Source organism: Tenacibaculum sp. TC6, assembly GCF_050606265.1.
Taxonomy (GTDB): Bacteria; Bacteroidota; Bacteroidia; order Flavobacteriales; family Flavobacteriaceae; genus Polaribacter.
The window spans coordinates 1-57,671 of the sequence record NZ_JBOCUK010000014.1 but is presented as its reverse complement, the minus strand read 5'-3'; the positions used below and the strand labels follow the sequence as shown (position 1 = coordinate 57,671).

58 protein-coding genes (1 of these 58 running past the window's edge) are annotated in these 57,671 nt (G+C 31.8%); 28 read left to right on the top strand and 30 right to left on the bottom strand.

Annotated features, from left to right (window positions below; all coding sequences use genetic code 11):
- On the bottom strand, nt 1–42 hold the start of the coding sequence (locus ACQY1Q_RS09675) for a zinc metallopeptidase (protein ID WP_431005108.1). The gene continues 654 nt to the left of window position 1, outside the view; 42 of the gene's 696 nt are visible here — the first part of the coding sequence; it begins with the start codon at nt 40–42; its stop codon lies beyond the left edge, outside the window.
- Nucleotides 43–136: 94 nt separating this feature from the next.
- On the opposite strand from ACQY1Q_RS09675, the gene ACQY1Q_RS09670 reads away from it, so the two are divergent.
- The 6 genes from ACQY1Q_RS09670 to ACQY1Q_RS09645 all read left to right on the top strand — a co-directional run bounded on the left by ACQY1Q_RS09670 (nt 137) and on the right by ACQY1Q_RS09645 (nt 4,510).
- Complete coding sequence (locus tag ACQY1Q_RS09670; protein WP_431005107.1) at nt 137–1,171, top strand: asparaginase; 1,035 nt, start codon at nt 137–139, stop codon at nt 1,169–1,171.
- 248 nt (nt 1,172–1,419) lie between these two features.
- The gene (locus ACQY1Q_RS09665; RefSeq protein WP_431005106.1) at nt 1,420–2,133 is read left to right on the top strand and encodes a MotA/TolQ/ExbB proton channel family protein; all 714 of its coding nucleotides are present in this window, start codon (nt 1,420–1,422) and stop codon (nt 2,131–2,133) included.
- A 10-nt stretch (nt 2,134–2,143) separates the two neighbouring features.
- Nucleotides 2,144–2,584, top strand: coding sequence for a hypothetical protein (locus ACQY1Q_RS09660; RefSeq protein ID WP_431005105.1), 441 nt, complete (start codon nt 2,144–2,146; stop codon nt 2,582–2,584).
- Nucleotides 2,585–2,590: 6 nt separating this feature from the next.
- Nucleotides 2,591–3,220: an ExbD/TolR family protein gene (locus ACQY1Q_RS09655; RefSeq protein ID WP_431005104.1), complete on the top strand. Its 630-nt coding sequence runs from the start codon at nt 2,591–2,593 to the stop codon at nt 3,218–3,220.
- A gap of 17 nt (nt 3,221–3,237) precedes the next feature.
- Nucleotides 3,238–3,708: an ExbD/TolR family protein gene (locus ACQY1Q_RS09650; protein WP_431005103.1), complete on the top strand. Its 471-nt coding sequence runs from the start codon at nt 3,238–3,240 to the stop codon at nt 3,706–3,708.
- A gap of 130 nt (nt 3,709–3,838) precedes the next feature.
- Nucleotides 3,839–4,510, top strand: a complete 672-nt coding sequence (locus tag ACQY1Q_RS09645) for a porin family protein (RefSeq protein ID WP_431005102.1) — start codon at nt 3,839–3,841, stop codon at nt 4,508–4,510.
- Here the strand turns inward: ACQY1Q_RS09645 and ACQY1Q_RS09640 are convergent.
- From ACQY1Q_RS09640 to ACQY1Q_RS09590, 11 genes are all read right to left on the bottom strand, one after another.
- A complete protein-coding gene (locus tag ACQY1Q_RS09640; protein ID WP_431005101.1) occupies nt 4,505–5,104 on the bottom strand; it encodes a hypothetical protein in 600 nt (199 codons plus the stop codon). The two genes, ACQY1Q_RS09645 and ACQY1Q_RS09640, sit on opposite strands and share 6 nt — an antisense overlap.
- Nucleotides 5,104–6,567 carry an RNA polymerase factor sigma-54 gene (gene rpoN / locus ACQY1Q_RS09635; RefSeq protein ID WP_431005100.1) on the bottom strand — a complete coding sequence of 488 codons (1,464 nt, stop codon included), beginning with the start codon at nt 6,565–6,567 and terminating at the stop codon, nt 5,104–5,106. Before rpoN ends, ACQY1Q_RS09640 begins: the two co-directional genes overlap by 1 nt.
- 84 nt (nt 6,568–6,651) lie before the next feature.
- Nucleotides 6,652–8,085 (bottom strand): asparagine--tRNA ligase, encoded by a 1,434-nt coding sequence (asnS, locus tag ACQY1Q_RS09630; RefSeq protein WP_431005099.1) that lies wholly within the window; start codon nt 8,083–8,085, stop codon nt 6,652–6,654.
- 90 nt (nt 8,086–8,175) lie between these two features.
- The gene (locus tag ACQY1Q_RS09625; protein ID WP_431005098.1) at nt 8,176–10,542 is read right to left on the bottom strand and encodes an efflux RND transporter permease subunit; all 2,367 of its coding nucleotides are present in this window, start codon (nt 10,540–10,542) and stop codon (nt 8,176–8,178) included.
- 98 nt (nt 10,543–10,640) lie between these two features.
- Complete coding sequence (gene frr, locus ACQY1Q_RS09620) at nt 10,641–11,195, bottom strand: ribosome recycling factor (RefSeq protein ID WP_431005097.1); 555 nt, start codon at nt 11,193–11,195, stop codon at nt 10,641–10,643.
- Between the two features lie 52 nt (nt 11,196–11,247).
- Nucleotides 11,248–11,958, bottom strand: a complete 711-nt coding sequence (gene pyrH, locus ACQY1Q_RS09615; protein WP_431005096.1) for a UMP kinase — start codon at nt 11,956–11,958, stop codon at nt 11,248–11,250.
- Nucleotides 11,959–12,064: 106 nt separating this feature from the next.
- Nucleotides 12,065–13,036 (bottom strand): translation elongation factor Ts, encoded by a 972-nt coding sequence (tsf, locus tag ACQY1Q_RS09610; protein ID WP_431005095.1) that lies wholly within the window; start codon nt 13,034–13,036, stop codon nt 12,065–12,067.
- Between the two features lie 89 nt (nt 13,037–13,125).
- The gene (gene rpsB, locus ACQY1Q_RS09605) at nt 13,126–13,878 is read right to left on the bottom strand and encodes a 30S ribosomal protein S2 (protein WP_431005094.1); all 753 of its coding nucleotides are present in this window, start codon (nt 13,876–13,878) and stop codon (nt 13,126–13,128) included.
- Between the two features lie 123 nt (nt 13,879–14,001).
- Nucleotides 14,002–14,388 carry a 30S ribosomal protein S9 gene (rpsI, locus tag ACQY1Q_RS09600; protein WP_431005093.1) on the bottom strand — a complete coding sequence of 129 codons (387 nt, stop codon included), beginning with the start codon at nt 14,386–14,388 and terminating at the stop codon, nt 14,002–14,004.
- Nucleotides 14,388–14,843: a 50S ribosomal protein L13 gene (rplM, locus tag ACQY1Q_RS09595; RefSeq protein WP_431005092.1), complete on the bottom strand. Its 456-nt coding sequence runs from the start codon at nt 14,841–14,843 to the stop codon at nt 14,388–14,390. Before rplM ends, rpsI begins: the two co-directional genes overlap by 1 nt.
- A 176-nt stretch (nt 14,844–15,019) precedes the next feature.
- Nucleotides 15,020–15,868 carry an OmpA/MotB family protein gene (locus ACQY1Q_RS09590; protein WP_431005091.1) on the bottom strand — a complete coding sequence of 283 codons (849 nt, stop codon included), beginning with the start codon at nt 15,866–15,868 and terminating at the stop codon, nt 15,020–15,022.
- 208 nt (nt 15,869–16,076) lie between these two features.
- Between ACQY1Q_RS09590 and ACQY1Q_RS09585 the strand changes: the two genes are divergently transcribed.
- Together ACQY1Q_RS09585 and ACQY1Q_RS09580 are read left to right on the top strand one after the other, a co-directional pair.
- Nucleotides 16,077–16,976 carry an FAD:protein FMN transferase gene (locus tag ACQY1Q_RS09585; RefSeq protein ID WP_431005090.1) on the top strand — a complete coding sequence of 300 codons (900 nt, stop codon included), beginning with the start codon at nt 16,077–16,079 and terminating at the stop codon, nt 16,974–16,976.
- A 314-nt stretch (nt 16,977–17,290) separates the two neighbouring features.
- On the top strand, nt 17,291–18,382 hold the full coding sequence (locus tag ACQY1Q_RS09580; protein WP_431005089.1) for a redoxin domain-containing protein: 1,092 nt from the start codon (nt 17,291–17,293) through the stop codon (nt 18,380–18,382).
- Between the two features lie 14 nt (nt 18,383–18,396).
- Here ACQY1Q_RS09580 and ACQY1Q_RS09575 read toward each other — a convergent pair whose 3' ends face one another.
- From ACQY1Q_RS09575 to ACQY1Q_RS09550, 6 genes are all read right to left on the bottom strand, one after another.
- Nucleotides 18,397–19,164 (bottom strand): class I SAM-dependent methyltransferase, encoded by a 768-nt coding sequence (locus tag ACQY1Q_RS09575; protein WP_431005088.1) that lies wholly within the window; start codon nt 19,162–19,164, stop codon nt 18,397–18,399.
- 5 nt (nt 19,165–19,169) lie between these two features.
- Nucleotides 19,170–19,988: a type I methionyl aminopeptidase gene (gene map, locus ACQY1Q_RS09570; protein ID WP_431005087.1), complete on the bottom strand. Its 819-nt coding sequence runs from the start codon at nt 19,986–19,988 to the stop codon at nt 19,170–19,172.
- A gap of 29 nt (nt 19,989–20,017) precedes the next feature.
- Nucleotides 20,018–20,548 carry a thioredoxin domain-containing protein gene (locus ACQY1Q_RS09565; RefSeq protein WP_431005086.1) on the bottom strand — a complete coding sequence of 177 codons (531 nt, stop codon included), beginning with the start codon at nt 20,546–20,548 and terminating at the stop codon, nt 20,018–20,020.
- Between the two features lie 13 nt (nt 20,549–20,561).
- A complete protein-coding gene (gpmI, locus tag ACQY1Q_RS09560; RefSeq protein ID WP_431005085.1) occupies nt 20,562–22,079 on the bottom strand; it encodes a 2,3-bisphosphoglycerate-independent phosphoglycerate mutase in 1,518 nt (505 codons plus the stop codon).
- Between the two features lie 47 nt (nt 22,080–22,126).
- The gene (locus ACQY1Q_RS09555) at nt 22,127–22,396 is read right to left on the bottom strand and encodes a hypothetical protein (protein WP_431005084.1); all 270 of its coding nucleotides are present in this window, start codon (nt 22,394–22,396) and stop codon (nt 22,127–22,129) included.
- A 72-nt stretch (nt 22,397–22,468) separates the two neighbouring features.
- Complete coding sequence (locus ACQY1Q_RS09550) at nt 22,469–22,741, bottom strand: hypothetical protein (RefSeq protein ID WP_431005083.1); 273 nt, start codon at nt 22,739–22,741, stop codon at nt 22,469–22,471.
- Nucleotides 22,742–22,912: 171 nt separating this feature from the next.
- Here ACQY1Q_RS09550 and ACQY1Q_RS09545 point away from each other — a divergent pair, with 171 nt between their 5' ends.
- Nucleotides 22,913–23,419 (top strand): hypothetical protein, encoded by a 507-nt coding sequence (locus tag ACQY1Q_RS09545; protein WP_431005082.1) that lies wholly within the window; start codon nt 22,913–22,915, stop codon nt 23,417–23,419.
- Nucleotides 23,420–23,477: 58 nt separating this feature from the next.
- Here ACQY1Q_RS09545 and ACQY1Q_RS09540 read toward each other — a convergent pair whose 3' ends face one another.
- Nucleotides 23,478–24,260 carry a M48 family metalloprotease gene (locus ACQY1Q_RS09540; protein WP_431005081.1) on the bottom strand — a complete coding sequence of 261 codons (783 nt, stop codon included), beginning with the start codon at nt 24,258–24,260 and terminating at the stop codon, nt 23,478–23,480.
- 116 nt (nt 24,261–24,376) lie between these two features.
- On the opposite strand from ACQY1Q_RS09540, the gene ACQY1Q_RS09535 reads away from it, so the two are divergent.
- The 3 genes from ACQY1Q_RS09535 to ACQY1Q_RS09525 all read left to right on the top strand — a co-directional run bounded on the left by ACQY1Q_RS09535 (nt 24,377) and on the right by ACQY1Q_RS09525 (nt 27,683).
- The gene (locus ACQY1Q_RS09535) at nt 24,377–26,134 is read left to right on the top strand and encodes an aromatic amino acid hydroxylase (RefSeq protein WP_431005080.1); all 1,758 of its coding nucleotides are present in this window, start codon (nt 24,377–24,379) and stop codon (nt 26,132–26,134) included.
- A 1-nt stretch (nt 26,135) separates the two neighbouring features.
- Complete coding sequence (locus ACQY1Q_RS09530) at nt 26,136–26,444, top strand: rhodanese-like domain-containing protein (protein WP_431005079.1); 309 nt, start codon at nt 26,136–26,138, stop codon at nt 26,442–26,444.
- A 594-nt stretch (nt 26,445–27,038) separates the two neighbouring features.
- The gene (locus ACQY1Q_RS09525; RefSeq protein WP_431005078.1) at nt 27,039–27,683 is read left to right on the top strand and encodes a porin family protein; all 645 of its coding nucleotides are present in this window, start codon (nt 27,039–27,041) and stop codon (nt 27,681–27,683) included.
- On the opposite strand, the gene ACQY1Q_RS09520 is transcribed toward ACQY1Q_RS09525, so the two are convergent.
- Both ACQY1Q_RS09520 and alaS read right to left on the bottom strand, forming a co-directional pair.
- On the bottom strand, nt 27,680–28,630 hold the full coding sequence (locus ACQY1Q_RS09520; protein WP_431005077.1) for a GSCFA domain-containing protein: 951 nt from the start codon (nt 28,628–28,630) through the stop codon (nt 27,680–27,682). The genes ACQY1Q_RS09525 and ACQY1Q_RS09520 overlap by 4 nt on opposite strands.
- A 72-nt stretch (nt 28,631–28,702) precedes the next feature.
- Nucleotides 28,703–31,318 carry an alanine--tRNA ligase gene (gene alaS, locus ACQY1Q_RS09515; protein ID WP_431005076.1) on the bottom strand — a complete coding sequence of 872 codons (2,616 nt, stop codon included), beginning with the start codon at nt 31,316–31,318 and terminating at the stop codon, nt 28,703–28,705.
- Nucleotides 31,319–31,472: 154 nt separating this feature from the next.
- Here alaS and ACQY1Q_RS09510 point away from each other — a divergent pair, with 154 nt between their 5' ends.
- The 9 genes from ACQY1Q_RS09510 to ACQY1Q_RS09470 all read left to right on the top strand — a co-directional run bounded on the left by ACQY1Q_RS09510 (nt 31,473) and on the right by ACQY1Q_RS09470 (nt 39,217).
- A complete protein-coding gene (locus ACQY1Q_RS09510) occupies nt 31,473–32,441 on the top strand; it encodes a M23 family metallopeptidase (protein WP_431005075.1) in 969 nt (322 codons plus the stop codon).
- A 9-nt stretch (nt 32,442–32,450) separates the two neighbouring features.
- A complete protein-coding gene (locus tag ACQY1Q_RS09505) occupies nt 32,451–32,780 on the top strand; it encodes a MerR family transcriptional regulator (RefSeq protein WP_431005074.1) in 330 nt (109 codons plus the stop codon).
- Between the two features lie 19 nt (nt 32,781–32,799).
- Nucleotides 32,800–33,396, top strand: coding sequence for a LemA family protein (locus ACQY1Q_RS09500; protein WP_431005073.1), 597 nt, complete (start codon nt 32,800–32,802; stop codon nt 33,394–33,396).
- 5 nt (nt 33,397–33,401) lie between these two features.
- On the top strand, nt 33,402–33,839 hold the full coding sequence (locus ACQY1Q_RS09495; protein ID WP_431005072.1) for a TPM domain-containing protein: 438 nt from the start codon (nt 33,402–33,404) through the stop codon (nt 33,837–33,839).
- Nucleotides 33,840–34,634 (top strand): TPM domain-containing protein, encoded by a 795-nt coding sequence (locus tag ACQY1Q_RS09490; protein WP_431005071.1) that lies wholly within the window; start codon nt 33,840–33,842, stop codon nt 34,632–34,634.
- Between the two features lie 85 nt (nt 34,635–34,719).
- Nucleotides 34,720–36,423, top strand: a complete 1,704-nt coding sequence (locus ACQY1Q_RS09485; protein ID WP_431005070.1) for an alkaline phosphatase D family protein — start codon at nt 34,720–34,722, stop codon at nt 36,421–36,423.
- Between the two features lie 126 nt (nt 36,424–36,549).
- Nucleotides 36,550–37,278 carry a subclass B1 metallo-beta-lactamase gene (bla, locus tag ACQY1Q_RS09480; protein ID WP_431005069.1) on the top strand — a complete coding sequence of 243 codons (729 nt, stop codon included), beginning with the start codon at nt 36,550–36,552 and terminating at the stop codon, nt 37,276–37,278.
- A gap of 747 nt (nt 37,279–38,025) precedes the next feature.
- Complete coding sequence (locus ACQY1Q_RS09475) at nt 38,026–38,271, top strand: hypothetical protein (protein WP_431005068.1); 246 nt, start codon at nt 38,026–38,028, stop codon at nt 38,269–38,271.
- 82 nt (nt 38,272–38,353) lie between these two features.
- Nucleotides 38,354–39,217 (top strand): hypothetical protein, encoded by an 864-nt coding sequence (locus tag ACQY1Q_RS09470; RefSeq protein WP_431005067.1) that lies wholly within the window; start codon nt 38,354–38,356, stop codon nt 39,215–39,217.
- A gap of 50 nt (nt 39,218–39,267) precedes the next feature.
- Here the strand turns inward: ACQY1Q_RS09470 and ACQY1Q_RS09465 are convergent, their stop codons facing one another.
- Nucleotides 39,268–39,648 carry a DUF423 domain-containing protein gene (locus ACQY1Q_RS09465; protein WP_431005066.1) on the bottom strand — a complete coding sequence of 127 codons (381 nt, stop codon included), beginning with the start codon at nt 39,646–39,648 and terminating at the stop codon, nt 39,268–39,270.
- A gap of 161 nt (nt 39,649–39,809) precedes the next feature.
- Here ACQY1Q_RS09465 and ACQY1Q_RS09460 point away from each other — a divergent pair, with 161 nt between their 5' ends.
- From ACQY1Q_RS09460 to ACQY1Q_RS09450, 3 genes are all read left to right on the top strand, one after another.
- On the top strand, nt 39,810–40,616 hold the full coding sequence (locus tag ACQY1Q_RS09460) for a hypothetical protein (protein WP_431005065.1): 807 nt from the start codon (nt 39,810–39,812) through the stop codon (nt 40,614–40,616).
- 536 nt (nt 40,617–41,152) lie between these two features.
- Nucleotides 41,153–42,043: a helix-turn-helix domain-containing protein gene (locus ACQY1Q_RS09455; protein WP_431005064.1), complete on the top strand. Its 891-nt coding sequence runs from the start codon at nt 41,153–41,155 to the stop codon at nt 42,041–42,043.
- Between the two features lie 337 nt (nt 42,044–42,380).
- On the top strand, nt 42,381–43,199 hold the full coding sequence (locus ACQY1Q_RS09450; protein ID WP_431005063.1) for a M57 family metalloprotease: 819 nt from the start codon (nt 42,381–42,383) through the stop codon (nt 43,197–43,199).
- Between the two features lie 160 nt (nt 43,200–43,359).
- On the opposite strand, the gene ACQY1Q_RS09445 is transcribed toward ACQY1Q_RS09450, so the two are convergent.
- The 6 genes from ACQY1Q_RS09445 to ACQY1Q_RS09420 all read right to left on the bottom strand — a co-directional run bounded on the left by ACQY1Q_RS09445 (nt 43,360) and on the right by ACQY1Q_RS09420 (nt 51,930).
- Nucleotides 43,360–47,013: a metallophosphoesterase gene (locus ACQY1Q_RS09445; RefSeq protein ID WP_431005062.1), complete on the bottom strand. Its 3,654-nt coding sequence runs from the start codon at nt 47,011–47,013 to the stop codon at nt 43,360–43,362.
- A gap of 263 nt (nt 47,014–47,276) precedes the next feature.
- Nucleotides 47,277–47,960, bottom strand: a complete 684-nt coding sequence (locus ACQY1Q_RS09440) for a DUF4377 domain-containing protein (RefSeq protein WP_431005061.1) — start codon at nt 47,958–47,960, stop codon at nt 47,277–47,279.
- A 79-nt stretch (nt 47,961–48,039) separates the two neighbouring features.
- Nucleotides 48,040–48,618, bottom strand: coding sequence for a nucleotidyltransferase family protein (locus ACQY1Q_RS09435; protein WP_431005060.1), 579 nt, complete (start codon nt 48,616–48,618; stop codon nt 48,040–48,042).
- Between the two features lie 64 nt (nt 48,619–48,682).
- The gene (locus ACQY1Q_RS09430) at nt 48,683–49,699 is read right to left on the bottom strand and encodes an XdhC family protein (protein WP_431005059.1); all 1,017 of its coding nucleotides are present in this window, start codon (nt 49,697–49,699) and stop codon (nt 48,683–48,685) included.
- Between the two features lie 84 nt (nt 49,700–49,783).
- A complete protein-coding gene (locus tag ACQY1Q_RS09425; protein WP_431005058.1) occupies nt 49,784–51,349 on the bottom strand; it encodes a protein adenylyltransferase SelO in 1,566 nt (521 codons plus the stop codon).
- A gap of 146 nt (nt 51,350–51,495) precedes the next feature.
- Complete coding sequence (locus ACQY1Q_RS09420) at nt 51,496–51,930, bottom strand: hypothetical protein (RefSeq protein ID WP_431005057.1); 435 nt, start codon at nt 51,928–51,930, stop codon at nt 51,496–51,498.
- Nucleotides 51,931–52,225: 295 nt separating this feature from the next.
- Between ACQY1Q_RS09420 and ACQY1Q_RS09415 the strand changes: the two genes are divergently transcribed.
- Genes ACQY1Q_RS09415 through ACQY1Q_RS09405 form a run of 3 tightly spaced genes read left to right on the top strand, consistent with a single transcriptional unit; the run spans nt 52,226 to nt 55,154 of the window.
- Complete coding sequence (locus ACQY1Q_RS09415) at nt 52,226–52,666, top strand: hypothetical protein (protein ID WP_431005056.1); 441 nt, start codon at nt 52,226–52,228, stop codon at nt 52,664–52,666.
- A gap of 25 nt (nt 52,667–52,691) precedes the next feature.
- Complete coding sequence (locus tag ACQY1Q_RS09410; protein WP_431005055.1) at nt 52,692–54,407, top strand: tetratricopeptide repeat-containing sensor histidine kinase; 1,716 nt, start codon at nt 52,692–52,694, stop codon at nt 54,405–54,407.
- A gap of 9 nt (nt 54,408–54,416) precedes the next feature.
- Entirely contained in the window at nt 54,417–55,154 is a 738-nt protein-coding gene (locus ACQY1Q_RS09405; protein ID WP_431005054.1) for a LytR/AlgR family response regulator transcription factor, read from the top strand.
- Nucleotides 55,155–55,338: 184 nt separating this feature from the next.
- Here the strand turns inward: ACQY1Q_RS09405 and msrA are convergent, their stop codons facing one another.
- Both msrA and msrB read right to left on the bottom strand, forming a co-directional pair.
- A complete protein-coding gene (gene msrA, locus ACQY1Q_RS09400) occupies nt 55,339–55,869 on the bottom strand; it encodes a peptide-methionine (S)-S-oxide reductase MsrA (protein WP_431005053.1) in 531 nt (176 codons plus the stop codon).
- Nucleotides 55,862–56,311 carry a peptide-methionine (R)-S-oxide reductase MsrB gene (msrB, locus tag ACQY1Q_RS09395; protein WP_431005052.1) on the bottom strand — a complete coding sequence of 150 codons (450 nt, stop codon included), beginning with the start codon at nt 56,309–56,311 and terminating at the stop codon, nt 55,862–55,864. Before msrB ends, msrA begins: the two co-directional genes overlap by 8 nt.
- A gap of 105 nt (nt 56,312–56,416) precedes the next feature.
- Between msrB and ACQY1Q_RS09390 the strand changes: the two genes are divergently transcribed.
- Nucleotides 56,417–57,610, top strand: a complete 1,194-nt coding sequence (locus ACQY1Q_RS09390) for a Pycsar system effector family protein (protein WP_431005051.1) — start codon at nt 56,417–56,419, stop codon at nt 57,608–57,610.
- Nucleotides 57,611–57,671 lie beyond the last annotated feature (61 nt).

Below are 57,671 nucleotides of genomic sequence, written 5' to 3'. Positions count from 1 at the left end.
AAGAGTGATAACTCCAATAATGATATAATATCCTATTCCCATAATTTTATTTTTTTCTAATTTAAATTCTTTTTTAGTTAATAACTTTACAGCATAAATTATTCCATAATATAATAACAAATAATTATATGTCAAAATGACAAAGAGACCAAATATACTTATAGTTTATACAGGGGGAACCATTGGGATGGTTAAAGATTATGTAACCGGAGCTTTAAAAGCATTTGATTTTAGTCAAATATCTAATAAAATTCCCGAGTTACAGCAATTACATTGCACTATAGAAACCATTTCATTTGATGAACCAATAGATTCATCTAATATGGATGTTAATTATTATGTAGAAATAGCAGAAATTATAGCCGAGAATTATACCAAGTTTGATGGTTTTGTAGTTTTAACAGGATCAGATACCATGTCTTATATATCGTCAGCTATTAGTTTTATGTTTGAAAATCTGCAAAAACCGGTAATTTTTACAGGATCGCAGCTTCCTATCGGAGATTTAAGAACAGATGCTAAAGAAAATTTAATTACCTCAATACAAATTGCAGCAGCTCAAGAAAATGACGAACCTGTAATTCAAGAAGTGGGATTATATTTTGAGTATAAATTATACAGAGCTAATAGAACAACTAAGATTAGTGCAGAGCAATTTGAAGCCTTTTCTTCAATGAATTATCCGCCTTTAGTAGAAAGCGGCGTACATCTAAATTTTAACTATCCTATCTTATTAAGGTCACAAAACAAGGAAGAAAACTTAATTTTTAGAAAAAAGTTAGATAATAATATTGCTGTTTTAAAGCTATTTCCGGGAATTACTGAAAAAGTCGTTAAAAGCTATTTGAATATTGAAGGCTTAAAAGGAATTATACTTGAAACATACGGAGCAGGAAATGCTCCTACGAAAAAATGGTTTTTAGATATTTTAGAAGCATTTGTTAAAAAAGATATCTATGTGGTAAATGTAACACAATGCGCCGGAGGAAGTGTTATTTTAGGACACTATGAAACAAGCTCAAGCTTAAAACATATAGGAATCATAGATGGAAAAGATATTACAACAGAAACAGCTGTGGCTAAAATGATGTATTTGTTAGGCGAAAATTTGGCAAAAGAAGAATTTAGAAATTATTTTGAATCCCCATTACGAGGAGAGATTAATGAATAACTTAAAAAAATGTTAATTATTTTAATATAAATGCTTGAATACCTTATAATAAAGGTGTTGTGTTAATGTTAATATATAAAACCGTTATTTTTTTTTTAAGAACCAACATTTTTTTGTTACTTGCCACTCTGAAAATAAAAAATGCAATAAGTGTACATAAAACCTATACTTATTATTGTTTTTTTATTAAAATCATAGTAAAATTTGTATTTTTAACCCGTTAACTATTTAAAATTAATTATAACAAAATGAAAAAAGTAGTAAATATCCTAACTATAGCAGGATTTATGTTCTTAGGAGCTATTCAATCAACTTACGCTCAAGAAGCTGAGAAAACTTTTCACCAAGAGTTAAAGCAACGTTTTATTGAAGGAGGTCCTGGTTTTATGGGGATAGTATTAGTGGCTTTAATATTAGGTTTAGCTATTGCTATTGAAAGAATCATTTATTTAAATATGGCTACAACCAATACTAAGAAGTTAGTAGCTAACGTAGATGAAGCATTAAGTTCAGGTGGAGTTGAGGCTGCTAAAGAAGTATGTAGAAATACTAAAGGTCCTGTTGCTTCTATCTTTTATCAAGGTTTAGAAAGAGCTGACGAAGGTTTAGATGCTGCTGAAAAAGCTGTTGTAGGATACGGTGGAGTTCAAATGGGATTATTAGAAAAAAATATCTCTTGGCTTTCATTATTTATTGCTTTAGCACCGATGTTAGGATTCATGGGTACTGTAATTGGTATGATTGAAGCATTTGATGCAATTGCTGTTTCTAACGATATCTCTCCAGCGGTAGTAGCAGGTGGTATTAAAGTAGCACTTTTAACAACAGTATTCGGTTTAGTAGTAGCAATTATCTTACAGATATTCTATAACTATATCGTTTCAAAAGTAGATACTATCGTTAACACTATGGAAGATGCATCGATTTCTTTAATCGATTTATTAGCTAAATATAAAAAGTAATTAAAAGATTATGAATAGTAAAATATTAAAAATTGTAGTTGCTATTTTATCTTTAGTAGGTATAGGACTTTTCTTAAGAGTTTCTGGTATCAACTCTGAAGATAAGGTTGCAATTTCAGAAGCTGTATCTCCATTAGTAACGTATTCTTTAGTGTTATTAGGATTAGCAGTAGCAGCAGCGGTAATAGCTTCTTTATTAGGAATGTTTAAAAATCCTGCGGCTCTTAAGAAAACTTTACTAGGAATAGTTGCTTTAGCAGTTGCATTGTTAATCTCTTACATTTTATCGTCAGATGGTCAAGTAGTTGACGCTAACGGAAGTGTAATTGCAGCAACTGGTTCTCAAGTTTCTAAATATACAAGTACTGGAATTTGGGTAAGTTTAATCCTTTTAGTTGTAGGAGGAGTATTCTTTGTAATAGATTTAGTAAAAGGTTTAATTAAATCATAATTAATTATGGCAAGAAGAGAAAACCCAGAAATTAATGCAGGTTCTATGGCAGATATTGCCTTCTTGCTACTTATCTTTTTCCTTGTAACTACCACTATGGATGTTGATTCAGGAGTTTCTAAGAAATTAGCTGAAAAGCCTCCGGTAGATTTTAAACCGCCAATTATTAAAGAAAAAAATATTTTTGAGGTAAGTATTAACCGTAACAACCAACTTTTTGTAGAAGGTGAAATTATGGAGTTGAAAGACCTTAAAAAAGCAGCAATGGACTTCATAGATAATGGAGGTGGGGTAGGTAAAGTTGAAGATGGTGTAGAAACAGGACCATGTACATATTGTAAAGGAGCTAAAGACCCTGATTCTTCTGATCATCCAAACAAAGCAGTTATATCTGTTGAAAGTGATAGAGGAACCGAGTATGGTACTTATGTTGCTGTACAAAATGAATTACTAGCCGCTTATACTGAGTTACGTAATAGATTATCTGAAGAGAAATATGGCGTGAGTTTTACTGAGTTAGAAGAGGAGTTTAAAACTAGTAATAGAAAAGATGAGTCTTTAAGAAAAAAAGTTGAGGATATAAAAAACAGCTATCCTCAGGTAATATCTGATACTGACCCAACGAATGTTCAATAATACTAAAAACAAGAATTATGTCTAAATTCAAAAAGAAGAAAAAAGGACTTCCAGCTTTATCAACGGCATCCTTACCTGATATTGTTTTTATGTTATTATTCTTCTTCATGGTAACAACAACAATGAGAGAAACAGATTTATTAATCGATTCTCCTCGTTTACCAAGTGCTACTGAAGTAAAGAAGTTAGAACGTAAAAGTTTGGTAAGTACCATTTATGTAGGAAAAGCTAAAGATCCTAAATATGGTTCAGGATATGATCGTATTCAATTAAATGATAAAATAGCAACTGCAAATGATGTACCTGCTTTTATCTTTAAAGAGCGCGAAAATGTTTCTGAAGCAGAAATACCCTTTATGACGACCTCTATTAAAGCAGACAAAGAATCAAGTGTTGGTACTTTGGCTGATATAAGAGAGAAATTAAGAGATGTTAACGCTCTTAAATTAAGTTTATCTACTCATAAAGGAAGTGTAATTAAAAAGTAGTTATTTATATAATAAGCTTATATAAAAAAGTGCAATCTGTTAACGATTGCACTTTTTTTATTGTATAGGAGTTATATTTACAGACTCAAAAGTTATATTATACGTTTTAATGTTAAAAGAGAATTTATTGATGAAAAAAATAGTTGTGTTTTTAACTTTTATGCTGGTAAATAGTTTATATGCTCAAAAAGATTCTTTACAGATTGGAGATAGATATTTTGAAGATCAATTGTATTTAGATGTGAGCTATAATGTTTTGCGCAACCAACCTGAAGGAGTAAAGTCAAGTAGCTTTTCTTATGGTATCTCCGCCGGATATATTAGAGATATTCCACTTACAAAAAACGGAAAACTTGCTTTGGGAATTGGAATAGGGTATGGTTATGATTCTTTTAGCCATGGCTTAAAAGTAATTAAAGCTAATTCAACTTACACATATCAAGCAACTGATAATACTAGTAATACGTTGCAAATACATGCTGTTGAATTTCCAATACAATTCAGAATTAGAGCTTCTGAGGTTAATAAATATTCTTTTTGGAGATTATATACCGGGGTTAAATTAAGTTACAATATAGCTAATAAATTTAGTTATCTTGATGATAATAATGCGACGGTTAGTAACACTAATAATTCAAATTATAATAAATTCCAAGCAGGTTTAACAATGTCTGCCGGATATGGAACATTTAACTTTTATATTTATTACGGATTGATGCCTCTTTTGAATAATGCTGAAATTAACTCAATGTCAATAGATAGTAAAGTTTTTAAGCTAGGTTTAAGCTTTTATCTTTTATAGTAAGTAATAGACTATAAATTGAGAGATAAACCCTAAGAAAAAGCCTGTATACACTTCTTTTGGAGTATGTGCTTTTAGGTATAATCTTGAAGATGCTAAAAAACCTGAAAGAAGGGTAAAAACAATAATAATTGGAAGTATACTAATGCCATGAATTTGTTGAAATATCAAAAAGTAGCCTAAAGCTCCTCCCATAGACAACAAATGTAAACTAGATTTTAGTTTAGTAAAGAATAATAGATAGGTAATTACCAACCCAAGTACAATTCCATAAAAAAGTAAGCTAAGATCTCTTACAATGCTTAACTTTTGAAATAATTCTGCAAGAAAGAAAAGCAAGGCTATCATAAAAAACAGGGGTATTTTTCTTTCTTTAATGCTGAAAACCTGATACGATTTAATATAACCTACCGCTTTTAAAAATACAAGAAGTAGTAATGGAATTACATACGTAGAGGTAAATACAATGCCTAATATGGTTAATTGTTGCTCCTGAGTCAATTTTGCAGGAGAAAAGATAAAATATAGTAAAATACCAATAGTAGGCATTACTATTGGGTGTAAAATAGCGGATATGAATTTATGCCAACGCATTAAATTTCTTTTCTTAAACGAGCAACCGGAATATCTAACTGCTCTCTATATTTAGCCACCGTTCTTCTGGCAATAGGGTATCCTTTTTCTTTTAAGATTTGAGATAACCTCTCATCTGTTAACGGCTTACGTTTATCTTCTTCTAAAATAACAGTTTCTAAAATCTTTTTAATTTCTTTGGTAGAAACATCTTCTCCTTGATCATTTTTCATTGATTCAGAGAAAAATTCTTTAATCAATTTAGTACCATAAGGCGTCGTAACATATTTACTGTTAGCTACCCTTGATACTGTTGAAACATCCATATTAATATCATCAGCAATATCTTTTAAAATCATGGGCTTTAACTTTCGCTCATCACCGGTTAAAAAATATTCTTCTTGATAATTCATAATTGAGTTCATAGTAATCAAAAGAGTTTGCTGACGTTGTTTTATGGCATCAATAAACCATTTGGCAGCATCTAATTTTTGTTTTATAAACAAAACTGCATCTTTTTGAGTTTTGGTTTTATCTTTTGATTCCTGATAGCCTTTAAGCATATCACTATATTCTCTTGAAACTTTTAATTCAGGAGCATTACGTGAGTTTAAAGTAAGTTCTAAGTTTCCTTCAATAATTCTAATCGTAAAATCCGGAACAATTTGCTCGGCAACTTTATTATTACCATCATAAGAACTTCCCGGCTTAGGGTTTAATCTGCTTATTTCAGTAATAACTTCTTTAAGTTGTTCTTCTGAAATATTGAATTTTTCTAAAAGTTTATTGTAATGTTTTTTTACAAAATGATCAAATGATTCCTCTAATACCCTAATGGCTAAGCTTCTGCTTTCTTTTTCGGGTTTGGCTTTTAATTGAATAACTAAGCAATCTTTTAAATTAAGAGCGCCTACCCCCACCGGATCTAGTTTTTGAACAACATGAGTTAATACTTCTTCTACTTTTTCTTCTGAAGTATAAATGTTTTGGGTAAATGCTAAATCATCTACTAAATCAACAATATCTCTTCTTATATATCCGCTATCATCAATACTTCCAACTAAAAATTCAGCAATAGCTCTTTCGTTTTCATCAATTCTGAAAGTATTTAATTGATTTTTTAACGATTGATGGAAAGAAGTTCCAGCAGCATAAGGGACCTGCTTTTCATCATCATCAGAAGAATAATTGTTTGCTTGAGTTTTATAACTAGGAAACTCATCATCACTTAAATATTCATCAATATTAATATCTTCAGCATCGATTTTTTCGTTTCCAGAATCATCATAATCAACATCGTTTGAGAAAGAATCTTCAAAATTGTCGTTTTCTTCTTTTCCGGTATCTAAAGCAGGATTTTCTTCAATTTCCTGTTTTAAGCGTTCTTCAAATGCTTGTGTAGGCAATTGAATAAGCTTCATCAGCTGGATTTGCTGAGGAGATAGTTTTTGTAGTAATTTTTGTTGTAAACTTTGCTTTAACATAGTTACAAATATATGAATTCGGGTAAAATAAAATCGCCACTCTTTATAGAATGACGATTGTTATATATAAGTTTTCTATTTTTCTTAGAACTCTGCGTTTTGAGGCGTTCTAGGGAAAGGAATTACATCTCTAATATTACCCATTCCTGTAGTAAATAATACTAAGCGCTCAAAACCTAATCCAAATCCGGAATGTACAGCAGTACCAAACTTTCTGGTGTCTAAATACCACCATAACTCTTTTTCTTCAATTCCTAAATCTGTCATTTTTTGTTGTAACACTTCTAAGCGTTCTTCTCTTTGAGAACCTCCTACCATTTCTCCAATGCCCGGGAATAAAACATCCATGGCACGAACAGTTTTTCCATCATCATTTAAACGCATATAAAAAGCTTTAATTTTAGCCGGATAATCAAATAAAATAACCGGACAATTAAAGTGTTTTTCTACTAAATAACGTTCATGCTCAGATTGCAAGTCAGCTCCCCATTCATCTATAATATATTGGAACTTTTTCTTTTTATTAGGCTTAGAGTTACGTAAAATATCAATAGCTTCTGTATAAGAAACTCTTTTGAAGTTGTTATCAACTACAAAACGTAATTTTTCAATTAATGACATTTCACTTCTTTCCGCTTGAGGCTTATTCTTTTCCTCTTCCGCTAATCTATCATTTAAAAATTGAATATCATCCTGACAGTTATCTAATACATATTGTAAAACATATTTGATAAAGTCTTCAGATAAATCCATGTTAGCATCTAAATCATTAAAAGCTACCTCAGGTTCAATCATCCAGAATTCAGCTAAGTGGCGAGTTGTATTTGAGTTTTCAGCTCTAAATGTAGGTCCAAAAGTATACACTTTACCTAAAGCCATTGCATAAGTTTCAGCTTCTAATTGTCCCGAAACAGTTAAGTTAGTTTCTTTTCCAAAGAAGTCTTGGCTGAAATCAATTTTACCTTCTTCATTTAACGGAGCTTGGTTCGCCTCAAAACTAGTTACTCTAAACATTTCACCGGCTCCTTCTGCATCTGAACCAGTTATAATTGGAGTGTTTACATAAAAGAAACCGTTTTGTTGAAAGTATTGGTGAACAGCAAAAGATAAAGCTGAACGTACTCTCATAATAGCACTGAAAGCATTGGTTCTGATACGTAAATGTGCATTTTCACGTAAAAACTCAAAGCTATGTTTTTTAGGTTGAATTGGATACTCTTCAGGGTTTGAATCTCCTAAAATTTCTAATTGAGTTACATTAATCTCAACTTTTTGTCCTTTACCTTGACTTTCAACTAATGTACCTGTAATACTTACAGCAGCACCGGTGGTAATTCTTTTTAATACATCTTCATCTGTATTTTCGAAGTCTACTACACATTGAATATTATTAATAGTAGAACCATCATTTAGAGCAATAAAACGATTGCTTCTAAAAGTTCTTACCCATCCTTTTACATGTACTTCCTGTAAAAAATTATCAAACTGTAATAGTTCCTTTACGCTACTTCTGTTCATTATTTCTTAAATTCTTGTATAAAAACACGCAAAGATACTTTTTTGATGCTAATTGAGCAACGAAGAGAACTTTAAAAGAGGGATGTATTTTTATTTATCCTCGTCTTTCGGGGGTAAAATCTTGAAATTAGTTTCTTTTAATACCTTTTTATTGGCTATTTTCTTTTCAAAAGACAATAATAATGAAGGAAGTAAAAGTAGGTTAGAAACCATTGCTAATAATAAAGTGACAGAAACCAAACCTCCTAAAGCTATTGTACCTCCAAAGCTTGAAATTGTAAAAACTAAGAAACCAAAGAAAAGAACGATTGAAGTATAAAACATACTTACACCGGTTTCTCTTAGAGCAGCATAAACAGCCGGTTTTATTTTCCAGTTATTAGCTAACAATTCTTGCCTGTATTTGGCTAAAAAGTGAATGGTATCATCTACTGAAATTCCAAAAGCAATACTGAATACTAAAATGGTAGACGGTTTTATAGGAATGTCAAAATACCCCATTAACCCGGCTGTTATTAGTAACGGTAGCATGTTTGGAATTAATGATATCATAATCATTTGTGGAGATCTAAACATCCAAGCCATAAAAATTGAAATCAATACAATGGCTAATGATAAAGAAATAACTAAATTTTTAATTAAATAGTTAGTTCCTTTTAAAAACACAAGTGCTTTTCCGGTTAATGAAACATTAAATTGATCATTTGGAAAATGTTTTTTAATTACAGCTTGCAAACGTTCTTGAATAATATCCATTTTATCTGTACCAATATCTTTCATGAAAGTGGTAATTCTGGCATACCTTCCTGTAGAATCTACAAAGTTTTTTAACATTCCTGAATTACTGGAAGAATTTTTAGTGTAAGATAAAATGTAACTTTTTTCCTGACTTGTAGGGAGTTGATAATATTTAGGATTTCCGTTATAGTAAGCCTGTTTAGAATATTTGACTAAGTTAGTTATAGAAATTGGTTTTGATAACTCCGGAAATGTCTCAATAGTTTCGTTTAGCTTTTCAATCTTTTTTAAAGTTGAAAGCTTCATTACTCCTTTTTCTTTTTTTGTATCAATTAAAATTTCAAGAGGCATGATACCTCCAAATTCTTTTTCAAAAAACTTAATGTCTTTATAAAACTGTTTCCCTTTGGGCATGTCTTCAATCAAACTACCAGACACACGTATTTGATACAAACCAATCATACTTAAAATAATAATGATAACAGAGGTTATGTATATGGTAATACGATGTGTTTTTACTGTACGTTCCATCCAGTTAACCACATCTTCCATCCATCTTTTTTCTAAATGGCTTAGATGTTTTTTCTCAGGAAGAGGCATGAAACTATAAATGATAGGTATAATAAGTAAGGCAAGGATGAATATACTAATGATATTAACAGAAGCTAAAATTCCAAACTCTCTTAAAAGTTGACTTTTTACAAAAACAAAAGTGGCAAAACCGGAAGCCGTAGTAATATTTGTCATTAACGTGGCATTTCCTATTTTAGAAATAACGCGTTGTAATGATTTTGCTTGATTTCCGTGTTTTTTTACTTCTTGTTGATATTTATTAATAAGGAAAACGGCATTAGGTACACCGATAACAATAATTAAAGGTGGGATTAATGCTGTAAGAACGGTAATTTCATACCTAAACCAGCCAATAAAACCAAAAGCCCAAACTACTCCAATACCAACCACTAAAAGCGTAATAAAAGTTGCTCTGAATGAACGGAAAAAGAAAAAGAAAATTAAGGCCGTAATTAATAAAGCTCCTGCAACAAAAATTCCCATTTCTTGGGTTATGTTTAAAGAATTTAGGGTGCGTATATAGGGCATACCAGAAATTCGAACATCAATATTATATTGCTTTTCAAATTTTTCTATCTTAGGTTTTAAAATATCAATAATAAAATCTGCTCTGGCAGGAGTATTAATGATTTCTTTATTTAAATATATAGCCGTTTGTAATACACCTTTATCATTGTATAGTAAGTTTTCATAAAAAGGAAGATCTTCAAAAAGCTGTTTTCTTATTTCATCAATATCTTCTTTAGTTTTTGGAGGAGAGCTAAAAAGAGGTTCAACAACAAATTTTCTCTCTTTTCTGTCTGCTTTAAGTTTTTTAACGTCAGAAACAGATACTGTAAAATCTACTTGAGGAGCTTCTTCAAAAGATTTGGTAAGTTGGTTCCAAGCATTAAATTTTTCGGGTGTAAAAATAGTACTGTCTTTAACTCCGAGAATGATTAGATTTCCTTCTTCTCCAAAAATCTCTAAGAATTTATCGTATTGAACATTGGCTTCATGATCGGTAGGTAAAAGGTTTGCTTCCGTATAGGAGAAACGCATATATTTCATTTGAGTGACTAAAAGCCCGGTTACAACGGCAATAAGAACTAAAACTAAATAACGATTTCGCAATATGAATCCAGCGATCTTTGTCCAAAAGGTCATCCCAAAAAAATTTTTGCAAAGGTAGGTAAATGAGGGTAATAAAAAGAAAAAAGAGTGTTTAAAAAACACTCTTTAAAATTGTATTGAGGAAAAAGAAATTACACAGTCATAATTTCTTTTTCTTTAACTGCTAATTTTTCATCAACTTGTTTGATGTATTGATCAGTTAATGTTTGAATATCTGCTTCAGCATTCTTTTTCATGTCATCAGACACATCTGATTTCTTAATATCGTTATTAGCGTCTTTACGAGCATTACGAATACCTACTTTAGCATGTTCAGCTTCAGATTTTGCTTGCTTTACTAAGTCTTTACGACGTTCTTCAGTTAAAGGAGGTACACTAATAATAATATTATCACCATTATTCATTGGGTTAAAACCAAGATTAGCTAACATGATAGCTTTCTCAATTTCTTGTAACATGTTTTTTTCCCAAGGCTGAATCGTAATAGTACGAGCGTCTGGTGTGCTCACATTGGCAACTTGACTTAATGGAGTAGAAGAACCATAATAATCAACTTGTACATTAACAAGCATGGCAGGAGATGCTTTACCTGCTCTGATACTTCTTAGTTCCTTAACCAAATGATCTATTGCTTTATTCATGGCCTCTTTGGCTGAATCTAAAATAAAATCAATCTCTTCGTTCATTTTGTTTGTATTTAGAAACCTCTCATTAGTGTTTAGAGGCGATTATTAATTTTTATTGATTGTCAACTACTGTTCCAATTTGTTCTCCGGAAAGAAGTTTTAACAAGTTTCCTTTTTTATTCATGTCAAAAACAATGATTGGAAGCTTATTTTCTTCACTTAATGTAAATGCAGTCATATCCATTACTTTTAATCCTTTTTCAATGACATCTTTAAAAGTAATGTTATCAAATTTTACTGCATCTTTGTTTTTTTCAGGGTCAGCTGTATAAATACCGTCTACTCTGGTTCCTTTTAAAATAGCATCAGCGTTAATTTCTATAGCTCTTAAAACAGCTGCTGTATCTGTGGTAAAATAAGGATTTCCGGTTCCTGCACCAAATATAACGACTCTTCCTTTTTCTAAATGGCGATTAGCTCTTCTTTTTATATAAGGCTCAGCAATTTCTTTAATTTCTATAGCTGTTTGTAGTCTTGTTTGAATACCTTGGTCTTCTAAAGCACTTTGTAAGGCTAATCCATTAATACAGGTAGCTAACATTCCCATATGGTCTCCCTGAACTCTATCCATACCATTTAGTTCACCGGCAACACCTCTAAAAATGTTTCCTCCACCAATAACTATGGCTACTTCTATACCTTTTTCAACAACTTGTTTAATCTCTTCAGCGTATTCCTTGAGTCTTCCCGGGTCTATACCGTATTGTCTATCACCCATCAAAGCTTCACCGCTTAACTTTAAAAGAATTCTTTTGTATTGCATAATTTTATTGAAAGTTGCGCAAAATTAATGATTTTTTGTTTACTTTTTTCAGAAATAAAAAAACCATCCAAAAAAGGATGGTTTTTTAAAATATTTTTAAACTGAATTAACCTAAAGTAACTCTAACGAAGTTTTGAACTTCAACATCATTACCATAAGATTTGATGTATTCAGCAACTGTTTTCTTATCGTCTTTGATAAAGTTTTGATCTAATAAAGCTTGTTCTTGATCTAACGTTGTGTTATCAGAGATAAATCTATCAATTTTACCAGGTAAAATTTTATCCCAGATTTGCTCTGGTTTACCTTCTGCTTTTAATTGCTCTTTAGCTTCTTCTTCAGCTTTAGCAATAACATCATCAGTTAATTGTAATCTTGAAACGAATTGAGGAACGTTTTTAAGAGTTTTTCCTAAACGTACTAATTCTTCATTATCTTTAACAATCGCAGCAATTCTAGCTTCAGTTTCAGCTGCTACGTATGCAGGATCAAAATCTTTGTAAGATAAAGTTGTAGCTCCCATTGAAGCAGCTTGCATAGCTAAATCTTTTGTTAAAACATCAGCATTATCAACTGCTTTAGTTAAACCAACCATAGCAGCAATTTTACCTACGTGAGTATAAGCTCCTACGTATGGTGCTTCAATTCTTTCAAAAGAAGTAATATCAATTTTTTCACCGATAACTCCTGTTTGCTCAATTAATTTTTCAGCAACAGTTACACCACCAAAATCAGCAGCTAAAAACTCCTCTTTAGTTTTACAGTTGAAAGCAACATCTACAAATTCAGAAGCTAATTGCTTAAATGAATCATTTTTAGCAACGAAATCAGTTTCACATGCTAATACGATGGCAACACCATAAGTATTATCATCACTTATTTTAGTAATTGCTACACCTTCAGTAGATTCACGATCAGCTCTTTTTGCAGCAATCTTTTGTCCTTTTAAACGTAAAATTTCAATTGCTTTGTCAAAATTTCCCTCAGCTTCTACTAATGCATTTTTACAATCCATCATTCCGGCTCCGGTAGTTTCTCTTAAATTTTTTACGTCTGTAGCGCTTATTTTTACTGACATTTCTATCGTTATTTTTTAGTTGTAATTATTTTGTTGTACAAAGTATAAAAATTTAAAGGTTCCAATGTAATGAAACCTTTAAATTAAAATTATTTTGTTTCTTCAGCAGAGATTTCTTCTGTTGAAACTTCTTTATCAGCTTTTGCTTTTTCTTTATCAGCTTTTCTTTCAGATAAACCTTCAGCAATAGCATCAGTTACATATGATAATACTCTGTCAATAGATTTTGAAGCATCGTCATTTGCAGGGATAACAAAATCAATTGGTCTTGGATCAGAGTTTGTATCTACCATTGCAAAAATTGGAATGTTTAATTTTTGCGCTTCAGCAACAGCAATGTGTTCTTTTTTAACGTCAATTACAAATAAAGCACCTGGTAAACGTGTCATATCAGCAATTGAACCTAAGTTCTTTTCTAATTTTTCACGTTGACGGTTAATTTGTAATTTTTCTCTTTTAGATAAAGCGTCGAAAGAACCATCAGTTTTCATTCTATCAATAGAAGCCATTTTCTTAACAGCTTTTCTAATAGTAACGAAGTTTGTTAACATACCACCTGGCCAACGCTCAGTAATGTATGGCATGTTTACTGCTTTAGCTTTTTCAGCAACGATATCTTTAGCTTGCTTTTTAGTAGCAACAAATAATATTTTACGTCCTGAGTTAGCTATTTTTTGTAAAGCATTAGAAGCTTCATCAATTTTAGCAGATGTTTTATACAAATCGATGATGTGTACACCATTACGCTCTGTATAAATGTATGGAGCCATGTTAGGGTTCCATTTTCTTGTTAAGTGACCAAAATGTACGCCACTTTCTAATAATTCTTGAATGTTTGCCATTTTAATAAATGTGTTTACGTTCTGTTTTCGCAATATTTCAGTAGGTTATTTACATCTGAAATATTTAGATACTAAACTGTTAATAAAAAATTTAATTTTAGATATAACAGTTCCAATAAACGATTAACGTTTAGAGAACTGGAATTTCTTACGAGCTTTCTTCTGACCAAATTTCTTACGCTCAACCATTCTTGGGTCACGAGTTAATAATCCTTCTGGTTTTAAGACTGCTTTGTTTTCTTCGTTAATTGCAACTAAAGCTCTGGTAATAGCTAAACGGATAGCTTCAGCTTGTCCGGTAACACCTCCACCGTAAACGTTAATTTTAATATCGTAAGATGCTAAATTTTCAGTTAACATTAAAGGTTGTTGAACTTTGTATTGTAAAGTTGCAGTAGTGAAATAGTTTTTAAACTCTCTTTTGTTGACAGTGATGTTTCCGCTTCCTTGTGAAACATAAACACGAGCAACAGCTGTTTTTCTTCTACCTATTTTGTGTACAGTTTCCATTATTTAAGATCGTTAAGGTTAATAGCTTTTGGATTTTGAGCTGTTTGTTTGTGCTCTGAACCTGCGTATACATATAAGTTTTTGTATAACGCGCTACCTAATCTGTTTTTAGGTAACATTCCTTTTACTGCTTTTTCAATAAGTCTTGAAGGATCTTTTTGAAACATTTCAGTAGCAGTAAGCGATCTTTGACCTCCTGGGTAACCTGTGTGGCGGATATAGGTTTTGTCTGCCCACTTTTTACCTGTTAAATTGATTTTTTCAGCGTTGATAATTACAACGTTGTCTCCACAATCAACATGAGGAGTGTAATTTGGTTTGTACTTACCTCTAATAAGTTTTGCAACTTTAGAAGCTAGACGACCTAATGTTTGCCCGTCCGCATCAACTAAAACCCACTCTTTGTTTACCGTAGCTTTGTTAGCTGATACTGTTTTGTAACTTAATGTGTTCATAATTACACGATTAGTTTTTGTTAAATGGTTATTATTAATATAATTTTTCCTTAAAAAAGGTCTGCAAAGGTACAACTATTTATTTTATTGACAAATAGTAGTTTAGAATATTTTATAATAAAAAAGGAGTTACAACTAAGTAACTCCTTTTCATGAATTTAATAGGGTATAATAATCTATTCCACTTTTTGATCTAATAAATCAAAGAATTGATTTAAACGTGGAAGGATAATAATTTTTGTACGTCTGTTTTTAGCTTTGTTTGCCGGGCTGTTATTTTCAACCAAAGGAAGGTAGCTACTTCTACCGGCAGCAATTAATCTGCTAGGAGCTACATCGTATTTACTTTGTAATTCACGAACAATGGCAGTTGAACGCTTAACACTTAAATCCCAGTTATCTTTTAAACTTGAGTTGTTGCTAACAGGGGTGTCGTCAGTATGTCCTTCAACCATTACATCCATTTCAGGTTGACCGTTAACAACTGTAGCTACTTTTTGTAAAACTTTAGAAGCTTTATCTGTAATAGTATAGCTACCGCTCTTAAATAATAACTTATCTGAAATAGAGATGAATACAACTGTTTTTTCAACATTTACTTCAATGTCTTCATCATCAATTCCATCTTGTAATTCTTTTTTCAAATGGAAAGCTACTACTAAGTTTAATGAATCTTTCTTAGAAGCTGCAGCTCTAATTTTATTAATGTATTTGTCTTTTTTACTTAACTGAGATAATGTTTCTTTAATATTATCATTAGCTCCTTGAGTTAACACTGTTAAGTCTCCAACTTGTTTTAACGTTTCCTTTTTGTCTCTGCGTAAATCATCAATTGTGGTTTGTAAAAAGTCAGACTTTTCTTGGAAGCGTTCTTTTTCTACCAAACATTTAGTTAAATTAGTTTGAGTAGCTAATAATTCTTCTTTCGTTTTTTCATGTGCAGCTTTTACCGCCTCTAACTCTTTAGTTGAGGCACAAGAAGCTAATAACGCTGTTAGTGCTAATAGTAGAAATCCTTTTTTCATTGTTAAATAGATTTATTCAGATTGAAAAATAATTAGGACAAAGTTATAAAAATGCCGACACAAAAAAGAGAATTAACAATCTTTTATGAAGTTTGAAAGCATTATTTTTGTGTGCAAAATAAATAATATGTCTATAAAAAATCTTTTAGTTGTAAATATTTGTGTACTACTTAGTTTTCTTTCGTGTGAGCAAAAAAAAGAAGAAAAAGTGATTACACAACTTGAAGGCGCAGTTTTTGGAACTACCTATCATATTAAGTATTTAGATAAGGTAAATTACCAAACTTCAATTGATAGTTTATTTACTTTGATGAATAACTCATTGTCAACATATTTACCAACTTCAGACATTTCAAAAATTAATAACGGAGATTCAACTGTAGTAGTTGACGATTTATTTGTAGAGGTGTTTGATAAAGCTAAGAGAATTTATAAAGAAACAGATGGTTATTTCGATCCTACTATTGGACGTTTAATTGATGCTTACGGATTTGGTTCCGGAAAAGAAAAAAGAAATTTAACTGAAGAAGAAATTCATGAGTTAATGATAGGAGTGGGGTTTGATAAAGTAAAACTTGAAAATAGAAAAGTATATAGAGATAATCCGAATATAGAGTTTAATGTAAATGCTTTTGCAAAAGGGTATGGAATTGATATTGTGGGAAGGTTTTTTGAAAGTAAAAACATACATAACTATTTAGTTGAAATTGGTGGTGAAATTAGAGCAAGAGGTAAAAAATACGATGGTTCTTGGAAAGTAGCTATTGAAAAACCCAATGTTGACGGAACGAGATCAATACAAAAAGTAATAGAGTTGGAGGATGAATCTATGGCAACTTCAGGAAATTATAGAAAGTATAAATTGAATGAAAACGGAGAAAAAATTGTTCATACGGTAAACCCTAAAACGGGAATGGCTCATGAAAGTAGTTTATTAAGTGTATCAGTACGTATGAAAGGAGATTGCGCTGATGTTGATGCCTATGCAACAGCTTTTTTAGCTATGGGAATGGAAAGAACTAAAGAATTTTTAAAGCAGCACCCTGAATTAAAAGTAGTGTTGCTGTATAACGATAAAGAGAATAAGTTACAAGAATTTGTAAACTAAGGTTTATAACAAACCGGTAAAATTTCTTCTTTAGCCAATGCATATCGCTCTACTAATTCCGGAGCGATTTTTTTTTGTAAAAAAATGAATATCATTATAAATACTTTTAAGCAAATATGTTACTTAAAAAAAAGTATTAAAATGTTTTGGTTTGAAAAAATAAATCTTAAAATTGTAATGTGTTTGTTATGAAAGAGTTGTAAGGGGGTTAACTGATTAAAATTGCGAACTAATTTTCTTTTTCTGGTTTTTTCCAGTATAGTTCAGTTTGGATATTTGTATTTAATAATTCAAAGAAAAAATAAATTAAAGTGATGAAAAAAATTGTTTGGGTAATTATTTTATTAATTATGGCATGTCAAAAAGAAGTAAGTAAAAATTTTATTTTAAAAGGAACAATTGATGGAATAGAGGATGGGACTATGGCTGTGCTTCTTAATATCGACGAGTTTAAGGTAATCGATTCCGTATTAATAGAAAAAGGGAAATTGCAATTTTCAGACTCTTTAAAATTCCCATTTTTCGGGCGGATTGTCTTAAAGAATAAAAAGGAGGTTAATATGATTGACCTGTGGGTGGAAAAAGGTGATATTGTTTTTAAAACCACTCAGAAAGATATTATTAGTAGTCAAGGAGGATTTAATCCATCAGTAAAAAGTAAAAGTATTAGTGCTGTTATTGGTAAATACAATCAAGTTATGCAGCCTATCTATAAAAAGCAAAAAGAGGCATATCAAAAATTTAAGGATAGTTTAATTGATAAAAAGGAATTTGAAAAGTATACCGATGATATAGTGACAACTTCATTGGAATTTTGCATGGAAAACCCCAATAATTATTTTTCGGTATCAAAAATAAATGAGATGAAAACTGTTCTTACCAAAGAACAGGTAAAACAATATTATGATAAGTTAACTGAAAACCTAAAAGAATCACCGAAAGGAAAACTTTTAAAAGAATATATAGAAATCAAACCATTATCCGTAGGAAATATGATGATTGATATTGAAGGGCAAAATTTAAACGGAGAAACTGTTAAATTATCCAATTTTAAAGGAAAAGTAATTGTTTTAGATTTTTGGGCTGCTTGGTGCCCGCCATGTGTGAAACAAATGAAAAACGAGTTTCCGAAGTTGTATGAAAAATATGGTAAAGAGGTTGAAATTGTTAGTTTTTCATTTGATAAAGAAAAAAGTGCATGGGAAAAATTAAGTAAAGAGTTAGCTATTAAATGGGTTAATATTTCTAATTTAAAAGGAATGAATGATAACTCTGTGGCAAGAGCTTATAATGTAAATGAAATACCTACTTCTTTCATCATAGGAAAAGACGGAAGGATTATTAAAAGAATTAATTATGAAGACAATTTGGAAGAAGAAATTATAGTAGCTTTAAAAGAAAAATAATATGTAATATCAAATTATTTATAACAAACCGGTAAAATTTCTTCTTTAGCCAATGCATATCGCTCTACCAATTCCGGAGCGATTTTTTTTGCATAACAAACTTCCTCAACTTTAAATCCAATAGAACGAAGTTTGTCAAAATAATCAAGTCCGTAAACTCTTACATGATCGTATTGTCCAAATATTTTAGCTCGTTCCTTTGGATCGGTAATAGAGTTGTCTTCAAAAGTAGTTGTTCTTGTGGTATCTTGCGGTATTTGAAAAATACCCATTCCTCCTTTTTTTAAGACTCTGAATAGTTCTTGCATAGCCTTAGTATCATTTGGGATATGTTCTAAAACATGATTGCAAAAAACAACATCAAATGCTTCATTTTCAAAAGGAAGGTCACAAATATCAGCTTTAACATCTGCTATGGGAGATTCAAGATCTGAGGTAATATAATCTAAGTTTTGCTGCTTTCTAAAAATATCTAAAAAACATTGTTCAGGAGCAATATGTAAAACTTTTAGAGGATTTTCTAAAGAAAAAAAAGAAGTTTCGTTTTTTAAATACAACCACAGTAATCGGTGTCTTTCTAAAGAAAGAGTTGAAGGAGAAAGCGCATTTTCTCGTTGTTTTCCGTATCCGTACGGAAGAAATTTTTTAAAAGATCTTCCGTCAATAGGATCGGTATAATTATCACCTTTTAACCACCAAGCAATTATTGGACGAACCCAATAACTGGCTTTGATTAAAAAAGGTCTGGGTATAGTATTTAAAACAGTTTTAAAAAACGACACTTTTATTATATAACTAAAGGTTGTTGTCTGAATTCATCTTCTTCGTTGCTTTCAATACCTAAAGCTTCATGTATATACTTAAAAGTAGAAAGTAATTCTGGTTTTCCATCAACAATGGCAACATCATGTTCAAAGTGAGCACTAGGTTTATCGTCTAAAGTAGTGATAGTCCAACCATCTTTATGCTGACGAATCTTATGCGTTCCTAAATTTGTCATAGGTTCAATGGCAACTACCATTCCTTCTACAAATTTCTTCCCGCGCCCTCTGCTTCCGTAGTTTGGCATTTCCGGATCTTCGTGCATTTTACGTCCTAAACCATGACCAACTAATTCTCTTACCACTCCATAACCGTGTTTTTCAGTGAAATTCTGAATAGCAAAACCAACATCACCAACTCTGTTTCCTACTTTAAACTCTCTAATACCTACGTATAAACTTTCTTTGGTAATGTCTAATAATTTTTGTGTTTCAGGAGCTATTTCACCCACAGCAAAAGTGTAAGCATGATCACCGTAAAAATCATTTTTTAAAGCACCACAATCAATAGAAATAATATCACCTTCTTGAAGAGGGGTGTTATTAGGAATTCCATGAACAACTTGTGAGTTAGGGCTCATGCATAAGGTGTTAGGGAAATCATATAAGCCTAAAAATCCGGGGACAGCTCCTTGTTCACGAATAAATTCTTCAGCAAGTTTATCAAGAAATAAGGTAGTTACTCCAGGTTTAACTTCCTTGGCTAACATTCCTAATGTTTTTGATACAATTAAAGCGCTTTCGCGCATGATTTCTATTTCTTCTCTAGTTTTTGGCTTAATCATGGTGAAAATATTGAGGGGCAAATTTACGGTTATTTTTGATATGGATGTTTATATGGTTTACCTGAAATTATGGTTAAGATATCTGATTCAATAGTAGAGTTGTCAAGTGGATGCTCTACGAAGCGACCTATTTCTTTCCCATCTTTGTAAAAAATAAATGTAGGTACTCTTTCAATATTAAACCCTTTTTCAAGTCCTTTAGCTTTTTTGTCTCTGTCAACAGTAATCAATTCTAAATTAGACGTATCAAAATTGGCCTTATCTAAAAGTTTATAGAAATTAGGAATTTCTCGTTTGCTGTCATCACACCAAGTACCCATAAAGCCTTTAATTTTAACTCCTTGTAAGTGTTGTTGTAATTGTTCAGCTACTCCATTATCTATTTCATAATAGGAGTAAAAGTCATTAAACCATTCGCTACCGTATGGTTCTTGTTGGAAATCTTTTTTAGTAGCAACACCTATTAAATTTCCTTCTGAATCTTTTGTGGCAGGAAATTTTTTAACTGAAGCGCAACTAATCATAAAAAGGATAAATGTGGTAAAAAGAATTTTTTTCATTGGTTTGTTTTTTTTAAACTAAAGAATGTTGTGTCATTTCTTTAGGTTGTTCAACGCCCATAAGTTGTAAAATGGTTGGGGCAATATCTCCTAAAATACCATTTTTTATTGTTTTAAGGTCTTTGTCAATTAAAATTATAGGAACTGGATTGGTGGTATGGGCTGTATGTGGTGTGCCATCCGGATTTATCATTGTTTCACAGTTACCATGATCTGCAATTAGAATAGTGGTGTAATTATTATTTAAAGCAGCAGTAACTACATCTTTTACACAGATATCAACCGCTTCACAAGCTTTAACTGCGGCTTCAAAAACACCGGTGTGTCCAACCATATCACCATTAGCAAAATTCAAACATACAAAATCTACGTCGCCTTTATTTAATTCAGGAACAATGGCATCTCTTATGTCATATGCACTCATTTCCGGTTGTAAATCGTAAGTAGCTACTTTAGGAGAAGGACATAAAATTCTTTTTTCACCTTTAAATTCGGTTTCTCTTCCTCCGGAAAAAAAGAAAGTAACGTGCGGGTATTTCTCAGTTTCAGCAATTCTGATTTGTTGTTTACCAGCTTTTTCTAAGACTTCCCCTAAAGTGTTTTCAATATTTTTATTATCGTAAATAACTTTTATATGTTTAAAACTATCATCATAATTTGTTAATGTAACAAAGTACAATGGTAGTTTTCTCATGTGATAATCAGGGAAATCTTGTTGGCTTAAAACATCAGTTAATTGACGACCTCTATCGGTTCTGAAGTTGAAAAAGATCACTACATCATCCGGTTGAATAGTTGTAACAGGTTGCTCTTTGTCGTTAGTCATAATAATAGGCTTGATAAATTCATCAGTTACATTGTTATCATAACTTTCTTGAATACTATCTACCGCGTTTTTAGACGAAGCTCCCTTTCCGTTTACCAAAGCGTCATAGGCTAATTGAACTCTTTCCCAACGTTTATCTCTGTCCATTGCATAGTAACGACCGATTATTGTAGCTAATTTACCGGTGGTTTTATGCATGAATTGTTCTATATCATTGATGAAGAATTTCCCTGACTTAGGGTCACAATCACGACCGTCAGTAAAAGCATGTAAATACACATTTTCTAAATGATGTTCTTTAGCAGCAGTTAACAAACCTTTCAAATGATCAATATGAGAGTGAATTCCTCCGTTAGAAACCAATCCTAAAAAATGAACATTTTTGTTGTTAGTTTTAGCATATTCAAAAGCTTTTAATAATTCAGATTCATTGGCTAAGCTACCATTTTTTACAGCTTTATTAATTTTAGCCAAATTTTGGTAAACAATCCTGCCGGCTCCTAGGTTCATATGTCCTACCTCAGAGTTTCCCATTTGACCTTCAGGTAAGCCTACATGTTCACCATCAGTACGTAATTCAGCATTTGGGTACTTGTCGTACAAAGAATTAATAAAAGGAGTTTTAGCATTATATATAGCTGAGACTTTCGGATCTTGAGTAATTCCCCAGCCATCTAGAATCATTAAAATTACTTTCTTGTTCATTTTGATAAAATTGGACTGTAAAAGTACTAAAGATTTTTGGTGATTCTTTAAAAAATAACGAAACCGATTAAGAAGAGTATTAAGCTTAAAGTGATTATAAAAAGTGCACTATTGAGTAAAAAATTAATGTTGTTTTCTCGCTTTAATTTTAATCGAATCTCGTTTAATTGTTCAGGTGTAGCTTTTTGTTTAAAATACAGTTTGCCTGAATGTTTTGTTTGTCTATCATCTAAAGTATCAAATATGTTTTTTCTTTCTCTCTTGTTGTTTTTTAAACTGGTAATCATTGCAGATACCGCTCCTCCGAATCCCACCATAGCTATACATTTTTAATTTTATAGTTATTAGTAGTTGGAAAAATAAAAATGTTACAAAGAAATAAATACGTGTTATTTGTAGAAACCGATAAAATAAATAGATAGTATTAGAAAAAGAGTAAATATGGCTAGTTTGATTACAAGATTTTTTCTGTTTTCTTGTTTTAATTTTAATCGAATTTGTTCTAACTGTTCAGGTGTGGCTTTTTTTTCTGAAAAGGTTAATTTATTGTCTGCAGGATTAGCATCAAGATCTTTAATTTTTTCTAGAGTGTTAGGTCTTTTTCTTTGTAAATTTTTAACGGTTTTATGCATGTCAGATGCAGGTCCAAATCCAAAACTCATAGCGTATCGTTTTTTATTAGTAATCAGATATAATTAATGATTACAAACCTACTATATTTTTACTAATGTTTAATTAAGAAGAAAAATTATAAGAGCTAATATTTATTGGTAATGAGTTAATGTAACGTTTTATGTTCAGGTAGTTTTGCTGAGTAATTAAAAATCAATAACATGAAAAAAATAATTTTATTTATAATAGCATTGGTAAGCGTTACAGTGAGTAATGCTCAGGTTGGAGAAGGAACTAATTGGTTGAAAATGGGAGTGCATGGAGGTTTACCTGTAGGTGATGCTTCAGATATCTCTTCTTTTTCGTTAGGTTTCGATTTAAAATATCAATTTTTAGATGCAGATAGTTATGCAATAGGGGTTTCATCCGGATATACTCATTATTTTGGTAAAGAGGAAGGAATATTTCAGTATGCAGATTTTGGAATAATTCCTTTAGCAGGTTTGTTTAGATTTTATCCAACAGAAAACTTTTTTTTAGGAACTGATTTAGGGTATGGTTTTTTTACGGAAGGAAATGAAACAGGTGGATTTTATTACAGACCGGAAATAGGATACCATGATGATGAGTGGAATATTTACGGATATTACCAAGGAATGTCTACAGATGGAATTTCACCTTCATCAGTAGGAATTGGAATTAACTATAATATAATTCAGGGTAAATAAAAATAATATTTCATACACATAAATAAAACAAAGCCATGCTGTGCAGCATGGCTTTGTTTTATTTATAATACTTTTTAATAGCAGTTTTAATTTTGTCAATTCTATTTTCCGGATCAGGATGTGTGCTTTGAAACTCCGGAACTCGGTTAGGACCGGCAGCAGCTTTTAAAATTTCCATTACGTTTATTAAATAGTTAGGATTATAACCGGCTTCTACCATTAAACGAACTCCTAATTCATCACTTTCTAATTCATCACCACGTCCGTTTTTTAATAAAGTTTGCTGTCCTATACCATTAGCCAGTTCGCCTAAATCGGCACCTACAGAAGCTCCCATAGTTAGTAATTTCCAAAAATTAGCATCTGTAATTCTTTCATTAGAGTGTTTTCCTAATACATGCCCAATTTCATGACCTAACACACCGGCTAACATGTCTTCACTGAGTCGTCCGTTGCCATCAGTTAGTCTTGAAAAAAGAGCATAAGTAATAAAAATTTGCCCTCCGGGTAACGCAAAAGCATTAATAGCTCTTTCATCTCTTAATAAATGAAAATCATATTGGTAACCGGATTGTTTTGCTATACTGTTAGTAACTAATTTTTGACCTACCTGATCTACAACTTGTTGATATCTGTCATCAGGATATAAACCTCCATGTTGTTGAGCCATAGAAGGAGCTTGTTGTAAGCCTATAGCTATTTCTTGTTGTGGCGTTAAACTAATAGATTGGGTTTTTCCGGTATAAGGATTTTCGGTTTGCTGGCTACATTTTCGTAAATAAGCAAAAGCCACTATAGCTAGGCCTATAAGCAAGCGAACTTTTAAATTACCTCTTCTCATTTGTTTTTTGATTTTTTGTGTTATAGGTAAAGGTACAAAATATAGTAATTTAACGAATATCAATTTTTTGTGAACTATAAAAAACTTAAATTTACAGAGTTAAAATACCTTAGTTTATGGAGACTCACTTTGAATTGAATGAGGTAACTAAAAAATTACCCAGTCATTTACATAAATTTATTGTTAAACAACCATATAATGAATATACAGCACAAAATCAGGCAGTATGGCGTTATGTGATGCGAATGAATGTAGACTATTTAAGTAGAGTGGCACATAATTCATATGTTGATGGATTAAAGAAAACAGGAATTTCTATTGAAAGTATTCCGCGTATGGAGGGAATGAACCGAATTTTAAAAGAAATAGGTTGGGCAGCAGTTTCTGTTGACGGATTTATTCCACCAAATGCTTTTATGGAATTTCAAGCATATAATGTATTGGTTATTGCTTCTGATATGAGAACTATTGACCATATTGAATATACGCCTGCACCCGATATTATTCATGAAGCAGCCGGGCATGCACCTATTATAGCTAACCCTGAATATGCCGAATACCTTCGTCGTTTTGGTGAAATAGGAGCCAAAGCAATTTCTTCTGCTAAGGATTATGAAATGTATGAAGCTATACGTTTGTTGTCTATCTTAAAAGAAGATCCTAATTCAACTCAACAAGAAATAAACGAAGCGCAAGAGAAAGTAGAATGGTTGCAGAATAATTTAGGAGAGCTGTCTGAAATGGCTCAAATAAGAAATTTACATTGGTGGACTGTTGAATATGGTTTAATAGGAACAGTTGATGATCCTAAGATTTACGGAGCCGGTTTATTATCGTCAATAGGAGAGAGCAAGTGGTGTATGCAAGAACAAGTTAAAAAAATACCATATACTATTGAAGCCGCTAACGTAAGTTTTGATATTACAAAACCACAACCTCAGTTATTTGTAACTCCGGATTTTGCCCATTTAAGTTTAGTATTAGAGCAATTTGCCAATAAAATGGCTATACGTACTGGTGGATTAAACGGTGTTCAAAAATTGATTGAATCTAATAATTTAGGAACAATAGAGTTAAGTACCGGCGTTCAAATTTCAGGTATTTTTACCAATGTAATTTCTGATGAGAAAAACCGTCCTATATACATACAAACTACCGGACCAACAGCTTTAGCGAGTAGAGATAAAGAACTCATTGGTCATGGAATTAATTATCATGCTGAAGGGTTCGGAAGTCCGATAGGAAAATTAAAAGGAATTAATATTCCTATTGAAAATATGAGTCCGAGAGATTTAGAAGCTTACGGTATTTATGAAGGAAAACAAGTAGTGTTAGAATTTGAAGGAGATATTAGAGTGGAAGGAGAAGTAATTACCGGAACACGAGATTTAAAAGGTAAAATATTATTGATTTCTTTTAAAAATTGTACGGTAACTCACGGAGAAAAAACATTATTTCACCCGGATTGGGGAGTTTATGATATGGCGGTTGGTGTAGAGGTTATTTCTGCTTTTGCCGGACCGGCAGATGTTACTTCTTTTGGAGATATAGGGAAAGTTTCAGAAACTAAAACTCATAAGATTAACTATTCAACATCAGATAAAGAGTTGTATAGTTTATATGCTGAAGTTAGAGAAATGAGAGAAAATGGTACGGTTTCTGAATCTAAAGTTCAGAAAGTTTTTAAGCAATTACAAAATAAGTTTAAAAATGATTGGTTGTTATCTTTAGAGTTACTTGAGTTATCAATAGATAATGATTATGTAGTAAAAACAGAACTGGCAAAACATTTGGAGACACTTAAAAGTAACAAAAGCTACAAAACGTTAATTGAAAACGGATTACATTTGCTGGAAAATTACCAACAAGCATAAAATGGGATTATTTAATTTATTTAGAAAAAACAATATGAGTAACGAAATTAAAGAATACTTAGAAAAAGGAGCAATAGTATTAGATGTAAGAACATTACCGGAGTGGAATGAAGGTCATTCTGAAGGAGCTAAACATATTGTATTAGATACCATTCCACAAAATGTAGAAGAAATTAAATCATGGGGAAAACCTGTAATTGCAGTTTGCAGAAGTGGTGGAAGAAGTGGTCAGGCAACTGGTTTTTTAGCTAATCATGGGATTGATATTATTAATGGAGGACCATGGCAAAATGTAGATCAATACTTGTAAGATATTAAAAAATAAGAAAAGAGATGTTTTTGAATCTCTTTTCTTATTAGGAATAGATAAACTAGTTTATTTTTAAGTAATTGCTATATTCCAAGTTCTAAATAAAGTAGTTTTTCCATATATCTTGTACAAAATATGCTATAATATTACCTTAATAGAAAAGTAAGTACCTCCTCAGAAATCATATTTAGTGCTTTTAAGTCGATTAGTATTGTTAGCTTATAAGTTTCACTAGTAATTACGCTTCCATTTTTTTATCTATTTTTACAAAAGTCAATTCACAATCGAAATCAGTTAAAAAAAATAATAGAATTATTGATTGGGATTTTTACTGTGGTAGAATAAATGGTTGATTCTATATTTTTCATTTTAATTTGCTTAAGAAAGTTGTTTAATGGGTTGATTTTATGCTCTAAATATTTAGAATTTAAAAAGTAAATAAGGTAAAATTGAGTAAGTAAAATGTTTATTGGAATAAACTATGATTTTCTAAGAATTAGATTTTATATTCTTAATTCATGTAATATTTCTTAAATATATTGTATGTGATATAAAATTTAATTTATTTTGTAATCAGATTATAAAAAGAAAGCTATGAAACTTATCAACCAACTTTTTCTTGTTTTTGGATTACTCTTGTCCTCAACAATGTATAGTCAAAAGAAAATTATAATTGGTGTTCACGGAGGTGTGAATTATTCTTCGTTAAGATTTGAGAACGATGAGGTTTCTGAGCATGATTCTGAATTTGATTATCTCTATGGACTGAATACTAATATTTATCTTAATGATAAGTTTTCATTACAGACAGAAATTAATTATGAACGAAAACGAGTAAGTGTTTTTTCGCCAGAGTTTATATTTAATAATCAAACCTATAAAAGTTTTAGAGTTTATGATTTGTATGAATTTGTTACTATTCCATTGACTGTTCAATATGATTTTAGTAAAAAAAGTCCTTTTTATGTGAAAGGTGGAATATTTGTTTCTTTTTTTCTAAAAGCTAGGGAAAGGACTAATAATAGAGAGTGGAGTAATGATTTGTCGCAATATTTTTCAGTATTAGATTCAGGAGTATCTTTAGGAGTAGGTAAAATGTTTTATTTAAGCGAATATGCGAGTTTTTTTCTCGAGATAAGGAATCACTTGGGGATTAAAAATATAGAGAGTGAAGCTCATTTCGATTATACAAAAACCAATTCTTTAGGTTTTTTAATGGGATGTAAATTTAAAATCTAAAATTGAATAAAAGGAAAGGCTGTAGAAAGCGTTTTTATTTTTAACTCAAGATTTTTAAGAAATACTTGGTGCTGTTCTGAATTCGGATTAAAAGGTCGGTGTAAAAGACCTTTTTGAATAGTCTCTACTTCTTGCATGGTTGGGTGAACAGTATTATCAATCCAAACATGTATAAATTTTTCCCAAATATAATTAATAGCTGTAAGGTTGGGATGAATCATATCTTCAGTATAAAAGCGGTAATCACGTAATTCATCCATCATAATTTCATAAGAAGGAAAATAATAAACAGCTTTTCTGGTATTGGCTATTGCATGTATAGCACTAAGCAAATGCGCTTTACTTCTTTGGTTTTCAATAAAACCATCTTTTAAATGTCTAACCGGAGAAACGGTGTAAATAATGGCCACATTACTGTTAATCGATTTTAATAAAGCGTTGATAGCTTCTAAGCTCTCACTAATTTCATCAACAGATAATAATTCTTTTAAAAACTTTTTTTGAGGAACCTTATGACAATTGGCTACAATAGTATCGGTTTCAATATGTCTATATACCCATGAAGTTCCTAAGGTAATAATAACATGAGTAGCTTGTGTTAGTTGCTCAAGAGAAGCCGTTAAAGAAGTATTTAATTGAGTTAATAAATCTTCACTATTTTCACAACTTAACGCAGAATGTGCATCAAAGCAATGCCAGCGTTCATTATAAAAAAAAATATCTTTTTCGGTGTAATCCTTTTTATTGATACTATGTGTAATCAGGTTTTCAATAGCTTTAGGTTGAAATAGTATACCTAATGGATTTTGAGAAGATTGAAATTTATAATACGAAAGTTTATGACCGATATTTTCGGAAAAACAAGACCCTAGTAATACTAATTTAGATTGATAAGTAATCTGATGGTATTGTTGAGAAGATAACGGTATTTGAGTTTGTAAAATCATTATGTGAAGTTAAATAAAAAGGTGAAAGAAAACTCTTCCACCTTAAAAAATAATACTTTTCTATAATTATTGTTAACTTATGTATGTTACGGCTTTTTCTAAAACTTTAGGAATACCTCCAGGGTTTTTACCACCAGCAGTAGCAAAAAAGTTTTGTCCACCACCGCCACCGTGAATGTATTTACCTAATTCTCTAACCACCTTTCCGGCATCATAACCTCTTTCATTAGCTAATTCTTTAGAAATATAGCAGGTAAGCATGGCTTTTTCTTTTGAAGGAGCAGTAGCAAACAATAAAAATAAATTGTTTATTTCACTTCCTAATTCAAAGGATAAGTTTTTAATACTGTTAGGGTCTAAATCTATTTCAGTAGCTAAAAAATGAACTCCGTTAATTTCTTGTAACTGATTTTTAATATCGCCTTTTAAGTTTTTAGCCTTATCTTTTAATAACTGCTCAATTTGCTTTTTTAAATCAGTATTTTCATCTTGTAAAACACTAATTGATTTAGTAATATCTTTAGGGTTTTTTAATAATTGTTTTATAGCGCTGTAATCACGTTCAATATCTTCAAAATATTCACCTACTGCTAAATTAGTAATCGCTTCAATACGACGAATTCCCGCAGCAACAGCACCTTCAGATTTTATTTTAAAATACCAAATATCTCCTGTTTGTTGCACATGGGTACCACCACATAATTCCATAGATTTACCAAATCGTATGGCGCGAACACTATCTCCGTATTTTTCACCAAACAAAGCAATAGCACCTTCGTCAATAGCTTGCTGCATAGGAATATTTCTCTTTTCTTGTAAAGGAAGGTTTTCTCGGATACGAGCATTTACAAATTCTTCAATTTCCTGTAACTGATCATAATCTACTTTAGAAAAATGAGAAAAGTCAAAACGTAAATATTTAGGACTTACTAAAGAGCCTTTTTGTTCTACATGGTCTCCTAATATTGTGCGTAATGCTTGGTGTAACAGGTGAGTAGCAGAATGGTTGCTGGCTGATAATTTTCTGAAATCTTCATTTACCACAGCCTTAAATGTATCGTTTAAGTTTTTTGGGAGGTTTTTAGTAAAATGAATAATTACGTTATTTTCCTTTTTAGTATCCAGTATATAAATAATATCTCCGTTTGGAGCTTCTAAATAACCATTGTCTCCAACCTGACCTCCTCCTTCCGGATAAAACGGAGTCATGTTAAATACTAATTGATACTGATCACCATCTTTTTTAGTGGTAACTTTTCTATAGCGAGTTAGCCTAACGTCTGCAGAAAGTGTATCATATCCAATAAATTCTTCAGATTCATCTTCAATAAGAACAATCCAATCACTGGTTTCACTGGCAGAAGCGGCACGAGAACGTTCTTTTTGAGCCTGCATTCCGGCATCAAATTCAGTTTCATTAATGGTATATCCTTTTTCACGAGCAATTAATTGTGTTAAATCTAATGGAAAACCATAAGTGTCATATAATTCAAAAGCTTTAGCTCCTGATATTTCTTTACCTGAAGTTTCTTCAACTACTTTGTCTAACAGTAATAAACCTTGATCTAAAGTACGTAAGAAAGAAGCTTCTTCTTCTTTAATTACATTATGTACTAAAGAATCTTGCTTTCTGATTTCAGGGAAAGCATCTCCCATTTGATGAGATAAAGTTTCAGCCAGTTTGTATATAAAAGGCTCTTTTTGATCTAAAAATGTAAAGCCGTAACGGATAGCTCTACGTAAAATTCTACGAATTACGTAACCTGCTCCGTTATTGCTAGGTAACTGTCCGTCAGCAATAGCAAAGGCTACAGCACGAACGTGATCGGCAATTACACGAATGGCAATATCTACCTTTTCATCTTTTCCATATTTAGCATTGGTAATGGTTTCAATTTCTCTGATTAACGGAGTAAAAACATCCGTATCGTAGTTAGATTGAACTCCTTGCAGTACCATACATAAACGTTCAAATCCCATACCGGTGTCGATATGTTTAGAAGGAAGTTCTTCTAATGAACCGTTTGCTTTACGGTTATACTGCATGAATACTAAGTTCCATATTTCTACAACCTGAGGATGATCAGCATTCACTAATGACTTTCCGTCTATCTTAGCCTTTTCTTCAGCAGAACGAATGTCAACATGAATTTCCGAACAAGGACCACAAGGACCTTGTTCTCCCATTTCCCAGAAGTTATCTTTTTTATTTCCTAGTAAAATTCGGTCTTCAGCAATAATTTCTTTCCAAAGATTATAAGCTTCTTGATCCATTTTAGTACCGTCATTCTCATCACCTTCAAAAACGGTTACATATAAAATATCTTTATCTATTTTATAAACTTCGGTAAGTAATTCCCAAGCCCAATGAATAGCTTCTTTCTTAAAATAATCACCAAAACTCCAGTTTCCTAACATCTCAAACATGGTATGGTGATATGTATCATAACCTACTTCTTCCAAATCATTGTGTTTACCTGAAACACGTAAACATTTTTGAGAATCGGCAATTCTACTGTTTTTTGGTGTGGCGTTTCCTAAAAAGAATTCCTTAAACGGAGCCATCCCCGAATTTGTAAACATTAAAGTAGGATCATTCTTTAACACCATTGGTGCCGATGGCACTATATCATGTTGTTTTGACTTAAAAAAATCTAAAAATTTAGCTCTTATTTCTTGTGATTTCATATCACTCCAGATATCTTAATTTGTTAATTTTTAACTAAAACTACCCTTAAAAAAAGAAGTTTTAAAACATTTTGTAAATTTGTGGGTTACCAAACAATAACCCCTTAACTAAAGTTGCTCATTTAAAGAGCACAAAAATAGTATATTTAGCATTATGGCGAAAGTAAAATATTATTATGATCCCGACACCCTCTCCTACAGGAAAATAGAGAGTAGAACCGGAGAAAAGTATAAAAAAGCTTTTTTAGTAACAACTGGAGCTTTCTTAATTGCTTTTTTAGGTTTTATAGGGTTTAGTCAGTTTTTATTAACTCCTAAAGAAAGGGCGCAAAAAAGAGAATTAGAAAATTTAAAACTGCATTACGAACTTCTATCAAAACGAATGGAAGAAAGTTCAAAAGTATTGTCTGAATTACAAGATAGAGACAATAGTATATACAGAACCTATTTTGAAGCGGCTCCGATAGCAGATGAACAGCGTAAAGCCGGATTTGGAGGAGTAAACAGATACAAACACCTTGATGGTTTTGAAAATAGTAATATGATTAAAAATGTTACTAAGCAATTAGATGTATTGTCAAAACAAATGGTAGTGCAATCAAAATCATTAGATGAAATTGTAGCGTTGGCAAAAGAAAAAGAAAAAATGCTGGCATCTATTCCGGCAATTCAACCTGTAAAAAATGAAGATTTAACCCGAATGGCTTCCGGGTATGGTATGCGATTACATCCTATATTAAAATCGTGGCGTATGCATAATGGAATGGATTTTACAGCGCCAACCGGAACTCCTATTTTTGCTTCGGGTAACGGAAAAGTTATCAAAGCAACCAGAAGTGCCACTTTTGGAAATGTAGTGTATATAGAGCACGGTTATGGGTATAAAACTATTTATGCACATATGAGTAAAATTGTGGCTAAAAAAGGACAAAAAGTTAATAGAGGCGATTTAATAGGTTATGTAGGGAATACCGGGCGTTCTGCAGCACCGCATTTACATTATGAAGTGCATAAGAATGACAGACCTGTAAATCCTATTTATTATTACTATGGTGATTTAACTCCTGAGGAATTTATTGCGATGCAAAAAGCTTCTCAGCAAAAAGGACAATCGTACGATTAATACCTAACAATGTACGCAGATTTACCTGAAAAAAGATATTATAAAATTGGAGAAGTAGCTGAGGCTTTTGGCGTCAATACTTCTCTAATACGTTTTTGGGAAAAGGAGTTTGAGGTAATTAAACCTAAGAAAAATGCTAAAGGAAATCGCTTGTTTACTAAAGAAGATGTAGAAAATTTTAAACTGATTTACAACTTAGTAAAAGAAAGAGGATTTACCTTAGACGGAGCTAAGCAAAAACTAAAGAAAAATCCGGATAAAGTAGTGAGCAATCACGAAATAATTAGTAGATTAGAAGCTGTAAAAGCTGAGCTTATTAAAATTAAAAATCAATTATAAATACAAAAAATCAAAAATTATGAAAAAATGGTTAGTGCCTTTAATTATTGTTGTGGTAGTAGCTTTTGGACTTTACAGATGGGCTGTAGGATTTAATAATACCGCAGTAACACTTCAGGAAGATGCTAAAACAGAATGGTCAAAAGTGGAAAGTTCATACCAAAGAAGAAATGACTTAATAGGTAACTTAGTTAAAACAGTACAAGGAGCTGCTGATTTTGAAAAAAGTACTTTAACTGAGGTTATCAATGCCAGAGCTAAAGCAACGCAAACTACAGTTAGTGCTGCTGATTTAACTCCGGAAAGCATGGCTAAATTCCAAGAAGCACAAGCTGGATTAAGTGGCGCTTTATCTAGGTTATTAGTGTCGGTAGAACGTTATCCTGACTTAAAGGCAAATCAAAACTTTTTAGAATTGCAAAGCCAGTTAGAAGGAACTGAAAATAGAATTAACGTGGCACGTGACCGCTTTAATGAAGGTGTTAATAAATACAATAAACACATAAAAGTATTCCCTGGTTCTATACTCGCCGGGTGGTTTGGTTTTGAAGAAATGGCTCGTTTCAAGTCAGATCCGGGAGCTGAAAAAGCACCTAATGTAGATTTTAAATTCTAAGTTATATGTCTAAAGTTGAAGACTTCCTTTCTGCAGAAGAAGAACAGGAAATTGTTTTAGCTATTAGACAGGCAGAGTTAAATACTTCCGGTGAAATTAGGGTACATTTAGAGGCAACTACTTTATTACCTCATTACCAAAGAGCACTGGAAGTATTTCAAATGCTAAAAATGTTTAATACCCAACAACAAAATGCTGTGCTTATATATGTAGCTGTTGAAGACCATAAATTTGTGATTTATGGAGATGAGGGTATTAATAAGGTAGTTCCTGAAAATTTTTGGGATGCTACTAAAAATGTAATGCAAGAGCAATTTAAACAAGGCAATTTTAAACAAGGAATTATTAAGGGTGTTTTAAAAGCAGGTGAAGAATTAAAAGCTCACTTTCCTTGGCAGATAAACGATGAAGATGAATTGTCTAATGAAATATCAAAAGGCTAAATGAAACTGAAAAAAACTACTCATATTCTTGCACTTTTACTTGCCGTTTTTTTTACACAGGTATTATTCGCTCAGGAATTTGAAATACCCAAAAAACCGGATTTTCAAACCAGTGTTTATGACTATATAGGTCTGCTTTCTCCAGGAGAAAAAACAAAACTGGAAGAAAAACTAATTAAGTATTCAGATACTACATCTACCCAAATTGTAGTTGCTATTATCAACTCTACTGAAGGAGAAGAAATAGGGTATTTAGCTACAAACTGGGCGCACGCCTGGGGTATAGGTCAAGAAAAAGAAGATAATGGTGTTTTTGTGTTGTTAGCTAAAAACGACAGGAAAATAACGATTAGAACAGGATATGGAGTAGAGCATTTACTAACAGATTACACTTCACGACAAATTATAGAGTATAATATTCTTCCGTACTTTAAAAAAGGAAATTTCTATGCCGGTTTAGATAGTGGTGTTGAAGCTATTTTTAAAGTTTTAAAAGGTGAATACAAAGGAACTCGAAAAAAATCAAAAGAAGGTTTTGATCCGGGCTTTATCATATTTATCATTATACTTATTATCTTTTTTATTATAATCTCTAATAGCAACAGAAACAACCGAGGTGGAGGCAGAGGTTACCGTTCTGATACACGAGATATTTTTGATACCATTATATTAAGTAATTCCGGAAGAGGAGGTTTTGGTAGCGGTGGTTTCGGCGGCGGCGGATCTTCAGGAGGTTTCGGCGGCGGTTTCGGCGGCGGCGGTTTTGGTGGTGGTGGAGCCACTGGTGGCTGGTAAACGGTTCGTATGTTTTTTTAAAAGTTAGTTAACGTTATAGCAACGTAGAAAGTGTACTTATGCGGAGATTAAATTTCCCTCATACATGAAAACTAATATCAAAAGAAGAAACTTTTTAAAGAACTCATTACTAGCAACCGGAGGATTACTGTTAGCTCCTAATTTTATAAGTTGTATTGATGATAAAATTATTGTACAACCTATTCCTGATAATTTAGAAGAGAAAAACTTTGACCAAGGAGTGGCAAGTTTTGATCCTACCAATACTCAAGTAATTATCTGGACACGCTATGTTACACAAAAACCGATAGCTACATTACTTTGGCAGTTGGCAAAAGATGTTGATTTTAAAGAAATTGTTCGTCAATCCAAAGTAAATACAGATGCTTCAAGAGATTATACAGTTGCTATTGAAATAAAAGATTTAGAAGCAGGTCAAAAATTATACTATAGATTTATAAATATTGCGGATAAAACCACTTCACCTACAGGAGAAACATTAACATTTGAAGAAAATATAAATGAAGTAAAGTTAGCCGTTACCTCTTGTGCTAATTATGCTTATGGATATTTTAATGTATATGAAGAAATCAAAAAATCTAATGCAGATGTTGTAGTGCATTTAGGAGATTATATTTATGAATATGGTGAAAATACATACGGTTCTTTTAGAACACCTGAACCTAAAGGTGAAATTATAGCATTAGATGAGTATAGAACTCGTTATAAACAATATCGCTCAGACGAACAGTTAAAAGAACTTCATAGGGTAAAACCATTTATTTGTGTTTGGGATGATCATGAAGTGAGTAATGATACTTATAAAGACGGTGCCCAAAATCATCAGGAAAACGAAGGAAGCTTTGAAATTAGAAAGCAAAATGCTTTAAAAGCTTACAGCGAATATTTGCCTAATACAACCAATTTAGTAGATCATTCAATTATTTACAGAAACCTAAAAATAGGGAGTTTGGTAGATTTGATTATGTTAGATACTCGTATTATTGGTAGAGATAAACAGTTAGAATATGCTGATTTTTACAATGCAAGCGGTACATTTGATTCAGCGGCTTTTCAACAAGCATGGTTAAACCCGGAAAGAACGTTGTTAGGAGCAACTCAAAAAACATGGTTAGAAGGGCAATTAGCAACAAGTACAGGAAAATGGCAGGTAATAGGACAACAAGTACTTATGGGAAAAATGCTTATGCCGGCAGAATTATTACCAATTTTAGCAAAAATATTAGCGGAGGTAGCAGCAACAGGGTCAGCAAGCGCAGCTACATTTAGCTTGTTTAAAACTACGTTAACAGAGTTGGTAACAATAAAATCAAGAGTATTACAAAGCGACCCAACATTAACTCAACAAGAAATAGCTAGAGTAACTACCGTCTTACCTTATAATTTAGATGCTTGGGATGGTTATTTTATGGAAAGAGAACGAGTTTTTGCAAGCTTCAAAAATAAAAATGTAATTGTATTAGCAGGTGATACTCATAACGCATGGCAAAGTAATTTAACTGATAACTCAAAAACACAAGTAGGAGTAGAAATAGCTGCCAGTTCTGTATCTTCACCAGGGTTAGAAAAATATTTAGGAAGCTCATCTGCAGAGTTAGAACAAGCATTGCAATTATTAATTAACGATTTACAATACTGTAACCTTTCACAACGAGGATTTGTTAAACTAACAATTACTCAAGGTTCTGTTATTTCAGAATGGAATTATGTAGATACAGTTACTAACAAATTATATACAAATAGTATAGGAAAAACAGTAACGCTTTAAGCGTTGTCTTTTATTTGTTGTCATAAGCCACTGAAACTCTCAGTGGCTTTTTTTAGTAAGTAAAGAAACTAAACATATATATCAGAAGAATTTTTATGAGTTATCTATATTTGTGAAAAACAAATCATGAGAAACTATTTGAGCGCTATTTACATTTTATTAGTTGGAATAATTACAATTGGTTGTAAAAAAGAAAAAGGAGAAATATATAGTACGGATACCTTAAAAATTAAAAAGTTAACAGAAAATACGTACATACACATATCTTACCTACCTACAGAAAAGTGGGGTAAAGTTGCTTGTAACGGAATGGTGGTAATTGATAATAATGAAGCAATTGTTGTAGATACCCCGGTAGATAATGAAGTGTCAAAAGAATTGATTAATTGGATAGAGCAAGAAACAAAATCTATCGTAAAAGCTGTAGTACCAACACATTTTCATGAAGATTGTTTAGGAGGCATAACAACATTTCATGAAAAGAAAATCTCATCTTATGCTGGGAAGAAAACTATAGACTTGCTTAAAGAACAACAACCAACTCATCAATTTGGTAATTATATTGAATTACCTATAGGGAAAAACAAAATAACTTGTGAGTTTTTAGGAGAAGGACACACAAAAGACAATCTAGTAGTGTATTATGCTACAGATAAAGTATTGTTTGGAGGATGTTTGGTAAAAGCACTTCAAGCAAATAAAGGAAACTTAGCTGATGCAAATACAAATGAATGGTCATCAACAGTAGCAAAAGTTAAAGAAAAATATAATGAAGCTGTTTGGGTAATTCCCGGTCATGGAAATGAAGGGAATACAGATTTGTTAACCTATACTATTCAATTATTTAAACAATAATTTTTAATTGTAATATATAAAAAAAGCGTACTTTGTTTACGGATAAAGAAAGTATAGTAAAATACGCTTATGATGTATAATGAATCGCTTAGGAATTTTTCTAATCGTGATATGTTGTACTTTCTTAATTTTAATCAGAGATTTTAAAGATTAGTAAACCAAACTTATTTTAAAAATAACCAAACGTAGTGTACACTAATGCTACAAACATGAAGCCACAGCCTGTAAGGTGTTGTGGTTTCTTTTTTAAGATAACCTCACAGCCTATAGACTGTGAGGTTCCTAACCAAACTTACATAAAATAAAAAACTACTCGTTAGAGTATTTCTGTGGGTAGCATTGGTAGTTACTACCATGAATATATTGTTTTGAGCTAATGCTGCAATTCTTTTAGTTAATTAAAATAGGTAGAAAGTATAGTGGGATTAACTTTCCATAGCTGACTGCAATGTAGGAGTTATTGAAAGAACAACCAAACCTGAGAATGTTAAAAAAATAAAAAAATATTGAGTTGCTAAAAGTCTGTGTTTACTATGACATTTAAGTCATTTTAAACTAAAATAAATAAAAAGTTATTTAAAAATTACCCATATTACGGAAGTCCGTAAAAAAAATAGAATCTATTAAATTATATTAGTAGAGTACAATTATTTAGGGGAAATTTTAATTGTCCATAGAACTACGCCTGCTATACTCTTCCATATATAGCAGGTTGTAGTCAACAAAAGAAAAGCTAATAAAAAGAGAATGACATTTGATGTTAAAGAAGCAAGAGTATTTAAAAGAAAATTACAAAAAATACTACAGCATATAGAACGGTATATACATCACAACCATTACAACTTAGGAACCCTTACCGTTAGAGAGTTGGTAGAATGGAAAAAAGAAGGAGATATGCATATTATTAAAGCTGCTAATAATTGTCCTTCAGATATTGAATCTTTTGTGTTTTATTGTATTGTTACAGAGTTTACTTCAGATGAGGAGGAGTAGATAAAAAATCTTTATTCAAAAGAAAAAGACAAAATAATTCTATAAACATTTTACTACCTTTATTCATCATAAATTAACTTAGTTGAAAAATTTACTATTCCTTTTTTTTAGTAGCATACTATGTTGTAGTTGTACCCGTTATGGTCAGCTAAAAAAAATAGCCGATCTACCTGATATTTTAGAAGAAGTTTCCGGTATTGAAAAAATACAAGGGTCGGATATTTTATGGATGCATAATGATAGTGGAAATAATGCAGAGATATACGGAGTAACTACACAAGGAAACATAGTACGAAAACTAGCAATTGAGGTTAAAAACAACGATTGGGAAGATATAACTTCTGATGAACAAGGGAATTTATATGTTGCCGATTTTGGAAATAATGATAACAAACGTAAAAATTTAGTAATATATAAAATAGCCCATCAGTACCTTTTAACTAACGGAGAAGTACCTGTTGAGAAAATTAATTTTTTATACCCCAATCAAACGAAGTATCCTCCAAAAAAGAAAGATCGTTTTTTTGACGCAGAATCTATTTTATACTATAAAAACAATCTATATATTTTTACGAAGAGTAGGGTAAAAGACGCTTATGGAAAAACAACGTTGTATAGAATACCTGCAAAGGCAGGGAGTTACAAAGCTGAGTATGTAAGTGAATTTGAAACCTGTAATAATGATTCAAGTTGTTGGATTACTGCGGCTAGTATATCACCCGATAAAAATAAAATAGCTTTGTTAAACCACAATACAGTGTTTGTATTCAGTAATTTTACAGGAGATAATTTTTTTAACGGAAATTGTTCCCGTTATGAATTAAATCATACTTCACAAAAAGAGGGGATTACTTTTAAAGACAATCACACAGTGTATATAACTGATGAAAAATCCCACGGAATGGGAGGGAATTTGTATGAATTTTCATTAAAAATGAATGAATAAAATTACAAAAGAAAATCGGTAAGATTTTAGGAGTTTATCAAAGTTTTCAATTACCCATGAACTGTTTGACTTATTGTATATAGTAAAAGTGCCCAACCGATAATTAATAAAAGTCCTCCCAACGGAGTTACTGGTCCTAAAAAACGAAGCTTTTTACCTTTAACATCAGACAATACCAAACCATAAATGCTAAATGAAAACATAAAAATCCCTAACATAAAACTCCATCCTAATAAAGCACTTGGTTGAGGTATATTAAAACCAATAATAAGAAGTACTAAGGCATGATACATTTGGTATTTAACTCCTGTTTCAAACGATTTTAATTGTTCTTCTGTAAGTACTTTCTTTAAAGCATGTGCGCCAAAAGCACCAAAAATAACCGCTAACATACCGTAAATAGCACCAAAAAATAAAAGGATTTGTGACATGGTTTTGTTTTTTACAATGCAAAGAAACAAAAATTAACTATCAGTTAAGAATTGCTATAAAAAGAGCTGTAATAAAAACGCTAAAACTTTAACTTTAGGAATGGCATATTTATGTTTACATTTGCATTCATATCAATAAAAGGAAGAGTTTATTTTTAAAAATGAGTTTAATAATTCCGCAAGATTATACAGAGTTTTTGCATTGGGTAAAAGAAAGAACTGAGGCATTTTGGAATGCCGATTCAGATGAAAATTCTTCAGAATTTGTATGTGATGATTGGGTTCGTGGTGCCAAATGGATAGGAATGACGGACGAAGAAATTGAAGCTGTTGAGACTAAACACCAAATTAAATTTACAGATCACCATAAAAAATTTCTAAAAATTCTACACACAATTGATCGGAAGCAAACAATTTTTGACGGAACTCTGAACGAAAAAGGACTTTTAGTACCTAAGGAAGTTTCCTTATTTTATAATTGGTATGCTGAAGAAGAAGAAATTACTCAACACTTAAATAAACCATTTAATCTTTTAGAGGAAGAGGTTGTAAACAATACTGTTTGGTTAGATTCTTGGGGAGAAAAACCGGAAAGTAATGAAGATAAACAGCATATTTTTTCAACTTGGTTTAACAACGCCCCTAAATTAATTCCTATAAATCTTAATACTTTTGCTATAAGCGAACCTACTAATACAGATAATCCAATTTTATTAGTACATGGTCGTAATACAATTATTAAGGGAGGAAACATAAAACATTACTTATTACAAGAGCTTGATGCTGATTTAGGTTTACTTGAATATGTTTATGATGAAACAGATGAAGGATGGTATGAAGAGCCTAAAGAAGAGTTAACTGCTATTTATGATGCTGAGTATGACGCGTTAAAAACTAAAGAAATCCCTTACTGGAAAGAGTTCTTACTAACCAATGGTTTTAATGATTATTTAGTAAAAGGATGCTAAATAACTTGAGTTCACATACTCTTATCTATCACCAATTATAGAATAAAACCTTATAAATCTGTTTTTAGTTAGTTTTATTATACGGGTCGGATTAAACATGCTTTATAACTTTTAAAGGCAGTACCCCATTTCTGTTTTCTTTACCTCAAACATTTTCAAGATTTCTACATGTTGTTTATAGAAAGTAATCATAGCTTATAAAAAACATTGAAATTTAAATATGATCCAATTTTAAGAAAACTATTTTTTTATAAACAAGTGTAAATTTATTTTAAAAGATATTTTATAACTTTGAGTAATTAATAAAATTTTTAGATATTTTCTAAGTTATTATTAAAGGCTACTCAAGTACTATGAATTTCAATACAAACTTATTGATAATTAGCGCGGTGCAGTCATTGATAATTGCACTAATATTATTGTTTTACAAGTCTAAAAAACACCATGTAAACCGTTTTTTGGGGTACTTTTTTCTTGTTTTGTTTTTTCAAATTATTTCTGGTGTCTTTTCAGTAACATTTAAATCATTGTTATTTGTGTATTCACCATTACATCTGGTAACATTAGATATTATATTTCTCTATTTTTATGCTGCTGAAACGGTAGGGATAAAACTTAAAAATAAGTTTATCTTTTTTATTCCTACTATTTTAGAGTTTTTGTTTCAATTTGCAATAACAGTATTGGCATTATACGATTCAAATTATTTAGGAGAAGTAAAAAAATCGTATTATGTAATTACACGAGGCTTAATAGCATCTGCCTATATTATATTTATCTGTATTTTAATAATGAAGGCAGCTAGAATACATAACAAACTCTTACCGTATTTTTATAAAGATACAAAGTGTAAAAAACTAACATGGCTTGTAGTTTTTTGTGTGCTATGTATAGGATTCAATATTTTTTCGCATATCAGATATTTACTTTTTACTAATAGTAATACTCTTGCTGTTATAGATCTTGCTACATTTCTAATTTTATTATATTATATAACTGTTGTTAGTTTGGTGCAGATTAATATTTACAACCTTACGGATGTTTCTAAATTAAGTTCTTTAAAAAGAAAAACGCATACAAAAGAAGAAGTAGAGCACTATTTCAATATGGTAGAAGAACATATGAAAGAAGCAAAAATCTTCTTAGATTCTTCAATAGATTTAAAAACCTTTGCTAAAACAATTAATCTGCCAGCAAGAACTATTTCTAATGCCATTAATCAGGTGAAAGGAACAAACTTTAATAGTTTTGTGCACACGTATAGAATAGATGAGTTTAAAAGAATAGCTACGCTTGATAAATATAAAAACTACAGTATAGAAGCATTAGCCACAGAAGTGGGGTATAATTCAAGAGCTTCTTTTTATAAAAATTTTAAAAAAATAACAGGTACATCTCCATCAGAGTACATAGCAAGCATCTCCTAAAAGTGTTTTAAAAACATGTTTTTAGGAATGATTGTATAGAAACTTCCTTAATTTTTTGTATTTCACACATCACAAATTAACTTAAAAAAAGAAAGTCTGTTTTGTAGATTTTCTCTGTGTTTAATGGTTTAAAACTGTAGTTTTCTTATCGGTAAATTCATGTCTTAAATCATGATTTGAGACATCTAAATTGTTTTAATAAACATAATATCAGTTGTTTATAGTTTGTTTTTTTCGAACTTCGTTGTGAGCTCAAAACCAAAAAGCATGCTTTTAGTATTAATAGCATTGAGTGTAGGATAAAATCTATAACTCACAAAAACAAAAATCAACATTTATGAAATCAATTAAAGTATTATTGTTAAGTGCAGCAATGACTAGTATCTTTTTTTCTTGTCAAAATGAAAACGAAGGAATAGATATTAAAGAAGAAAACAAACCCACTAAAGAACAATTAGCAAAACTACGTGACCTAGGGGTTAATACAAAAAATGTAAGTATTAAAAGTATTACAAACCTAGATGGTGAAACTGTAGATTACTTTCTTAACGGAACAGATTTGTCAATTCCTGTAAAAGAGGTTGATGATTATGTTATTCCGCAGAGAAGACAATACAGAACCAGAAATTTGGTAGAAGGTAGCAATCGTACCATTAATGTATTAGGATATACAGGTGGTGGAGGTCAAGGTTTGGATAATACAAACAGAGAAGGATTAAGAAGAGCTGTAGCCAATTATAATCGATTAAACTCATCATTACAAATGAATTTAACTTTTGGTACAAATTATCAAGCTGCTGACTTAGTAGTTTATGTACGTTCTGATCTTGGTTCTGGTGGATTAGCTGGATTTCCTTCAAATGGTAGAGCCTACAAATGGGCAAGAATTGGACCTAGAGTTAGTCAAAATGGGGTAGTATATTCAAGCCATGTAATTACACATGAAATGGGACACTGTGTAGGGCTACGTCATACCGATTGGTTTAGAAGATCATGTGACGGTAGTAATGAAGGAGAAGGTTCAGATGGGGCATATCACATTCCGGGTACGCCAACAGGAATTGATAGAGCATCGGTTATGATATCTTGTCCAACAGGTAATGAAAATGGGGTGTTTAGTAACTATGATGTTATCGCATTAGAATATTTATACTAAGTTTTATATTGAGGGGTATAGAATGTGCAAGAAATCGCCTAAAAGTAATTTTAGGCGATTTTTCTATCGTTAATTTTAAATTTTCAAGAACTAGCAAAAGAGGACTAAACACTTATCTATTGCTAATTGCTAACAAGAGCAGTTACTAATTTATATAAACTTAAAAAGAAAAACCTACACTCAAAGCTACTCTATTTTCGTTTTTATTTCCTTGAAAATAAGAAAGGTTTAGTGTAAATACATCAATACCACTTAACCATAAAGAGCCCCCGTAACTGGTATGCCATAAAGAATTTTCAGCTTCTCTGGGACTCCATACACGACCATAGTCAAAGCCGGCAGTCATACCTGCTTTTAAAGGGAGAAAAGAAGTTTGTATCTCTCCAAAACGTAAGCGTACGTCGTTACTGTGATAAAAGCTTTTTGTTCCGGAAAAACGTTGACGGTTAAAACCGCGTAAGTTTCTGTCGCCTCCTAAAGTAACAGCTTGGTAAATTTCAAAACGATTTCCGATAGTAAGATGTGTTCCTACTTCAGATGCAAATACTAAAGAGCGATTGTATACTAAATTTTGATAAAAAGCCAAGGAACTCTTAATATACCCAAAACGACGTTGGAAGTCGTCTGCTTTAAATTTGGCACCTACCTGTAAATTAAAATTTATTCCTTTAGTAGGAAAACTTTTGTTATCAACTCTAGTATGCGTCATACCTAAATCACCTCCTATAAAATAATTAGTATCAAAAATGTTAACAGGACTTTCTGAATAGTCGGTAATATTTCTGTTTGGCGTATTTTGTATTCTTATGGCCTCAAAAGAAGAAGAAAGTCGCAATGTATTACCACCTCTAAAACGTCTTAATAAGGTAGGAGTAATGCTATGCTCACTTCTTTTAACACGGTAATAATCTAAATCAAATTGTTGATTATAGTTACTTTGGTTACCCCAACCAAAAAAGTTGAAAGCATAATTATCACTGGTTGTTTTTGCGTGTAATACCAAACTCCAGTTTCCAATAAACTCGGTAAACTCACCATTGTATTCAATATCAAAACCTTGAATAGCCGAGTAGTAGTTTGCAGAAAGGTTATGTTGGCTGGCAAACGGGCGCTTTTTAAATCCATAGCGAGTATGAGTTACATTAACTCCAAAGAAAAATCCATCATCCGGGTTACTACCTATATTAGGAGCTACAAGGGTTGTGTTGTTTTCAATATCGCGATGATTATAGGTATTTCTATAATAATTATCAGAACGTAAATCATCCGTTTCATGGCTGCCGTTTATTGTATTTTTTTTAGACTTGTAATCATAAATCTTAGTTTTTTTACTCCACCCAGAAACAGAAGATTCATCAGTATATACATCATAATCCTGTCCGCCAATTAATCGTAATAGAATCCCGTTTTTAACCTTTCCGGTAATGGTAAACCTATCGTCACCGTTTAACCCGTAAATTTGAATTTCTTTAGTTTCTTTTAATGAAAATACCCGATTGTAAATAGTATCATTTTTATGAGTAGCAATTATCTGCGTTTCAGTATTGTTAATACGATGTATAGTAAACACATCATCTTTATCGGTACCCGTTATATATACTGTTTTAGCCTGTTTGGTGTAGTAGCGTTTAGCAATTTCTTGTAATGCATCTCTACGGGCTTTAATTTTAGCTATAATTTCAGTTCCGTCAATAGCAAATACTTCTTTAGGCAGCTTTTTGATAGCCTGCTCAATAACCTCATCGGTTAAATGTTGCTGAATATATTCAGCTTGTATGATCCAATCTTTAAGAGTCAATTGATTTAAAAATTCGGCATCAAAAAAACGAGGATAATTATTGTACCATTTCATGTTTTTAATATCATAATCAAACGTTTGCATGTTTTTTACTAACGGAGCAAACTGTTTAAACAGTGGAATCATAATTCCGTCAAACTTAGAAAATGGTTGATCTCTGTCACGAGGAATTGGGCGATAATATGTTTTACCGTTTGCTGTTTCAAAAGAAGCCCAACGCCATTGATCTTCATGCCTGTCCCAGTCACCAATTACCATGTCAAATAAACGAGAGCGAATGGTCCATTGTTGATCTATGGTATGATTTCCGTTTTTACGTAGCTTTTCCAATACATCAAAAGTGCTGATAATTTTTGTTGAATTTCCAAAACTATCTACATCTTCACGATTATCAGCAGGGCGCTCTTCTAATAAATATAAACCGCCACCAAAAGTGTCATTATACATTGTTAAGGCAGGTTGTTTTGGCATGTAATAAAGTACAGGATTGGTATGGTAAATGTGTACGGCTTCTGCCATCTCCGGAATAACAAAAGCAGCATAGGGGTGCGACATGGTAAAGATATCTTGAACAACGTCAATTAAAAAAGTACCTTTTAAAATACCTCCCATAATGCGACTTCCATCTTTGTACATAGAACGCAATACATATTGTTTTCCTTCCGGATTCTTAAGACGTAATGAGTTAGTTTGATTTCCACCTCCTCTTCTTATCGGTTCTAACCCTCCAAAAGCAGTAGTTAAATCTAATACCGGAGCTTTTATTTTTTTGCCGTACTTCTCTCGGTGTAAATCACCCCATAAAAATTTATAAAATCCACTCACGTCAGTAGCTTCCGGAGAATAAATCGAAGCTTCTACAAATTTGTTATGAGTATTATACTCACTAAAATCAACTGTAGTTTTTATGTTTTTAGGCGCTAAGATTTCTTTACTAAATAAAAGGTTGTTTTCATCTTTATCATTGGCAGCATAATATTCAATAATGGCAGAACCATCTTTGTAAAAGTTTAGTTTAGCATACCCTTTATTTCCGTAAGTAAAAGGAGCATCATATCCGGCAAGTGCAGCAGATTGTTTAGATCCGGAACCGCTAATAACCTGTTTAAAACCGTCTTTTTCGATGTATTGAAGGTTGTGTTCATGCCCACTAACAAAAACAATATTATTTTTAAAATCGTCCGCAATCGTTTCTATTTGCTGAATAAATTCACTATAACTTTTATTAAAATTATCGGTTTGAATACCGGCATGTGCACGTAGAATGTTTTTAAAAGTACCTAATATAGGTAGCGGACTCATATGGTCTTTTACAGAAAAACTGCCCCCGTGAGGTCCGTTACTATACAATGGATGGTGCATAGCAACCACGATATTTTTATAACGATTCTTTTTAAACAAACTCCATAGCTCATCAATAAAACGCTCACGAGTTTTAATATCACAATCTTCATTTATAGTAGGATGATTGTTCCAATCGGTAATAAACCATTTACTGTCAATAGTAATTAATACAATAGCATCATTAATATCAACAGCATCTAAACCACAACCGTTTTCAGGTAAGAATGTATTTTTTCCTAAGGTAGCTTCTACCATTTTTTCCTGACGTTTTAACCCTTTTATTCCGTTGTACCAATCATGATTTCCCGGAATAAAAAGTGGTGACCCTTTGTAATTTTTCAAAGCATCCAGTTGAATTTGTAATCGATACTCTGCCAACGCTCTTTCAGGAGTATCTTTTTTAGGCATTCCTACCGGGTAAATATTGTCACCTAAAAAAAGGGCGGTACTATTTTTAGGAGCTGCTTCTAATTCTTTTTGAAAATAATGTAAAGTAGTGAGCTTTTTACCCATTTCAGCATTTCCGGCATCACCTATTAAGTAAAAAGAATAGGAAAGACCTTTATGTGTGGTTACTGTTTTTGGAGCTTTACTAGTGCCATATTGTGCTTTGTATGTAGCACAGGAAGTAAAGAAAATAAACAATAATAAGTAGTAGTAGTTTTTATACATTACAAGCTGTTATTCAGTTGTTAAAATTGAGTAATTTACGTATGTAGTAACAGAAAAACTGTTACAAGGTTTTTGCTAAAAATAGCTGCAATTCCTGTTAACGTAGTAGCTTTTTTACTATGGAAATTACAGAAATATGTATGCGCTAACCAATAAGTTGCAAAGTTATAAAAGAATAGCATACAAACCTTTGATAGTAAAAGGTTGAGGTATGTATTTTTGAACACTTTTATCGATAACTAAATACTCTTTTTTATGCAGTATTAATCTGTTTTTTTAAAACGGAGAATTTCGTTTTGTTCTTTATCAAACAAATACAGTTGGTTGTTAGCTATGGTATATGTGGCTGTTTTTGGAAGCGTATTTAAAAAAGTATTTTCTATGGCAATATTAGAACAATACATTTCTGTTCTAATAATATGATTCGTAAAAATAAGTGTCGTATCAGTGGCCTTTACAATACCTCCTGAAAATCGATTGCAAACACCTTTACCAACTATTTTTTTATCAGCCAATTTAATTTCTAAACGTGGACGTTCCTTTTCCTCATCAATTGAAATACCCTCTTTACGTATATGTGTTAACATCCAAATATCATGTAAGTTTAAAGATACATCAGGTTGCTTAGAAAGAAGTTCTTTTAAAATATATTTTTGAGTTGAAGCATCAGCAGGTACAGTACTTGAATCTAAATTTTGTACAATAACCTTTAGCTTATATAACATGCCGGGTTGGTAAGTAAAGCCTTCAATAGGGTCATATAGTAAACTCCAATTATCCGGATTAAGTTGTTCTCCTGTTTGTATTTGTAAGCATTGCATAGGGGCAACTCCGGTACAAGGAACTTTAGTACTGTTTACCCAAATGATTTTTTCTGCAACCTGTTTGTGAGAAGCACATGAAATTAACAATGATAAAAAGGCAAGAGTATAGAGGATTTTTTTCATGAAAATAATTTTTTAGAATTAAAAACTAAGTAAGGGGAAGTGTTGCAAAATTATGAAAAATAAAGAAGCCATATACATTTTACAGATTACTGATAACCGCATCATAATCTTGAGGAGTATCAATATCAATTAAATTTATTTCAGGCATGGTTATAATGTTAGAAGTATGTTGTTCTAAAAAAAGTTTAGCACCTTTATCTCCGGTTAATGTTAGTAAATTACGATAATACTTTTTAGGAAATAAAGCAGGTACACCCGCTTTATGACCGTAGTTAGAAGCGATAATATATTGCGGGTTTTCTTCTCCGGTTTGTATCATTTGGTTAAGATATGCAGAAGAAATATGAGGTTGGTCTGCTAATAGAATGAGTACGTTATGAAACCCTTTTGTGTGTACATAATCAATCCCGGTAACAATGCTTGTGCTAAGTCCGTTATTAAAATCAGGGTTATAAAGTATGGTGATTTTTTCAGTAGGTATTTCTTTTTCTATAGCAGTAGCATTAGCACCCAAAATACAAAATACCTTTGTAGAAGTATTCAACGTCTGTTCAATAGTCCAACCCAATAAATGAGTATGTTGGTAAGGTAGTAATTGCTTAATGCGTCCCATACGAGATGAAGTACCTGCGGCAAGAATAAGAATAGCTGTTTTCATCTGCTTATATCTATTGCTTTTTTAATGGCCGGATGTAATTTTCTAAGCATGCCATTTTTATACGTTAAGAATGAATTTTACCGGTTACCTTTTTTAATGAAAATACTTCTTTATCACGGATAACCGAAAGTATTTCTGCTACGATAGACACACTTATTTCTTCCGGAGTAATGGCACCTATATTTAAACCGGCCGGGGTATGAATGGTACTTAAAAAATCATCAGAGAGTTCCGGAGCAATTTCAAACAGTTCATTAAAAAGTTTTTCACGCCTTTTGGCAGCTCCTAAAATACCAATATAGGCAGGTTGTGTTTTTTGTAATTGTATTAAATAACGCAAATCATAAGTAAAATTATGATTCATAATTACCACGGCGGTATGCTTATTTACTTGTGATAACTCTGCTAACTCAGGTGTTTGTGCTGTTACAGAGGACGCGCCCGGAAAATCAGCAGCTTGTTTAGGGTCTTTTACTGAGGTAATCACATCAACTTCCCATCCTAAAAGCGCGGCTTGCTTGCATAGTTTTACCGCATCATGTTCACCGCCAATAATAAGCAGTCGGAAAAGAGGCGATAGGGTTTGTTGAAACTGAGTGAGTTTTTCAAGATGCTCACTGTTAAAATGCTTATTGAAAGTAAATGCCTTTTTATTAAAATGAACAACAGATCCGTAATTACCCGAAATTTCATCTTCTTTTTGATAAAAAGAGGTTATCGTAAAATCGGAACGTTGTTTTAGTGCTTCAGAAAAATGAAGCACAAATTCATGAGCAATTACTAAAGGCTCTAATAAGATATATAAAATTCCCTCGCAGCCTAATCGATACCTACCATCATAAGCTATAATTTTAGGAATATGGGTAGTAAAAACCGATTGAGCTCTGCGTTGTACTTCTTTTTCAACACAGCCACCGCTCACAGCTCCTGTTATTGTACCGTTAGAAGATAATAGCATACGAACCCCAGGTTTTCTGTAAGAAGAACCGTCTAGAGCAACCACCGTAGCTAATACATTATGTATTCCTTGTTGTTGGTTGCGTACTGCCTGTTGAATAATTTCTTTAAACTCGTGTGTCATGTTTAGGATTGCTACCCCTAAATGTACAATTTTTATATGATAGTTAAGACTTACATTAGGTACGTATAGCTATTAGGGTTGTAGTTATGAACTACATGAAAGCATTGAGCAACCTACCTTATGACGTGCCCATTCCGGGCGTTTGGCAAACCAATGTTGATAGGCAGGTTGTTCGCTGTAAGGCTGTTTTAATAATTGATATAATTCGTCTATTAAACTATAATCACCTTCATTAGCTTTATTAATAGCTAATTGTGCCATGTAATTACGCAGCACATATTTTGGATTTACTTTATTCATAGCAGTAGCTCTTTCAGCGTCTGAACGTTTTTCTTCTTGCAAACGATTACTATATAGGGTAAACCAATTTTTCCAATGCTCTTGTATTTCCTCGGTATATTCGGTAAGATTATAAAAGGCATCGTTAATTTTTTCAATAGCCGTAATAGCGGTATCTTTTTTAGTTACATGAGCCAATTTTCTAAAGAAAATGGTCATATCTGTTTCAATTAATTGTAGCGTTTCTTCCAATCGCCCTGTAAGTTCATTATCATTAGAGTTATTTGGTTCAAGCCCTAATTTTTGTTGCATCATTGCTATATATTTCTGCTCATATATACTATTGTATTCTTCTAACAAAGATTGAAGAGGTGTTGCTTCTTCAATAAGAGGATACAAAGCATTAGCCAACTGAAATAAATTCCACAAGCCAATATATGCTTGATTTCCGTAACGGTAACGTTTGTGTTGTGCATCGGTAGTATTAGGAGTCCAGTTCCAATCATAACCTTCTAACCAACCATACGGACCATAATCTATGGTAAGCCCTGATATAGACATATTATCGGTATTCATTACACCGTGTACAAATCCAATACGTTGCCAATGAATAATCATGTCAATAGTTTTATTGCGCACTTCTGTAAAAAAAGCCAAGTATTTTTCTTTTCCAGAAGATGTAATTTCAGGATAAAAATGAGCAATAGTATAGTCGGCTAATTGTTTTAAAGTTGCATAATTTTTTCTGGCGGCAAGAATTTCAAAATTACCAAAGCGTATAAAATTAGGTGCCACCCTGCATACAATAGCTCCTTTTTCGTAGGCAGGATTGCCGTTGTATAAAATATCACGAAGTACCTGATCACCGGATAAGCTAAGCGATAAAGCTCGGGTAGTAGGAACTCCTAAATAATGCATGGCTTCACTACATAAATATTCACGAATAGAAGAGCGTAAAACTGCCAATCCGTCGGCAGAACGAGAGTACGGAGTTTCACCGGCTCCTTTTAATTGAACAGCCCATTGTTTATTGTTATAAGCAACCTCAAACAAATTAATAGCTCTTCCATCTCCTAATTGACCTGCCCAATTACCAAACTGATGTCCTCCGTAACACATAGCATACGGATGTGTATTAGTAAACACAGAATTGCCTGTGAAAACGTGTAAAAATTCATTTGTAGCCGCATCTTCTTTTGTCAATCCTAATTCAGTAAGCATAGCTTCTGATACATGTAATAATTCAGGGTGTGTTGTTTTTTTAGGAGTTACATACGAAAAGCAAGCATCTAATACCTGTCTGCGTGAGTTTTCAAGATTTTTATCGGCCGGAAGTAAGGTGCTAAAAGTGTTATGTATGTCTAATTTCATAGGATATGTGTAGGAAGTAACGAACCTTTTACAAAGATACTGAAGTTTTAGCAGGATGAGAAAGTGGTTTTGTAGTATTCTTTAGAAATAAAAAATCCTCAGTTAATGCCGTATAACTGAGGAATAATTTTTTATAAGTAATAAAATTATGCTTTAGATAAAGCTTCTTGAAAGAATGATTTTATTTCTTCATCAAAGGAATCATAATTAAATCTATCTCCTGAGAAATCAGTTTTGTTGATGATAACCTGATTTGAGCGTAACGACTCTCTATAGACAACTTCTGCAGTAAAACTAAGTTTTTCTTTAGAACATTTCCAATTTGAAATGGTTATCACAAAATCGTTAACCCATCTTGCTATAGTAATAACTCTGGTTTCATTTCCTACTAGTCTTTCTCGCCTACTTATAGTTCCACGATTAGTTTCTGCAAGAATATCCATAATAAAAGCATCACAACTACCTCTATTATCAAAAACTTTAATGTTTACAGATCCTCTCACAGGAATCCTTAAAAATTCAAAATTTAATGGTATTGTTTTATCAATAATAACTGGTCCTCCGTTGGTTAAATCGCTCATAATAAAAAGTTTTTACATTCCTTACTCATATGGCTTTTCAGGATACGCCTCGTTTGGTGTAGTTTCTGAACTCTACTTTATTTGGTTTTTAGAATACTACCGTAGCGCTACAGGTTGTTTTCTGAAGTTAAAATTAGATGTTTAATAGGTTGTAAATCAGTATTGTTCAGTAGAAGGGTGACGGAAGTACGTGAACGTAGTAAAAAAAGGAGTAAACGATAAACACTCTAATTAAAATAACATTGTTACTAAAAAAACAAAGTAGTATCTTGCAGTATAACCAAACTACCTAGTAATGAGTACTAAAAACAATGAGGAATTAAACTCTATCATTAAAGAGTTTACAATTCAGAATATAAATAAGGAAGGAATTCCGGTTCGTATTGATAATCATACTTCTTTAGGACCTTTTGTACGAATCACAGAAACCGGCTCTTTGAATTATATATATGTAACTGTTTTTTTTGATAGTGATGTTGTAAAAGGAAAACCCGAAGAGTTTACTTTAACAGCTACCATTGTTAAAAAACAATTAGATGTTTTAATAACTCCTAAGCAAGAAACAGATACCAAAGCTGAAAAGCAGTGTTTATTAACTTTTATTCTTACCATAAATGATGATGAGTTTGATAAAGTTACGCAAGTAAACGTTAGGGTTAATTTTAATGATCCAAACGGAATCGATATTGAACCAACAAGAGGTACCATTGCCATTCCTCCGGGATCTTCTAAGTAATAAAAAAGAGTTTAAACATTGAAGTGTGTTTTTTAAAGTAAAAAGGTATTGCTTTCTTTTTATAGGTATTGTTCAGGTTGGTTTTTCACAAACAACGTATATAGAAGATTTTTTTATCAAAAACTGTAATTCTTGTTATCAGACAACTAAAGAAACCACCGTAAAATTACCTGATACCTATGAATATGCCTGGCATAATGCCCATGTAGCTTTTTCAAATAAAGATTATGAAAAAGTAAATTACTATTTGTTAAAAGATACATATACCAATCCTGATTTAAAAAAAATAATACAAAGTCATTTATTGTTTCGTCTGAAACTATATGATGAAGCTGAAAAGCAAATTAGAGATCTTGAAAAGGTTAAAGATGAAGATTATCATGTAATCATTGCAAAAACACTGGGGGACTTTTACGAAAAAAGAAACTACGATTCTGCTATTGTTTATTATCATAAAATTATAGAAGAAAAAAACATTTCTATACAACTGAAAAATGAGGTCAATGAAAGTTTGGCGTATATTCATTTATCTAAAAAAGAATTTAAAAAAGCCGAAACTTCATACAAGGCATTATTAAAAGTTTATAAAAAAGATAAAGACAAAAAGATAAGGAGTTTAGCCAGAGTTTACTCTAATTTAGGAAATTTATATTTTGAACAATATAAAGATGAACTGGCAAAACGTTATTTTGACTCTGCGTATGTGTTAGCCAAACCTTCTAAAGACCTGCCTCTAAGAAGCTTTATAGTATATAATTTATACATAGTGTCTGAAGCAATGAAAGAGCATGAAAAAGCTGTTTTGTATTTAAAAGAATATACAGTATTGCAAGACTCTATTCAAAAAGAAAATACAGTTTGGCAAGTAGCGCAACAAAAAGAAGCCTTTAATATTGCTAAAAAAGAAGCTGAAATTGAAACAAAAACAGCTCAGCGAAATTTATTTCTATTCTTTTTTATAGCCGTATTGGTATTGCTGTTAACTATATATATGTTTTATAAACAATTAAAGCATAAACATGCAGAAATACAAGTTTTAAATAAAGAGTTGGAAGAAGCCAATACCCTTAAAAATCAAATGTTCAGTATTGTGGCGCACGATTTACGAAGCCCTGTAGCGTTGTTAAAACAAAAACTTGAATTAAGTGAGTTAAATGAAGAGCAAACAACCATTACTATTGATAAAAAAGTAACGTCTATTATAGACTCCTTAAGTTTTTTGTTAGATAATTTATTAAACTGGTCTTTAAGTCAGTCAAACTTACTACATGTACAAAAAGACTGGTTTCCTTTAATGCCTGTTGTAAAGCAAATAATACAGCAGTATTCTTCCTTATTACAAGAAAAAAATATTGAGTATAATGTTAACCATATAAGTTCAATATTAATTTTCGGAGATATGGAACTGTTTAAAATTGTGCTTCGTAATTGTTTAGATAATGCCATAAAATTTACACCAAAAGGAGGGAGGATTACACTTTCAGGAAGTGCAGAAGAAGATCTTTTTAAGCTGAGTATTCAAGACTCAGGAGTGGGCATTCCGGATACAGTATTAAAAACAATATTTGAGGTACATGCACAAAAAGCACAAAAAGACACCGAAGGAAGAAAAAGTTCCGGTTTAGGATTACATCTTGTAAAACACATGATGGTGTTAAATGACGGAGTTATTACAATTCGTAATCATATACAAGGAGGTACTGTGGTAACCATATCCATGCCTTATAAAACAATAACATAAACACAACGCATGGAAAAAATTAAGGTGTTAATTTTAGAAGATGCTTTAGAGCAAGCTCAACTACTGGAAAAAATACTTTCAAAAGACTATACGGTGGTGGGCATAGCCTCTAATTATATAGAAGCAGTTGCTTTTTACCATATGTATACTCCGGATTTAGCGATACTTGATATTTTTATAGGAGCTGAACGTGAAGGAATTCGTTTTGCTGATTACATTAATAAAAACAGAGCTATACCTATTTTGTTTTTAACCAATGCAAAAGATACGCTAACTTTTACTGAAGCAAAAAATGCCAATCCGTATAACTATCTGTTAAAACCGGTAGATCCGTTCGGAATTACGTTTGCTATAGAATTGGCAATTGAAAAATTTGCAAATCAAGTAGGGCAATTATCAGCAAAAGAAGAAGGAAGTATTAAAGTAAATGAAGAGTTATTTATAAAAAAGAAAGATTCATTGTTTAAAGTAGCCATAAATGAAGTATATTATATAGAAGCTGATGATAAATATTGCTATGTTTATACAAAAGATACACAGTTTTTAGTACAAAAAGCGTTGAAAAGCTTCGCTGAAGAATTTCCGGATATTTTTATTAAAACTCACAGAAAATACCTTGTGAACAGACAACAAATAGAAAGAATAGATACGGTTGACTATGCTATTATTCTTAAAAATAAAGCAACCGTACCGTTAAGTCAACGTCATAAAAAAGAAGTATTAGATGCTTTTACTATTTTAAAATAGAAAACGGAGATAAAACTACTCTGTATAAATGCTCTAAGGCTCCTGCACCATGCAGGAAGCCTCTGTAGTGAGTACAAAACCATTCTGCATGGTGCAGGGGCCTCTGTAGTGAATACAAAACCTTCCTGCAAGATGCTGGAACCTATTTTGATAAAAAGCACATTAAGAACGTAAGAAAAATAAGTTACTTCAATTTGTCAGCAAACAATTTTCTAAGTTTTTGAAGCTTAGGAGTAATAACAAAACTACAGTATGATTGTTCTTTGTTTTGTTCATAATAATTTTGATGATACTCTTCTGCTTCAAAAAATAGAGGCGCTACACTTATTTCGGTAACAATAGGATTATCAAAATATACCTGTAACTCTTGTAACAATTCTGTAGCTGTTTCTTTTTGACTCTCTGAATGATAAAATATAACAGAACGATATTGCGTTCCTACATCAGCACCTTGTCTGTTTAATGTAGTCGGGTCATGAGTAGTCATAAAAATAGTGAGTATTTCTTTGTAAGAAATTAAATCACTATCAAATGTAATTTGAATTACTTCAGCATGGCCGGTTAAGCCTGAACATACTTCTCGGTAGGTAGGTTTTCCGGGAACATTTCCACCCGCATATCCCGAAACTACTTTGGTAACTCCTTTTATTTCTCTAAAAATGGCTTCGGTACACCAAAAACAACCTCCGCCTACAGTAGCTATTTGTTTAGGCATTATTTTGTAATTTAATAGATAATGAATTTACACAATAACGAAGTCCGCTAGGCTCCGGTCCGTCAGGAAAAACATGTCCTAAATGAGCATCACATGTATTGCAAAGTATTTCAACTCTAATCATTCCGTGTGAAGCATCTTTATGATATTTAATAGTATTAACTTCAACAGGTTGTGTAAAGCTAGGCCATCCGGAATTCGATTCGTATTTTATAGTAGAATCAAATAAGGGAGCATCACAACAACTGCAATTATAATTGCCTTCTGAAAAAGCGGTACAGTGTTCTCCGCTAAAAGGACGTTCTGTTCCTTTTAAGCGGGTAATTTGAAATACTTCCGGAGAAAGAATTTCTTTCCATTCAGCAGCTGTTTTTTCTACTCTGCGTGTTGGTTTCGGATTTTCGTTTACCGTAAAATCAATAATATTTTTCCAAGTAAGCATACCATTAGGTTTTATAGAGTTACTAGTCGTATTAATGCGTATAAAATTACAATTATTAAAAATGCCAAAGTTTGGTTATTTTTACATTTTAAAAGTAGCTAATTCATGAGTAATTTAGTAGAAAGAGCCGAGTATTTTGCGTTAGACATTTTAAACAATCGTTTAGAAAAAAAGTTTATATATCATAATATAGCGCATACACAACGAGTTGTAGAAAAAGCTAAAGAATTAGCAGAACTGGAAAAAATAAGTGAAGAGGAGGTAACTATTTTAATGGTGGCGGCTTGGTTTCATGATACAGGGTATACTGTAAAACCGGAAACTCATGAAGAAGAAAGTGTGGTTATTGTGGCTGAATTTTTAACTGAAGTAGGAAGAGAAGATATATTGCCGGAAGTTTCTAAAGTAATTTTAGCTACTAAATTAAATGCTGCACCCACCACATTGTTAGAAAAAATAATACGAGATGCAGATTGCTCTCATTTAGGAAGTAAAAATTATGAAGAATATACAGAGTTACTTAGAAAAGAATTAGAACTCACTAAAGAACTTACTTTTACAGATCTTGAATGGCAAATTAGCAATAGTACCTTTTTAACACAAACACATCAGTTTTATACCATAAGTGCTTTGCGATTATGGGAAAAACAAAAAGGAAAAAATTTAGCTCAGCTATTACGAGTTGAGAAAAAAATGAAGCAAGAATCGGTTAAAAGCAAGCAAAAAAAAGAAGAAATAAAGCTGAAAAAAAATAAGATTGAATTGCCGGAAAAAGGAATAGAAACTATGTTTAGGGTAGCTTTACGAAATCATATTACCTTGAGTGATATTGCTGATACCAAAGCAAATATTTTACTGTCTGTAAACGCCATTATTATTTCTATGACCTTGTCAACATTACTACCAAAGCTTGACAATCCGTCTAATCATTATTTAATTAATCCTACTATCGTTTTTATTGCTTTTACAGTCGCTTCAATTATATTATCTGTTGTGGCAACCCGACCTAACGTAACCAAAGGAAAGTTTACTAAAGAGGATGTTGCTCAGAAAAAAGTAAACCTGATTTTCTTTGGTAATTTTCATAAAATGAGCCTGCCTGAATTTGAATGGGCTATGGATGAAATGTTGAAAGATAGAGATTATTTATACGGATCGTTAACGAAAGACTTGTATTATTTAGGATTGGTACTTAACAGAAAGTATAATATATTACGAATAACCTATACTGTATTTATGATAGGTATTATTGTAAGTGTTATAGCTTTTGCCGTGGCTTTTTATATTGTCCCGTCCTGAAATAGCGTTACACTAAAAATTAAGTGTCATGAAAAACAAACATGTAAAACGTACTCAAAAA

What these genes read in the sequence shown, in the direction of transcription:
- ACQY1Q_RS09670 (WP_431005107.1), top strand. Translation starts at nt 137, where the DNA reads ATGACAAAGAGACCAAATATACTTATAGTTTATACAGGGGGAACCATT.
- ACQY1Q_RS09665 (WP_431005106.1), top strand. Translation starts at nt 1,420, where the DNA reads ATGAAAAAAGTAGTAAATATCCTAACTATAGCAGGATTTATGTTCTTA.
- ACQY1Q_RS09660 (WP_431005105.1), top strand. Translation starts at nt 2,144, where the DNA reads ATGAATAGTAAAATATTAAAAATTGTAGTTGCTATTTTATCTTTAGTA.
- ACQY1Q_RS09655 (WP_431005104.1), top strand. Translation starts at nt 2,591, where the DNA reads ATGGCAAGAAGAGAAAACCCAGAAATTAATGCAGGTTCTATGGCAGAT.
- ACQY1Q_RS09650 (WP_431005103.1), top strand. Translation starts at nt 3,238, where the DNA reads ATGTCTAAATTCAAAAAGAAGAAAAAAGGACTTCCAGCTTTATCAACG.
- ACQY1Q_RS09645 (WP_431005102.1), top strand. Translation starts at nt 3,839, where the DNA reads ATGAAAAAAATAGTTGTGTTTTTAACTTTTATGCTGGTAAATAGTTTA.
- ACQY1Q_RS09640 (WP_431005101.1), bottom strand. Translation starts at nt 5,104, where the DNA reads ATGCGTTGGCATAAATTCATATCCGCTATTTTACACCCAATAGTAATG.
- rpoN (WP_431005100.1), bottom strand. Translation starts at nt 6,567, where the DNA reads ATGTTAAAGCAAAGTTTACAACAAAAATTACTACAAAAACTATCTCCT.
- asnS (WP_431005099.1), bottom strand. Translation starts at nt 8,085, where the DNA reads ATGAACAGAAGTAGCGTAAAGGAACTATTACAGTTTGATAATTTTTTA.
- ACQY1Q_RS09625 (WP_431005098.1), bottom strand. Translation starts at nt 10,542, where the DNA reads ATGACCTTTTGGACAAAGATCGCTGGATTCATATTGCGAAATCGTTAT.
- frr (WP_431005097.1), bottom strand. Translation starts at nt 11,195, where the DNA reads ATGAACGAAGAGATTGATTTTATTTTAGATTCAGCCAAAGAGGCCATG.
- pyrH (WP_431005096.1), bottom strand. Translation starts at nt 11,958, where the DNA reads ATGCAATACAAAAGAATTCTTTTAAAGTTAAGCGGTGAAGCTTTGATG.
- tsf (WP_431005095.1), bottom strand. Translation starts at nt 13,036, where the DNA reads ATGTCAGTAAAAATAAGCGCTACAGACGTAAAAAATTTAAGAGAAACT.
- rpsB (WP_431005094.1), bottom strand. Translation starts at nt 13,878, where the DNA reads ATGGCAAACATTCAAGAATTATTAGAAAGTGGCGTACATTTTGGTCAC.
- rpsI (WP_431005093.1), bottom strand. Translation starts at nt 14,388, where the DNA reads ATGGAAACTGTACACAAAATAGGTAGAAGAAAAACAGCTGTTGCTCGT.
- rplM (WP_431005092.1), bottom strand. Translation starts at nt 14,843, where the DNA reads ATGAACACATTAAGTTACAAAACAGTATCAGCTAACAAAGCTACGGTA.
- ACQY1Q_RS09590 (WP_431005091.1), bottom strand. Translation starts at nt 15,868, where the DNA reads ATGAAAAAAGGATTTCTACTATTAGCACTAACAGCGTTATTAGCTTCT.
- ACQY1Q_RS09580 (WP_431005089.1), top strand. Translation starts at nt 17,291, where the DNA reads ATGAAAAAAATTGTTTGGGTAATTATTTTATTAATTATGGCATGTCAA.
- map (WP_431005087.1), bottom strand. Translation starts at nt 19,988, where the DNA reads ATGATTAAGCCAAAAACTAGAGAAGAAATAGAAATCATGCGCGAAAGC.
- ACQY1Q_RS09565 (WP_431005086.1), bottom strand. Translation starts at nt 20,548, where the DNA reads ATGAAAAAAATTCTTTTTACCACATTTATCCTTTTTATGATTAGTTGC.
- gpmI (WP_431005085.1), bottom strand. Translation starts at nt 22,079, where the DNA reads ATGAACAAGAAAGTAATTTTAATGATTCTAGATGGCTGGGGAATTACT.
- ACQY1Q_RS09555 (WP_431005084.1), bottom strand. Translation starts at nt 22,396, where the DNA reads ATGGTGGGATTCGGAGGAGCGGTATCTGCAATGATTACCAGTTTAAAA.
- ACQY1Q_RS09550 (WP_431005083.1), bottom strand. Translation starts at nt 22,741, where the DNA reads ATGAGTTTTGGATTTGGACCTGCATCTGACATGCATAAAACCGTTAAA.
- ACQY1Q_RS09545 (WP_431005082.1), top strand. Translation starts at nt 22,913, where the DNA reads ATGAAAAAAATAATTTTATTTATAATAGCATTGGTAAGCGTTACAGTG.
- ACQY1Q_RS09540 (WP_431005081.1), bottom strand. Translation starts at nt 24,260, where the DNA reads ATGAGAAGAGGTAATTTAAAAGTTCGCTTGCTTATAGGCCTAGCTATA.
- ACQY1Q_RS09535 (WP_431005080.1), top strand. Translation starts at nt 24,377, where the DNA reads ATGGAGACTCACTTTGAATTGAATGAGGTAACTAAAAAATTACCCAGT.
- ACQY1Q_RS09530 (WP_431005079.1), top strand. Translation starts at nt 26,136, where the DNA reads ATGGGATTATTTAATTTATTTAGAAAAAACAATATGAGTAACGAAATT.
- ACQY1Q_RS09525 (WP_431005078.1), top strand. Translation starts at nt 27,039, where the DNA reads ATGAAACTTATCAACCAACTTTTTCTTGTTTTTGGATTACTCTTGTCC.
- ACQY1Q_RS09520 (WP_431005077.1), bottom strand. Translation starts at nt 28,630, where the DNA reads ATGATTTTACAAACTCAAATACCGTTATCTTCTCAACAATACCATCAG.
- alaS (WP_431005076.1), bottom strand. Translation starts at nt 31,318, where the DNA reads ATGAAATCACAAGAAATAAGAGCTAAATTTTTAGATTTTTTTAAGTCA.
- ACQY1Q_RS09510 (WP_431005075.1), top strand. Translation starts at nt 31,473, where the DNA reads ATGGCGAAAGTAAAATATTATTATGATCCCGACACCCTCTCCTACAGG.
- ACQY1Q_RS09505 (WP_431005074.1), top strand. Translation starts at nt 32,451, where the DNA reads ATGTACGCAGATTTACCTGAAAAAAGATATTATAAAATTGGAGAAGTA.
- ACQY1Q_RS09500 (WP_431005073.1), top strand. Translation starts at nt 32,800, where the DNA reads ATGAAAAAATGGTTAGTGCCTTTAATTATTGTTGTGGTAGTAGCTTTT.
- ACQY1Q_RS09495 (WP_431005072.1), top strand. Translation starts at nt 33,402, where the DNA reads ATGTCTAAAGTTGAAGACTTCCTTTCTGCAGAAGAAGAACAGGAAATT.
- ACQY1Q_RS09490 (WP_431005071.1), top strand. Translation starts at nt 33,840, where the DNA reads ATGAAACTGAAAAAAACTACTCATATTCTTGCACTTTTACTTGCCGTT.
- ACQY1Q_RS09485 (WP_431005070.1), top strand. Translation starts at nt 34,720, where the DNA reads ATGAAAACTAATATCAAAAGAAGAAACTTTTTAAAGAACTCATTACTA.
- bla (WP_431005069.1), top strand. Translation starts at nt 36,550, where the DNA reads ATGAGAAACTATTTGAGCGCTATTTACATTTTATTAGTTGGAATAATT.
- ACQY1Q_RS09475 (WP_431005068.1), top strand. Translation starts at nt 38,026, where the DNA reads ATGACATTTGATGTTAAAGAAGCAAGAGTATTTAAAAGAAAATTACAA.
- ACQY1Q_RS09465 (WP_431005066.1), bottom strand. Translation starts at nt 39,648, where the DNA reads ATGTCACAAATCCTTTTATTTTTTGGTGCTATTTACGGTATGTTAGCG.
- ACQY1Q_RS09460 (WP_431005065.1), top strand. Translation starts at nt 39,810, where the DNA reads ATGAGTTTAATAATTCCGCAAGATTATACAGAGTTTTTGCATTGGGTA.
- ACQY1Q_RS09450 (WP_431005063.1), top strand. Translation starts at nt 42,381, where the DNA reads ATGAAATCAATTAAAGTATTATTGTTAAGTGCAGCAATGACTAGTATC.
- ACQY1Q_RS09445 (WP_431005062.1), bottom strand. Translation starts at nt 47,013, where the DNA reads ATGTATAAAAACTACTACTACTTATTATTGTTTATTTTCTTTACTTCC.
- ACQY1Q_RS09440 (WP_431005061.1), bottom strand. Translation starts at nt 47,960, where the DNA reads ATGAAAAAAATCCTCTATACTCTTGCCTTTTTATCATTGTTAATTTCA.
- ACQY1Q_RS09435 (WP_431005060.1), bottom strand. Translation starts at nt 48,618, where the DNA reads ATGAAAACAGCTATTCTTATTCTTGCCGCAGGTACTTCATCTCGTATG.
- ACQY1Q_RS09430 (WP_431005059.1), bottom strand. Translation starts at nt 49,699, where the DNA reads ATGACACACGAGTTTAAAGAAATTATTCAACAGGCAGTACGCAACCAA.
- ACQY1Q_RS09425 (WP_431005058.1), bottom strand. Translation starts at nt 51,349, where the DNA reads ATGAAATTAGACATACATAACACTTTTAGCACCTTACTTCCGGCCGAT.
- ACQY1Q_RS09420 (WP_431005057.1), bottom strand. Translation starts at nt 51,930, where the DNA reads ATGAGCGATTTAACCAACGGAGGACCAGTTATTATTGATAAAACAATA.
- ACQY1Q_RS09415 (WP_431005056.1), top strand. Translation starts at nt 52,226, where the DNA reads ATGAGTACTAAAAACAATGAGGAATTAAACTCTATCATTAAAGAGTTT.
- ACQY1Q_RS09405 (WP_431005054.1), top strand. Translation starts at nt 54,417, where the DNA reads ATGGAAAAAATTAAGGTGTTAATTTTAGAAGATGCTTTAGAGCAAGCT.
- msrA (WP_431005053.1), bottom strand. Translation starts at nt 55,869, where the DNA reads ATGCCTAAACAAATAGCTACTGTAGGCGGAGGTTGTTTTTGGTGTACC.
- msrB (WP_431005052.1), bottom strand. Translation starts at nt 56,311, where the DNA reads ATGCTTACTTGGAAAAATATTATTGATTTTACGGTAAACGAAAATCCG.
- ACQY1Q_RS09390 (WP_431005051.1), top strand. Translation starts at nt 56,417, where the DNA reads ATGAGTAATTTAGTAGAAAGAGCCGAGTATTTTGCGTTAGACATTTTA.